Origin of the sequence: Pseudoalteromonas fenneropenaei (assembly GCF_042643375.1) — a bacterium.
GTDB lineage: Bacteria > Pseudomonadota > Gammaproteobacteria > Enterobacterales > Alteromonadaceae > Pseudoalteromonas > Pseudoalteromonas fenneropenaei.
Genome location: NZ_JBHRSD010000043.1, coordinates 1 through 55,206, shown reverse-complemented (window position 1 = coordinate 55,206; position 55,206 = coordinate 1). Strand labels below are relative to the sequence as shown.

The 55,206-nt window shown below is 45.2% G+C and carries 43 protein-coding genes and 1 riboswitch; of the genes, 19 read left to right on the top strand and 24 right to left on the bottom strand.

Annotated features, from left to right (window positions below; all coding sequences use genetic code 11):
• Positions 1 to 90: 90 nt before the first annotated feature.
• The 6 genes from ihfA to ACFOEE_RS18985 form a co-directional block, all read right to left on the bottom strand.
• Positions 91 to 387 carry an integration host factor subunit alpha gene (gene ihfA, locus ACFOEE_RS19010; RefSeq protein WP_377128183.1) on the bottom strand — a complete coding sequence of 99 codons (297 nt, stop codon included), beginning with the start codon at positions 385 to 387 and terminating at the stop codon, positions 91 to 93.
• Positions 388 to 389: 2 nt separating this feature from the next.
• Positions 390 to 2,777, bottom strand: coding sequence for a phenylalanine--tRNA ligase subunit beta (pheT, locus tag ACFOEE_RS19005; RefSeq protein WP_377128180.1), 2,388 nt, complete (start codon positions 2,775 to 2,777; stop codon positions 390 to 392).
• Positions 2,778 to 2,791: 14 nt separating this feature from the next.
• A complete protein-coding gene (gene pheS / locus ACFOEE_RS19000; RefSeq protein WP_377128177.1) occupies positions 2,792 to 3,772 on the bottom strand; it encodes a phenylalanine--tRNA ligase subunit alpha in 981 nt (326 codons plus the stop codon).
• Between the two features lie 114 nt (positions 3,773 to 3,886).
• Positions 3,887 to 4,588, bottom strand: a complete 702-nt coding sequence (hda, locus tag ACFOEE_RS18995; protein WP_377128174.1) for a DnaA regulatory inactivator Hda — start codon at positions 4,586 to 4,588, stop codon at positions 3,887 to 3,889.
• A gap of 1 nt (position 4,589) precedes the next feature.
• The gene (locus ACFOEE_RS18990; protein WP_377128172.1) at positions 4,590 to 5,645 is read right to left on the bottom strand and encodes a DUF2066 domain-containing protein; all 1,056 of its coding nucleotides are present in this window, start codon (positions 5,643 to 5,645) and stop codon (positions 4,590 to 4,592) included.
• A 62-nt stretch (positions 5,646 to 5,707) separates the two neighbouring features.
• Positions 5,708 to 6,889, bottom strand: a complete 1,182-nt coding sequence (locus ACFOEE_RS18985) for a diguanylate cyclase (RefSeq protein WP_377128169.1) — start codon at positions 6,887 to 6,889, stop codon at positions 5,708 to 5,710.
• Between the two features lie 146 nt (positions 6,890 to 7,035).
• Between ACFOEE_RS18985 and gloA the strand changes: the two genes are divergently transcribed.
• A complete protein-coding gene (gloA, locus tag ACFOEE_RS18980; RefSeq protein ID WP_377128166.1) occupies positions 7,036 to 7,476 on the top strand; it encodes a lactoylglutathione lyase in 441 nt (146 codons plus the stop codon).
• Positions 7,477 to 7,479: 3 nt separating this feature from the next.
• Here the strand turns inward: gloA and ACFOEE_RS18975 are convergent, their stop codons facing one another.
• Positions 7,480 to 8,226 carry an ABC transporter substrate-binding protein gene (locus tag ACFOEE_RS18975; RefSeq protein ID WP_377128163.1) on the bottom strand — a complete coding sequence of 249 codons (747 nt, stop codon included), beginning with the start codon at positions 8,224 to 8,226 and terminating at the stop codon, positions 7,480 to 7,482.
• 130 nt (positions 8,227 to 8,356) lie between these two features.
• Between ACFOEE_RS18975 and sbcB the strand changes: the two genes are divergently transcribed.
• Positions 8,357 to 9,802: an exodeoxyribonuclease I gene (gene sbcB, locus ACFOEE_RS18970; protein ID WP_377128160.1), complete on the top strand. Its 1,446-nt coding sequence runs from the start codon at positions 8,357 to 8,359 to the stop codon at positions 9,800 to 9,802.
• Positions 9,803 to 9,839: 37 nt separating this feature from the next.
• Here sbcB and ACFOEE_RS18965 read toward each other — a convergent pair whose 3' ends face one another.
• Complete coding sequence (locus ACFOEE_RS18965) at positions 9,840 to 10,724, bottom strand: NAD(P)-dependent oxidoreductase (protein WP_377128157.1); 885 nt, start codon at positions 10,722 to 10,724, stop codon at positions 9,840 to 9,842.
• A gap of 125 nt (positions 10,725 to 10,849) precedes the next feature.
• On the opposite strand from ACFOEE_RS18965, the gene ACFOEE_RS18960 reads away from it, so the two are divergent.
• Both ACFOEE_RS18960 and ACFOEE_RS18955 read left to right on the top strand, forming a co-directional pair.
• Complete coding sequence (locus tag ACFOEE_RS18960; RefSeq protein WP_377128154.1) at positions 10,850 to 11,365, top strand: glutathione peroxidase; 516 nt, start codon at positions 10,850 to 10,852, stop codon at positions 11,363 to 11,365.
• Positions 11,331 to 12,311, top strand: a complete 981-nt coding sequence (locus ACFOEE_RS18955; protein WP_377128151.1) for a 2-hydroxyacid dehydrogenase — start codon at positions 11,331 to 11,333, stop codon at positions 12,309 to 12,311. Before ACFOEE_RS18960 ends, ACFOEE_RS18955 begins: the two co-directional genes overlap by 35 nt.
• A gap of 85 nt (positions 12,312 to 12,396) precedes the next feature.
• Here the strand turns inward: ACFOEE_RS18955 and ACFOEE_RS18950 are convergent, their stop codons facing one another.
• Both ACFOEE_RS18950 and ACFOEE_RS18945 read right to left on the bottom strand, forming a co-directional pair.
• The gene (locus ACFOEE_RS18950) at positions 12,397 to 13,239 is read right to left on the bottom strand and encodes an isopenicillin N synthase family dioxygenase (RefSeq protein ID WP_377128148.1); all 843 of its coding nucleotides are present in this window, start codon (positions 13,237 to 13,239) and stop codon (positions 12,397 to 12,399) included.
• Between the two features lie 267 nt (positions 13,240 to 13,506).
• A complete protein-coding gene (locus tag ACFOEE_RS18945) occupies positions 13,507 to 14,622 on the bottom strand; it encodes a response regulator (protein WP_377128146.1) in 1,116 nt (371 codons plus the stop codon).
• Positions 14,623 to 14,777: 155 nt separating this feature from the next.
• On the opposite strand from ACFOEE_RS18945, the gene ACFOEE_RS18940 reads away from it, so the two are divergent.
• Entirely contained in the window at positions 14,778 to 18,467 is a 3,690-nt protein-coding gene (locus ACFOEE_RS18940) for a response regulator (protein ID WP_377128143.1), read from the top strand.
• Between the two features lie 179 nt (positions 18,468 to 18,646).
• Here ACFOEE_RS18940 and ACFOEE_RS18935 read toward each other — a convergent pair whose 3' ends face one another.
• The 3 genes from ACFOEE_RS18935 to ACFOEE_RS18925 all read right to left on the bottom strand — a co-directional run bounded on the left by ACFOEE_RS18935 (position 18,647) and on the right by ACFOEE_RS18925 (position 25,436).
• Positions 18,647 to 19,525, bottom strand: coding sequence for a DMT family transporter (locus ACFOEE_RS18935; protein WP_377128141.1), 879 nt, complete (start codon positions 19,523 to 19,525; stop codon positions 18,647 to 18,649).
• 210 nt (positions 19,526 to 19,735) lie between these two features.
• The gene (locus ACFOEE_RS18930) at positions 19,736 to 24,487 is read right to left on the bottom strand and encodes a WD40 domain-containing protein (protein WP_377128138.1); all 4,752 of its coding nucleotides are present in this window, start codon (positions 24,485 to 24,487) and stop codon (positions 19,736 to 19,738) included.
• A gap of 154 nt (positions 24,488 to 24,641) precedes the next feature.
• Positions 24,642 to 25,436, bottom strand: coding sequence for a M48 family metallopeptidase (locus tag ACFOEE_RS18925; RefSeq protein WP_377128135.1), 795 nt, complete (start codon positions 25,434 to 25,436; stop codon positions 24,642 to 24,644).
• Between the two features lie 229 nt (positions 25,437 to 25,665).
• On the opposite strand from ACFOEE_RS18925, the gene ACFOEE_RS18920 reads away from it, so the two are divergent.
• Complete coding sequence (locus ACFOEE_RS18920) at positions 25,666 to 26,835, top strand: Bcr/CflA family multidrug efflux MFS transporter (RefSeq protein ID WP_377128133.1); 1,170 nt, start codon at positions 25,666 to 25,668, stop codon at positions 26,833 to 26,835.
• A gap of 63 nt (positions 26,836 to 26,898) precedes the next feature.
• On the opposite strand, the gene grpE is transcribed toward ACFOEE_RS18920, so the two are convergent.
• Both grpE and ACFOEE_RS18910 read right to left on the bottom strand, forming a co-directional pair.
• Positions 26,899 to 27,486, bottom strand: coding sequence for a nucleotide exchange factor GrpE (grpE, locus tag ACFOEE_RS18915; RefSeq protein ID WP_377128130.1), 588 nt, complete (start codon positions 27,484 to 27,486; stop codon positions 26,899 to 26,901).
• A gap of 56 nt (positions 27,487 to 27,542) precedes the next feature.
• Positions 27,543 to 28,487, bottom strand: coding sequence for an HrcA family transcriptional regulator (locus ACFOEE_RS18910; protein ID WP_377128127.1), 945 nt, complete (start codon positions 28,485 to 28,487; stop codon positions 27,543 to 27,545).
• Between the two features lie 87 nt (positions 28,488 to 28,574).
• Here ACFOEE_RS18910 and nadK point away from each other — a divergent pair, with 87 nt between their 5' ends.
• A complete protein-coding gene (nadK, locus tag ACFOEE_RS18905) occupies positions 28,575 to 29,459 on the top strand; it encodes an NAD(+) kinase (protein WP_377128124.1) in 885 nt (294 codons plus the stop codon).
• Between the two features lie 74 nt (positions 29,460 to 29,533).
• Entirely contained in the window at positions 29,534 to 30,106 is a 573-nt protein-coding gene (locus tag ACFOEE_RS18900) for a hypothetical protein (protein WP_377128121.1), read from the top strand.
• 42 nt (positions 30,107 to 30,148) lie between these two features.
• Here the strand turns inward: ACFOEE_RS18900 and ACFOEE_RS18895 are convergent, their stop codons facing one another.
• Entirely contained in the window at positions 30,149 to 30,538 is a 390-nt protein-coding gene (locus tag ACFOEE_RS18895; RefSeq protein ID WP_377128118.1) for a DUF2750 domain-containing protein, read from the bottom strand.
• A 185-nt stretch (positions 30,539 to 30,723) separates the two neighbouring features.
• Between ACFOEE_RS18895 and recN the strand changes: the two genes are divergently transcribed.
• A complete protein-coding gene (gene recN, locus ACFOEE_RS18890) occupies positions 30,724 to 32,394 on the top strand; it encodes a DNA repair protein RecN (RefSeq protein WP_377128115.1) in 1,671 nt (556 codons plus the stop codon).
• A gap of 123 nt (positions 32,395 to 32,517) precedes the next feature.
• Here the strand turns inward: recN and ACFOEE_RS18885 are convergent, their stop codons facing one another.
• Genes ACFOEE_RS18885 through ACFOEE_RS18875 form a run of 3 tightly spaced genes read right to left on the bottom strand, consistent with a single transcriptional unit; the run spans position 32,518 to position 35,898 of the window.
• Positions 32,518 to 33,651, bottom strand: a complete 1,134-nt coding sequence (locus tag ACFOEE_RS18885; protein WP_377128186.1) for an ABC transporter permease — start codon at positions 33,649 to 33,651, stop codon at positions 32,518 to 32,520.
• Positions 33,651 to 34,385, bottom strand: a complete 735-nt coding sequence (locus ACFOEE_RS18880; protein ID WP_377128112.1) for an ABC transporter ATP-binding protein — start codon at positions 34,383 to 34,385, stop codon at positions 33,651 to 33,653. Before ACFOEE_RS18880 ends, ACFOEE_RS18885 begins: the two co-directional genes overlap by 1 nt.
• 4 nt (positions 34,386 to 34,389) lie before the next feature.
• Positions 34,390 to 35,898: an alpha/beta fold hydrolase gene (locus tag ACFOEE_RS18875; protein ID WP_377128109.1), complete on the bottom strand. Its 1,509-nt coding sequence runs from the start codon at positions 35,896 to 35,898 to the stop codon at positions 34,390 to 34,392.
• Positions 35,899 to 35,990: 92 nt separating this feature from the next.
• On the opposite strand from ACFOEE_RS18875, the gene ACFOEE_RS18870 reads away from it, so the two are divergent.
• From ACFOEE_RS18870 to ACFOEE_RS18860, 3 genes are read left to right on the top strand one after another with little or no spacing between them, the layout of a single operon-like run.
• Positions 35,991 to 36,368 (top strand): GntR family transcriptional regulator, encoded by a 378-nt coding sequence (locus ACFOEE_RS18870; protein ID WP_377128106.1) that lies wholly within the window; start codon positions 35,991 to 35,993, stop codon positions 36,366 to 36,368.
• 1 nt (position 36,369) lies between these two features.
• Entirely contained in the window at positions 36,370 to 37,206 is an 837-nt protein-coding gene (locus ACFOEE_RS18865; protein ID WP_377128103.1) for an ABC transporter ATP-binding protein, read from the top strand.
• Positions 37,203 to 38,471 (top strand): hypothetical protein, encoded by a 1,269-nt coding sequence (locus ACFOEE_RS18860; RefSeq protein ID WP_377128100.1) that lies wholly within the window; start codon positions 37,203 to 37,205, stop codon positions 38,469 to 38,471. The genes ACFOEE_RS18865 and ACFOEE_RS18860 overlap by 4 nt, the downstream gene beginning before the upstream one ends.
• A 52-nt stretch (positions 38,472 to 38,523) precedes the next feature.
• On the opposite strand, the gene ACFOEE_RS18855 is transcribed toward ACFOEE_RS18860, so the two are convergent.
• Positions 38,524 to 39,063, bottom strand: a complete 540-nt coding sequence (locus ACFOEE_RS18855) for a TIGR00645 family protein (RefSeq protein WP_377128097.1) — start codon at positions 39,061 to 39,063, stop codon at positions 38,524 to 38,526.
• A gap of 137 nt (positions 39,064 to 39,200) precedes the next feature.
• On the opposite strand from ACFOEE_RS18855, the gene ACFOEE_RS18850 reads away from it, so the two are divergent.
• Positions 39,201 to 39,446 (top strand): hypothetical protein, encoded by a 246-nt coding sequence (locus tag ACFOEE_RS18850; RefSeq protein ID WP_377128094.1) that lies wholly within the window; start codon positions 39,201 to 39,203, stop codon positions 39,444 to 39,446.
• Between the two features lie 71 nt (positions 39,447 to 39,517).
• Here the strand turns inward: ACFOEE_RS18850 and ACFOEE_RS18845 are convergent, their stop codons facing one another.
• From ACFOEE_RS18845 to nhaD, 4 genes are all read right to left on the bottom strand, one after another.
• Positions 39,518 to 40,843: a sodium-dependent transporter gene (locus tag ACFOEE_RS18845; RefSeq protein ID WP_377128092.1), complete on the bottom strand. Its 1,326-nt coding sequence runs from the start codon at positions 40,841 to 40,843 to the stop codon at positions 39,518 to 39,520.
• Positions 40,844 to 41,000: 157 nt separating this feature from the next.
• Positions 41,001 to 42,083, bottom strand: coding sequence for a PAS domain-containing protein (locus ACFOEE_RS18840; protein WP_377128089.1), 1,083 nt, complete (start codon positions 42,081 to 42,083; stop codon positions 41,001 to 41,003).
• A gap of 167 nt (positions 42,084 to 42,250) precedes the next feature.
• The gene (gene lysC, locus ACFOEE_RS18835) at positions 42,251 to 43,597 is read right to left on the bottom strand and encodes a lysine-sensitive aspartokinase 3 (RefSeq protein WP_377128086.1); all 1,347 of its coding nucleotides are present in this window, start codon (positions 43,595 to 43,597) and stop codon (positions 42,251 to 42,253) included.
• A gap of 101 nt (positions 43,598 to 43,698) precedes the next feature.
• Positions 43,699 to 43,873, bottom strand: a riboswitch (Lysine riboswitch).
• An 84-nt stretch (positions 43,874 to 43,957) separates the two neighbouring features.
• Complete coding sequence (nhaD, locus tag ACFOEE_RS18830) at positions 43,958 to 45,205, bottom strand: sodium:proton antiporter NhaD (protein ID WP_377128084.1); 1,248 nt, start codon at positions 45,203 to 45,205, stop codon at positions 43,958 to 43,960.
• 157 nt (positions 45,206 to 45,362) lie between these two features.
• On the opposite strand from nhaD, the gene ACFOEE_RS18825 reads away from it, so the two are divergent.
• From ACFOEE_RS18825 to ACFOEE_RS18800, 6 genes are all read left to right on the top strand, one after another.
• A complete protein-coding gene (locus ACFOEE_RS18825; protein ID WP_377128081.1) occupies positions 45,363 to 46,607 on the top strand; it encodes a hypothetical protein in 1,245 nt (414 codons plus the stop codon).
• Between the two features lie 2 nt (positions 46,608 to 46,609).
• On the top strand, positions 46,610 to 47,161 hold the full coding sequence (locus ACFOEE_RS18820; RefSeq protein ID WP_377128078.1) for a condensin complex protein MksE: 552 nt from the start codon (positions 46,610 to 46,612) through the stop codon (positions 47,159 to 47,161).
• Positions 47,158 to 49,935 (top strand): ATPase, encoded by a 2,778-nt coding sequence (locus tag ACFOEE_RS18815; protein WP_377128075.1) that lies wholly within the window; start codon positions 47,158 to 47,160, stop codon positions 49,933 to 49,935. Before ACFOEE_RS18820 ends, ACFOEE_RS18815 begins: the two co-directional genes overlap by 4 nt.
• Positions 49,936 to 50,008: 73 nt before the next feature.
• Positions 50,009 to 50,554, top strand: coding sequence for a DUF4136 domain-containing protein (locus ACFOEE_RS18810; RefSeq protein WP_377128072.1), 546 nt, complete (start codon positions 50,009 to 50,011; stop codon positions 50,552 to 50,554).
• A gap of 209 nt (positions 50,555 to 50,763) precedes the next feature.
• On the top strand, positions 50,764 to 51,939 hold the full coding sequence (locus tag ACFOEE_RS18805; RefSeq protein WP_377128069.1) for an efflux RND transporter periplasmic adaptor subunit: 1,176 nt from the start codon (positions 50,764 to 50,766) through the stop codon (positions 51,937 to 51,939).
• A 3-nt stretch (positions 51,940 to 51,942) separates the two neighbouring features.
• Positions 51,943 to 55,101, top strand: a complete 3,159-nt coding sequence (locus tag ACFOEE_RS18800; RefSeq protein WP_377128066.1) for an efflux RND transporter permease subunit — start codon at positions 51,943 to 51,945, stop codon at positions 55,099 to 55,101.
• The last annotated feature ends 105 nt before the right edge of the window (positions 55,102 to 55,206 follow it).

The following is a 55,206-nucleotide window of genomic DNA, read 5'->3' as shown; positions in this document are numbered from 1 at the left end:
AGAAAAAACGACCTAACTATCGAAAAAATAAACCCCGCTTAAAAAAGCAGGGTTTATCATCAATCTGAGGCAGCCTAAGCTGCCTTTCTATTACTCTTTGCCTGTACCCACTTCAACTCGAGTCTTTAATTTCTGACCCGGTCTGAAGGTGACAACGCGACGCGCCGAAATTGGAATATCTTCGCCAGTCTTGGGATTACGCCCAGGTCGCTCTTTCTTGTCACGGAGATCAAAGTTACCAAAGCCGGAGAGTTTAACTTGCTCTCCTTTTTCTAGCGCTGAGCGGATTTCTTCAAAAAACGCTTCAACTAAGTCTTTGGCATCCTTTTTGTTTATCCCCAACTTTTCAAATAGGTGTTCAGCTATGTCGGCTTTAGTAAGCGCCATATCTAGTCCCTCAACGATGCGTTAAATTGTTTAGCCAGTTCGGCCACCACGTTGTCTACAACTAAGCTGATGTCTTTCTCTTCGAGTGTTCTATCAACCGCTTGTAGTGTAAGAGCAATTGCAAGGCTCTTAAACCCAGGCTCAATACCTTTGCCCTTATACACATCGAACAAGTTTAGGTCAACTAATTGATTTCCGCCAACTTTCTCAATGCTATTTAAAATATCGCCTATTTTTACATCATCTGCAACTAAAATAGCAATATCACGACGATTTGAAGGGAATTTTGACAATTTTTCCGCTTCTGGAATACGTCGAGTGGTTAAAGCGTCAACTTCAATTTCAAACACATAAGCCGCTTGGTTAAGATCAAGGCCTTTTAGTAGCTGCGGATGGATAGCACCAATATAGCCGACCTTACGCTCATCTAAGTAGATAGCAGCAGATTGACCTGGGTGCAAGCCGTCACATGCCTCAGCTTTAAAACTAAAACGTGCTTTATCATTGGTGAGCGCCAGTAGAGCTTCAAGGTCGCCTTTCACATCGAAGAAATCAACCGCACGGGTGGCGATAGTCCAATGTTCAGAGTGGGTATTACCATAAGCAATACCGCCAATTACTGGTACTTGCTCAACGCCATTTTCGGCTTGTTCGTTCTTTAAGAATTTAAGGCCTTGCTCAAACAAACGAATACGCGTTTGTTGGCGGTTTTGGTTATAAACCACAGCATTTACAAGACCTGGCATTAAGCTCACGCGCATCGCCGACATCTCAACCGAAATTGGGTGTGGTAGTACTAGCGCATCTGACTCTGGGTGCAATAATGTTTGAACTTTAGGGTCAACGAAGCTGTAAGTAATAGCTTCTTGGTAACCACGCGCAACCAAAGCATGGCGTAGGTTAGCCACGCTCAATTTGGCTTCTTGGTGTACAGTCATTTTTAATGATGCAACTGGCGCAACATTGGGAATATTGTTATAACCAAATACCCTTGCCACTTCCTCGATTAAGTCTTCTTCAATGCTGATATCAAAGCGATAGCTTGGCACTTCTGCTTGCCACGTGTTATCACCAAAAGTCACCGCTAAACCCAGACGAGTGAGGATATCGGTTACTTTGTCATCGGCAATATGGTAGCCAATCACTTTATCTAAACGCTCACGGCGTAAAGTCACCGCAGCTTTAACTGGTAAATCAGCTTGAGATACAGCTTCAACCACAGGACCGGCTTGACCACCAGCGATTTCAAGTAGTAAAGCGGTTGCACGCTCCATTGCATCGCGTTGTAGCTGGTAATCCACGCCACGCTCGTAACGATGCGATGCATCTGTGTGTAGTCCGTAACTACGTGCTTGCCCCGCAATCGCCAGTGGATGGAAGAATGCACTTTCTAGTAACACATCAACCGTGCCTTCTTTCACACCTGACGCTTCACCACCAAAAATACCGGCCATGGCTAGGGCTTTGTGATGATCGGCAATCACTAAGGTTGAGCTATTCAGTTTTGCGGTATTGCCATCAAGCAATACTAACTCTTCGCCTTCAACCGCGTTACGTACCTTGATACCACCTTCAATGGCGCTCAAATCAAACGCGTGCATTGGGTGACCTAACTCAAGTAACACATAGTTAGTGACGTCAACTACTGGGTCAATACTACGAATACCTGAGCGACGGAGTTTTTCCGCCATCCAAAATGGTGTCACCGCATCAAGGTTAATACCTTTAACGATACGACCTAAATAACGTGGACATGACTTGCTGTTAACCAGTTCAATGCTGATAGTATCACTGATGGTTGCAGCAACCGCTGGGATAGCCAGCTCGTTCACATCTAGACCATTTAACACGCCCACTTCACGCGCTAAACCTTTAATACCAAGACAATCACTACGGTTTGGCGTTAAGTCAACGTCAATTGTTACATCGTTTAAGCCAAAATATTCGCGGATATCTTGGCCAATTGGTGCATCGGCAGGCAATTCGATGATGCCCTCTGAGTTTTCCGCCATGCCAAGCTCAGAGAATGAACACAGCATGCCATTTGAAGGCTGACCGCGTAACTTGGCCTTTTTAATTTTAAAATCGCCTGGTAATACCGCACCAACTGTTGCAACGGCTACTTTAAGCCCTTGACGGCAGTTTGCTGCACCGCACACGATATCGAGTAATTCGTCGCCGCCCACGTTCACTTTGGTAACGCGCAATTTGTCTGCGTCAGGGTGCTGGCCACATTCAACCACTTCACCGATAACAATACCGTTAAACTCGCCAGCGACTGGGTCTAAACCATCTACTTCCAAACCAGCCATAGACAGCTGTTCAGAAAGAGCTGCTGTGTCGATTGCTGGATTTACCCATTCGCGTAACCACTGTTCACTAAATTTCATCGTTCACGTCACTCTTATTTGAATTGGTTCAAGAATTTCAAATCGTTTTCGAAGAAGGCACGTAAGTCAGTTACGCCGTAACGTAACATGGTCAAACGCTCAACGCCCATACCAAAGGCAAAGCCTGTGTATTTTTCAGGGTCGATGCCAACTGAACGTAAAACGTTCGGATGAACCATACCGCAGCCTAATACTTCTAACCATTTGCCATTTTTACCCATTACATCCACTTCAGCTGAAGGTTCAGTAAATGGGAAATAAGATGGACGGAAACGAATTTCCATATCTTCTTCAAAGAAGTTACGTAAGAAATCATGCAAAATGCCTTTCAGTTCCGTGAAGCTTACATTGGTATCAACCATTAAGCCTTCAACTTGGTGGAACATTGGCGTATGTGTTTGGTCGTAGTCATTACGATATACGCGACCCGGAGAAATAATGCGTAGTGGCGGCTGTTCAGTTTCCATAGTGCGGATCTGCACGCCACTGGTTTGGGTACGCAATACCAATTTCGGGTTGAAGTAGAAAGTATCATGATCAGCGCGCGCAGGGTGATGCTCAGGGATATTGAGCGCATCAAAGTTATGGAAATCGTCTTCAACTTCAGGGCCAGATTTAACAGCAAAGCCAAGCTCAGTGAAAAACTTTTCGATACGTTCGATAGTACGGGTTACAGGATGAATCCCACCTGCTGGCATTACGCGTCCCGGTAACGTCACGTCGATGGTTTCCGCTGCCAGTTTTGCCTCGAGCGCTGCCGCAGTTAAGGCGTCACGCTTGGTATTTAATGCTGTCTGTACTTGCTCTTTTGCCTGGTTAATTACCTGACCGGCTTCTTTACGCTCTTCTGGCGCTAGGCTACCTAACGTTTTAAGTTGCTCAGTGATCTCACCTTTTTTACCAAGGTATTTGACCCGTGCATCCTCTAAATGCGCAATTTCACTTGCTGCTTCAATTGCAGCTAAGGCTTGCGCCAAAATCGTCTCTAAGTTCATTCTAAACCTGATCTTTAAATAAAGAATTTGCTGTTAAATAAACCCTAATGATAACTGAATTGTCCGCCCAAGCGCCATAGCAAGGCGCTTGTATTTAGGGATTATTTCGTACTTTTATAAGCCTAAAGTGGATTTGATAAAAGGAATGGTCAACTTGCGCTGTGCAGCCATAGAGGCATGGTCAAGTTTGTCGAGCACATCAAGCAGTGCACGCATGTCGCGACTCAGGCGGGTCAGTAAAAAACGGGCACAGTCATCACTGAGTTCTAGCCCGCGCATTTTAGCTCGTTTCACTAAGGCTTCGGCTTTATCATCGTCGCTCATTGAGCGAATTTGAAAAGTGGTGCCCCAGGTCAAACGTGATTCAAGGTCGGGCAATACCAAATTCAGCATGTTTGGCAATAAATCTGCGGCAATGACCAGCAATTTACCGGGTTCATTAAAGCGGTTAAAAAAATTAAACAGGCCTTTTTCCCACTGCTCGTAACCCGCCACCAGCTGCATATCATCAATACAAACTACGTCGAGGTTTTCAAGTCCATCCAGTACCGCCGGACCATAATCCAACACTTCACGTAGCGATAACAGCATGGTCGACAAACCAAGATCTTGCGCGTAAACACAAGTAGCATAAAGCAAATGCGATTTGCCAGAATCTGCTAAACCACACAAATAGGTAAATTGAAATTGCTTTTCTCGCGCTGCAAAAGCTGACTTTAAATGCGACACTTCCAGTGACTGTTCGCCACCAAAATAGGAAACATAAGTTTCGTCATCCGGTAAGGTAACCGGTAGCGCCATTTGCATAGGTTCCATGCTAGTTTGCAACCCAGTTGTAAATCAACGATTGTGCATCCTCAACATGATAAAATACGCTCGGGTCGATATATTCCGTTAAAGCCGTTTCTAACGACAAAGCTCGCTTAAGCTCAGCGACTTGACTAACATGGCGAACACGATACTGCACGCTATCGCCCGCTCGGTATTCAACAGTCACATCTTTAACGGTACTAATAGATTGAATACGGCGTTTGGCCAGTTCAATGGCTCGGAAACCTTTCAACTGCTTGACTGTGATAATACTGACTAACGGCTCTGCCAATTCATTCACATTGACAGCGAACTCCTGCATTAGGCTGCTGGCAAGCGTTTCCATCATCTGGCTGATGATCACTTGTTGGTCGCCTACCAGCTGCTGCGGCTCAAATGCGCTGGCATTGGTATAGCGCCACTCTAACAGCCAACCGTTGCCAAACGGCTGTTGATACATACGCGCAGTGATAATGCGCTCAGCATTGTAACGCCGTGAAGCTTGCTCTATCGGTGCGGAAAAGTTGCCCCATACTTCAGCAACACCAACTTGGCTGCGGTCTTGTAAATCAAGTAGTGGCAAAAGCACCGGAATGCCCCACTCCTGCGACTTGTCATAAATTAAGCGCTCTAGTTGTGGATAGCTTTCTTGGGTTACAAAATCACGCGCTTTGTTATCTTCTATCGCAAGCCACAGGACGATTTGCGGACGGCGGTTCCCCCAAAACGACCAACCCGCGTCTTTAACCAACGCATTGAGTTTAGAGGCTTCAAATACGTATTGGGCACGCAACTCTTTGTCGCCACCCGCTTCCAAATATTCATATTTGATTAAATACTGACTATAGTCACGCAGAGCTTGGCGGATTAACGGATGGTTTGCGGTATCGTCTTTACCGGTAAGCTTTTTAAGAACATTGAGCATGGCATCTTGACCAGCTTGCACGCGCGCTTGTCGGGACTTATCAGCGACAACCACCGAACTTTGGTAAAGATCTTTAATTTCAATGGCTGAGCTTTGAAAAGTAAGCAGCAGTAAAAGCGCACAAAGTCTAAATATCATAACGGCTATCAAACACAAACTAGGGCTCTGATCCTAAAACAAAGCCCTGCTAATGGAAAGCCTTATTGTTGCAAAGCAATAATGAACTGATTCTTACCCATTGTTTTGGCTTTGAGCAAATAGCTGTCTGCTTGATGCAGCAACGCCTCTGCAGTAAACGGGTTGAGATGATTGCTCACCATGCCTATACTGGCACCACAACTCACTGAGGCACCGCAACTAAGTACTACAGGTTCATTAATACAAGTGAGTAAACGGGTAGCCAATTCCTCTAACTCAAGATGAGTTAACGGTGCAACCACCATAACCACAAATTCGTCCCCTCCCAAGCGTGATACCATGTCATAACTGCGTACGCAAAGCTTAAGCCGATCTGCCACAGTCTTTAAAACTTCATCACCACTTTGATGACCGAATTGATCGTTGATCGGCTTAAAGTCATCTAAATCTATGTAAATCACATTCGCTATCACCGCTCCACGCTGCGACTTAGCGGAGACTCGGCTTAACTCTTGGAACAAGTACTTACGATTAGCAAGCCCAGTTAAGTTGTCGTGCAAGCTGTCAAATTCTAGCTGTTTTTGTAACTCTCTGCGCTTGTCTACTTCTTGGCGAAGTTCTGCAAGGCTCTTCTCTAGCTCTCGGGTACGCTGTAACACCCGCTCCTCTAGTTCGATACGGTATAGCGCCAGTGCTTGATTCGCCTGCATCAGTGCCTGTTGATTATGAAAGGCGTCAAGTGCTGAGGAAATAACATGGCTGATGGTGAAAAGGATATCCACAATCATCCCTGAGTATTCATCACTGCGACGATAGGACTGGATAATAAACGCCCCCATAAAGTTTTGCCGATTGATTAGCGGAAAACATAACCACTGTTTTGGCATTGTTCCTATCACGGCAAGCTTGCCATCGGCAATCAGCGCGTCTATGTCTTCGCGGGTAAAGTTACACACTTGTTGGGTGGTCAGGGCGTAGCCCGTGAGGGATTGTTTAACGTCACTATGGTGTAAGTCTTCTAAGTCTTCCGCGCGGATATCATCCATCACATCATGGAAATACGGAAAACTAAGACTGCCGTCTTCTTTCCTTAACACCACGTAGAAATTGTCAGCGTAAGTGACTTTTTGCAATATGCAGTGTATATCGAGCAAAAATAAGCCAATAGAATCACTGGTGTTTAAACAAGCAACAATGTCCGTGACTCTCTCAATGACCTTGTCTCGCTCAACGATGATATTCATAGTCAGTCCAACGCGTTTCGTCAGTTAAGTAAAGCAAAACCGTGCCAGAGTGCAAGTAGGTGCGTGTCACTTTAGTCGCACTGTACTTGAAAATGCAGCACTTGCCCCCACATCGCAAGGTGACTATGACAAACATGGGATAACCTATGCAATTTCTTCATACTATGGTGCGCGTCAAAGACTTAGCCGCGTCCATGCATTTTTACTGCGATTTGTTAGGTTTAAAAGAAGTTAAACGTAATGACTATGAAGCAGGTCGTTTTACTTTAGTTTACCTAGCTGCGCCTGATCAATTTGAGACTGCCCAACAAACTTTTTCGCCAACCATTGAATTGACGTTCAATTGGGATAGCGAAGAATACACTGGCGGACGTAACTTTGGTCATCTTGCTTTTGCAGTAGATGATATTTATGCACTGTGCAAAAAGTTGCAGGACGCAGGCGTGGTTATCAACCGACCTCCTCGCGACGGCCACATGGCGTTTGTGCGCTCTCCTGACGGTATTTCCATTGAACTGCTGCAAAAAGGTGCGCCATTAGCACCATGCGAGCCATGGCAGTCAATGACCAATACGGGTAGCTGGTAAGTGTTATTCGAGGCTCAGCGCCCATAGCTTAAGCTGAGCCTGTACTTCAGGTAAACTTAATAACTTAACTGTGAATTCAAAGTCCTCTGCACGACTGCGAGGCGCTAAGATATGGCGTTTATAGGCGTCATGCGGAATTTGTGAGATATGAAAAGCATCCTGCCACGCATGTACAGTTTGCAAATAGCGGCGCGTACTGCGGCTCACAATTGCAACATCAAGTCGTTCTTTGGCGAGCATATCTAATAACTGCACTTCTTCTGACGTGTCTACGCGAGTCGCCTCACCAGTGGCAATTATTCCATCAATCGCAAAATAAACATAACCTCTTATGCCACCCAATGTTTTGCCTTTTAATGTCTCGATGCCTGCAAATTCAAATGGCTTACTTTTTGGTGAAACAAAATCATCCACGTCGCCAAATAACGCCTCGCTCCAGAGATAACGAGTCTGATGTTTATCACCAAACCACAGTGGATTCACCCCCAAAATCATGCCGTCTAACTGCTCATCAAGGAGTTGCTTTTCTAGGCGCTTACGGGGCATGTAATGGGTTTTATAAGTAACATCGTCTTGCACCCGATTTAATAAACTAGCGACATCAAAATAGAGCCCTGTTTGCTCGTGCACGTCTAAAATGTAGGGCGGCTTAAGATGATACACATAAAGCGTAATAACTGACTTTGCCAAAGCGTTGTAAGACGCCAAAGTTAAAAGGACGTAGAGTAAATAACGCAGCATGATAAGCAAGACAATTTTCTTTAACCATTGCTTGTAAATGACAAGTCGTCAAGTCTCAACGCGCTTTTTACTCTTATCTTTGGCTGTGCGATAATCCTCTTAACTTAGCCAAAGCGAATCTGGTAACAATAACAACGCTATGAAACCTCACTTTGATACTGAACCAAGCCTCTATTGGTACGATTTTGAATCTTTTGGTGCCAATCCGCAAAAAGACCGTCCGAGCCAGTTTGCAGGCATTCGCACCGACCTAGAACTGAATGTTATCGGTGACCCACTCATTATTTACTGCAAACAAGCGCCGGATTATTTGCCCCATCCAGAAGCTTGCCTTATTACAGGTATTACGCCACAACTGGCCAACCAAAAGGGTTATCCCGAAGCCGAGTTTATGGCGAAGATCCACGCAGAGTTTAGCCAAGCGAATACGTGCGTGGTGGGTTTTAATAACATTCGCTTTGACGATGAACTGACCCGCTACAGCTTGTATCGCAATTTTTATGACCCTTACGAGCGTGAATGGCAAAATGGTAATAGCCGCTGGGATATCATCGACTTGGTGCGCGCTTGCTATGCGCTGCGTCCTGAAGGGATCAATTGGCCAGAAAAAGAAGACGGTAGTCCAAGCTTTAAATTAGAACACCTCACCGTTGCCAACCAGATTGAACACGGTCAAGCCCATGATGCACTAAGTGACGTGCTAGCCACCATTGAATTAGCAAAACTTATCAAAACCAAGCAACCCAAGCTATATGAGTTCTTCTGGCTTAATCGCCATAAAAAAGCCCTCCAAGCTATGGTCGATGTCTATAACATGCAGCCTTTAGTGCATACCTCGTCGAAGATCTCAGCATGGCAAGGTTGCACCACTTGGATTGCACCACTGAGCTTTCATCCGGTGAATAAAAACGCGGTGGTGTGTTTTAATTTAAGTCATGACCCAAGCCCGTTGCTAGAGCTTGATGTCGCTGAAATTCGCGCCCGACTGTACACTAAGTTGAGTGAACTAAACGAGGACGAACTACCAATAGGTTTAAAATTAGTTCATCTCAATAAATGCCCTATTTTAGCGCCAGCGAAAACTTTACTGCCTGAGAATGCAGAGCGTTTAGGTATCGATCGTGCTGCCTGCTTACGCCACCTTGCAATTCTAAAGGCACATCCAGAACTACGAGAAAAAGTTGCCGAAGTCTTTAACGATAGTGAGCGTTTTAGTAAGCCGAGTAATGTTGATTATCAACTCTACGACGGCTTTATTAGCAATGCCGATAAAGCCAAATTGGCAATTGTGCGTAGCACCCCAGCTGAGCAACTCGCCAACTTGGCGCTTGATTTTGAAGATGCCAAATTCAATACTTTGCTGTTTCGCTATCGAGCCCGCAATTGGCCAGCTAGTTTATCGGCGGATGAATTAGATAAATGGCGTAAATATTGTCAAAGTAAACTACTGCATGGCGAAGATAACCCATCGATTGGCGCGGAAGACTTTATGCTGACGCTGGAAAATTTAGTGCATGAACATGAAGGGAATGAACGTAATTTGAAAATATTAAAGGCTTTGTACCATTACGCCCAAAGCCTTTAAAGCGCGATAATTGAGGGTGCTTGATGCGCCCTTAGCGTTATTTACGCTCGTGTAGTGCATCCAAACGAGCGAGCAAACTTGAAGTATCAAAACGCCCGCCACCCAATGCTTGAACATCCGCGTAATATTGGTCAACCAGTGCGGTAAGCGCCAAAGAGGCACCGTTACTACGCGCTTCATCTAACGCTATGCCTAAATCTTTACGCATCCAATCAATGGCAAAACCGAAGTTATACTCCCCCGCCAGCATAGTTTTGTAGCGGTTTTCCATTTGCCAAGAACCAGCCGCACCTTTAGAGATAGTCTCAATCACTTTCTCGCCATCCAGTCCCGCTTTTTTCGCAAAATGCAGACCTTCAGCAAGACCTTGTACCACGCCAGCAATACAAATTTGGTTAACCATCTTACATAGTTGACCCGACCCAACCGGCCCTAACAACTGGCTAAAGCGCGCGAATGCATCCATCACAGATTGTACGCGGTTAAACACCGCTTCGTCGCCACCCACCATAATCGTCAGTAAGCCATTTTCCGCACCTGCCTGACCACCAGACACTGGTGCGTCTAAAAATGCCACTTGCTGCTCAGCCGCTTTTAGTGCCACTTCGCGTGCAACTTTTGCTGATGTAGTGGTATGGTCAACCAGAATACTTCCCGATTGCATCCCAGCCAATACGCCCGTTTCGCCATACACCACTGAACGTAGATCATCGTCATTACCGACACACATAAAGACGATTTCTGCGCCTTGTACGGCTTCTTTGGGCGTAGCAGCAAAGCTTCCTTGATATTGCGTTTGCCATTTTTGCGCTTTGGCTAATGTGCGATTATAAACCGTCACTTGGTAACCGGCTTTTTGTAGGTGTCCAGCCATTGGATAACCCATTACCCCTAACCCAATAAACGCGACTTTCATTGACATAATTCTGACCTATTTCTTTGTTACTTTATGACGATGGCCTTTTTATACCCAAGCATTGTGGCTATCGCAACTTAAAACTATGAAACTAAGTAAAATGAAGAATGACAGAGTGAAGGCAAGGAAAGATGGAAAATATATATCGCTTTAGTGTGCAATTGATTGATGGCGAAACCTTGCCGCTGAAACTACTTCAAGGCCGTCCAGTCTTGATTGTCAATTTAGCCAGCAAGTGCAGTTTTTCTGTGCAGCTCAGCGCATTAGAAAAACTCTATCAGAAGTATCGCAGTCAAGGACTTGAGATCCTTGCTTTTCCCTGCAATCAGTTTGGTCGGCACGAACCACTTGAAGGCGAAATGCTGCGCGAATATTATCGTGGACAGGTGAAAGTCAGCTTCCCCTTATGTCAAAAAACACTGGTAAATGGCCCAGACGCACATCCGCTTTTTAACTATCTCAAAGCGCATACCCGCGGAATAGCACAAAACCGCGCCATTAAGTGGAACTTTACTAAGTTTTTAGTAAACTCTGAGGGACAGATGGTGGCACGCTATGCCCCCAGAACGAAACCGGAATCGCTTCACACCGCCATTGAGGGTCTACTAACTTATGAAAATCGCCCTGTTCAGTTCGCAAAACTATGAAAAACCTTTTTTTCGCCAATTGAGTGCGCATTACGCCGACTTTAATCTCACTTTTTTTGACGAAAAGCTCAGTGCGCAAACAGCTGAAATGGCAACGGGTTTTGATGTTGTTTGTGTGTTTGTTAATGACAGCGTGGACGCACCCACCTTAGCCGTACTGGCTAAAATCGGGGTTAAGTGTGTTGCGCTGCGCTGCGCGGGTTTTAATAATGTCGACTTAGCGGCAGCCAAACAACATGGTATCACTGTGGTGCGCGTCCCCGCTTATAGTCCAGAAGCTGTGGCGGAACACTGTGTTGCGCTTATCCTGACGTTAAGTCGCAAAACGCACAAAGCTTATAACCGCGTGCGGGAGGACAACTTTGACTTAAACGGACTACTCGGTTTTAACCTGCATCGCAAAACCGTTGGCATTATTGGCTGTGGCAAAATTGGGCAAGCTTTGGTGAATATTCTCAATGGCTTTGGTGCCAATGTGTTGGTGTATGACCCAAACATCGGCGAAGGTAATTACACTCAAGTCAGTTTAGACATCCTACTTAGCCAGAGCGATATTATTTCGCTCCATTGCCCGCTCACCGAGCACACCCACCATTTAATCAACGACGACGCTTTTGCTAAAATGAAACCCGGTGTCATGCTCATTAATACTAGTCGTGGCGCATTGCTTGATAGTAGCGCTTGTATTCGTGCGCTGAAAAGTCGCAAACTGGGTTATCTGGGTTTAGATGTGTATGAGCAAGAATCTGAGCTGTTTTTCAAAAACCGCAGTGAAGAGATAATCCAAGACGATACTTTTTCGCGTTTGGTGAGTTTCCCCAATGTGCTTATCACTGGGCATCAAGGCTTTTTTACCCAAGAAGCGCTGCATGAAATCGCGCGCGTAACGCTCGCAAACATCAGTGCATGGGAGAGCAAACAACCGCTGTTAAATCAGGTCAAATAGACATGAAAAAAGCGGCCTTGGCCGCTTTTTCTTATTTAACCTGAGGTTTGGATAAGAAATAGATTAAAATTATCCAAAGGTTAGGTTATTTAACGCCTAGCTCACGTAAGCGCTCTTGCAGGTAACTGTCGGCAGTGTAACGCTCAGACAACACCACATCTGGACGCGGGTGCAGGAATAACGGCAGAGAAATACGTGACTTCGTTGACGCTTGACCTGTTGGGTTGATAACTCGGTGAATCGTCGATGGGAAGTAACCACCAGATGCTTCTTGCAGCATGTCACCGATATTAATAATCAAGCTACCAAAATCACATGGTACATCTAACCAGCTGCCGTCTTGGCGCTGTACTTGTAAACCAGGTTCATTCGCCGCCGGTAAAACCGTAAGTAAGTTGATGTCGCCATGCGCTGCGGCACGAATCGCACCTGGCTCTTCATTTCCCGTCATTGGTGGGTAATGAAGAATGCGCAGTAAAGTTTGCTCAGAATCTTTGATCATGTCTTTTAGATCAATCGAAAATAGCGCACGTACTTCTTCTGGTGCATTAGCTTGAACCCAGCTTAATAACGTTGCCGCAAACTCACTGGCTAAACGGTAGTATTCGCGAATTTCAGCTTCTAAATGCTCAGGAACACGACCTTTTGGATACACATGGTAGTATTCTTTGATGTCTTTAATCGTAAAGCCTTTCGCAATTTCAGATACATCTGGCGGAAAGTAACCATCTTGGGTTTCTTTCTTGAACAAAAATTCGTGCTTTTGCTCAGAGTTGAAAAACGCTTGCCAGTTTTTGTAAATTGACTCAACCAAAGATTGTGGGATTGGGTGATTTTTTAATACGCCAAAACCAGTATTACGTAGTGATTCAACAAATTGTGCCGCCGCTTCTGGCGCTTGGTAGTCAACCGTAGGTAATTCTTGCATCTTCTTTCAACCCAATGTCTGATATTACGTGAGCTTAGTGTAGCAGAGCTATGCAGATAACATAGAACTTGTCGCGGCTCCCGCCAGTAGCGCTTTTCTACTTAGCGATTTGTTTGGCATCGCGCTGCTAAATTTTTAACTTGGCGAGGATAGAGAAAAGGACTCCACAACATAAGGACGAATGTCCGGTTTTTTCGCTAACTTATTGCTGCTCTTGATGCAGATCAAGCTTAAATGAGGCTTCACCGACAAAGGTCGCCAAACTCATTAGTCGATTTGGGTACATGGAACAGAAAATGACCACTCTACTCCGCGCGGGCCGCTGGTTACTGACAACGAGCCTTTTAATCCGCTGGTGATTAAATTTGCGGTTATTGCCGCACTTAACCCCATATGCCCCGCATTACCGCGTTTAGTGGTTGTAAATGGTGTCAGCATCTGCTCAACGTCGATATCATTTAGCCCGCTGCCATGATCATAAAAAGTCACATGCAAATGGTTTTGAGCACATAAAGCGCTTAAATCAAATTCTTGTTTGCCACTGTGATAAATTGCATTTTCAATCATGTTGTAAAAAACCAGTTCCAACATTTCTTCATCACAATAAATACTGAGCTGCGGAATCGCTTGTTTTACTTTGAACTGCGTGTTGGGAAATGCCTGCGCGAGCCTCAACAGCGCTTTATTCACACAAGCTTCCAGCGAAAAAGTGAGTTTTTGCGATTGCCGTTCAGCTAGAGAAATTGACTTCAGTGCTTCAACACAGTGCTTTACTTTGTTGAGGCTACGCTCGGTTAAGCTGATACAACTATTACCGCCTTCAAATGCCTGCTCTAAGTCGTTCGCATTTAGGATCTGCTGAGTAAATTTACGTTCAAGCCCCCCTACGATATCCGCTAAATGACTCATCGCAGTAATACCGGTGCCAAGTGGGGTGTTGATCTCATGGGCAATGCCCACCACCATTTGTCGTAGCCGCTGTGATACTGCTTGGCTGAGCTCTAACTGCTTCATATCTAATAAAGTAAATTGGGTGCGGACCCGTGCTAAAATCTCAGCAGGCCGATAAGGTTTAGTAATGTAATCCACTCCGCCTACCTCAAACGCTGCAACTATGTTGTCGGTGTCAGTTTGAGCGCTAACAAAAATAACTGGAATATGCTGCAGTTTCTCGTCTTGTTTTAGTTGCTGACACAGATCCAGACCTGAAACTCCCGGCATTTTGATATCGGTAATGATCAAGTGCGGCATATGTTCTTTTACCAACTTGAGCGCGATATTCGCACTCAGCGCTGCCCGCACCCGATAATTGGGTTGCTTTAAAATCAATTGCAACACCTGCAAGTTCTCGGGCATATCATCAACAATTAGGATCTCTCGCATCACTCTTCCCTTTAATTAGCGGTATTAGCAAGTGTTCAACGGCGTATTTGTCCTTTATCAGTCAAGGTGAAAAAATCCCTTATTGCAAGCAATCACTTGAGTAAATATGACAAGCAGCTATGTTTATTACATTGCTATCAACAAATCCTAACTGCATGTCACTAAGAAGTCTGTTAATCGCCCTGTTGTTAAGTGTCTTGATAGTTTCCTTCTCAGCTGCGCTCAATCAAATACGCAATAACTCAACTGCCACAGCCCATGTGAGTCCTATCGCGCAACACTTCATTGCACTAGAGGAATTACGCACGCTCGCTATGAGCGACGCTATACCATCAGAGGCCATCAAACTCAGACTGCTAGAGCGTAGTGCAGCGTTACTTGCAGCCATACCTAACTCAGATTTACCTAGTGCTACAACACAGCAGCTTCATGCGCAACTGCAAATGCTGCAACTAAGCGTAGAGAATACTCAAATTAACAATGGCACTGTCGTCGCCTTGCAAATACAGCTCGATACGCTTTTACAAAGCTGGCGTGACGCCGTATCCATCGCACATGCTTCCCGCGGGCTTGGATTATCAAGCAAAACGCTTTGGCTGCTGGTGAGCCTACTCAGTGCTACTGCGCTTGTGGTGTTCAGTGTGTGTTACTGGTTGCCTTTAAGCGCTTTTCAGCGCGCCATGACGCAGACTGAAAAAGGCAAAATTCAAACCTTGAGATTACCCCAGGTCCATTTCGGAGAGCTTAAACCGCTTAGCATGGTCATCAATAAGCTGTTACACACGCTTGATGACCAAGTTCGTAGTTCAACTTTGCTGACGCAGTTAAACGAACGATTTCGCACCGCTCATCAAGCTTCTGAAGTATGCGATATCGCGCTTAATTTTGCTGTTGAACAGCTACAACTGCCAAGTATTGCCCTTCTTAGATACGACGGCACAACACTCTCAACACTACGCCAAGTAGGTAAGGTGCCGCTGCTCGATATTGACAACCCGGCTATCCGCGGTGCTATTACAACTCAACAACTGCAAAGTTTTACCCCGACTAATGGCATACTGTCACTTTGTTATGGTGAGGACAAACTGTGCCTTGCGGTGCTATATGGGGTGCCACTAATCGCTGGTGAAGGCTGCGTTGGGGTGTTGTATGTGCCAAGCGTCAATGTGCTGAGCGAAAACGAACTGAAGTTACTAAAAGAAATTGCAAAAGATGTCAGTATCGCGCTTGAGCGCAGCAGTTACAGTGAACAACAACAACAAACTGAACAAGCGCTGGCACAACAACTTGAGCTGACCTATCACATTATTAATGCTATTCCCAACCCAACTTATTATCGCGACCCTCACGGCAAGTTTATGGGTGTAAACCGCTCATTTTTAGCTTTCTTAGATCAATTTGAAATTGAGGTAGTCGGTTCACATCTTAGTGAAGTATTCCCCACTATTACAGCCAATGAGTTTGCTACTCGGGCCAGCGACATACTGCAAGGCGGCCAAAGTCAACGCTATGAAATGCGCTGTCAGGATGGTCAGGGGCAAGCCCGAGATTTAGTGGTATTTGAAGCACCTTTTGCCGACAATGAGGGCCAGATCCATGGCATTGTAGGAATGTTCTTGGATGTAACCGAACACAATAAGATGCAGCAAGAGCTTATCAGCGCAAAAGAAGAGGCTGATCGCCTAACTAAAGTGAAAAGTGAGTTTCTCGCCAATATGAGCCATGAAATTCGCACCCCAATGAATGCCATTATCGGCATGGCGCACCTAGCATTACGTTCAGGGCTTGAACAAAAGCAGTATGATTACGTCAACAAAATTGACGTAGCGGCAAAACAACTACTGGCACTTATCAACGACATTTTAGACTTCTCAAAAATCGAGGCGGGCAAACTCGATATTGAACAAGCCCATTTTAACCTCGATAAACTCTTGGACAATGTTGCAACTATCATAGGAATTCGCGCCCAAGAAAGAGGTTTAGAACTTATCTTTGATATCAGCCCACAAATTAACCGTGATTATATCGGCGACCCATTACGCCTTGGCCAAGTGCTGATTAATCTTGCGGGCAATGCGGTGAAATTCACAGAACAAGGTGAAGTAACCATCAGTATCCATGAGCTAAGCAAAGATAATCACAGTGCTAAACTCAGGTTAGCGGTTAAAGACACTGGTATTGGTATGAGCGAGCAGCAACAAAAGGCACTCTTTCAATCGTTCTCCCAAGCGGACTCGTCAATCTCACGCAAATATGGTGGCACAGGTTTAGGTCTAACTATTTCGCAGCAGCTTATAAAACTGATGGGCGGTGAAATTCAAGTCAACAGCGTACCTGGCCAAGGTTCTGAGTTCCATTTTACGATTAGTTTACCGCTTGCCCAAGAGCACGGTATTAAGCAAACCAATTATCATTTTGACAAAGTCATTAAAGCCCTTGCCGTGGATGATAATTTGCAAGCATTACAAGTGACGCAAGGCATGTTAGAGAGCATGGGGGTAGACGTATTTGCGACCGACTCTACCGACGAAGCATTAAAGCAAATTGGCACAATGCAGCCCGATGTGGTGTTTGTTGATTGGCAAATGCCCAAAATGGATGGCTTAACCTTTATCCAAATGGCCAGGGCCCTGCCTAATTGCCGCAGCAAATTTGTGCTCATTACCGCCTATGGCCGTGATTTATTGGTCAAAGACAATGAAAAGGCGATTATCGACTGCATTGTGCTAAAACCGGTCAACCCTTCCTATTTGTATGATGCTGTGGTCAGCTGCGTGGGTGGCGTCGTGTCAACGGCTGCCTTTGACGAAGCGCATAAACAAGATAAATCTACTTTATTTGCCGGAATTTCCATCCTAGTTGCAGAAGATCAACCCATTAACCAAGAAATCGCCAAAGAAATCCTCAGTTACTACGGCGCCAAGGTCACACTTGCTAACAATGGCAAAGAAGCGGTTGAGCAAGTTAAACAGCAAAGCTTTAACCTTGTACTAATGGATATGCAAATGCCTGAAGTGGATGGAATTACCGCCACTAGAATGATCCGCAAGTTTGCCTCGATTGATGAACTGCCAATCCTCGCGATGACCGCCAATGCCATGAGTGAAGATATCGCAGCCTGCTTAGAGGCAGGCATGAACGGCCATATCGCCAAACCGATAGATTTAAAACAGCTGGAAGACAGCATTTTACAAGTCATTGGTAGCAATCTTCAGCCTGTGCCTGTTGAACTCAGCGAACCATTGCCCACTCACGTTGAAACGGTCACACAGCTGACGTTAGAAGGCATCAATATCGAAGAAGGGATTGAGCGCGCTGCGGGTAATAAACACATCTATCTGCAAATTTTAGAAAAATTCTTAAGCCAACAAACGGAAGAACTCATCAACTTGCAACAAGCCATCACCATAGGCAACGACGAACTCTGCAGGCATATTTTGCATGCCATTAAAGGCGCCAGTGCCAACTTATCAATGCAGTTTCTTGCCAATGAGTGTAAAAAACTCGAAGACCAACTCACTAGCAATAGTATCGACTTTGCGATCATCGATAACCTCATCCACTATATCCAAACTCAACTTAGCTCACTGCGGCAGTTTTTAAGTCACACCACCCACACCATCGTCACCAATGTCGACCAAGATAAGCTTATCAAAGAGCTAGAAATCGCTCTTAAAGACTACAACACCGATGCGTTAGATATTGCCGAGCAACTGGTGCCCCACTCGCAATTTGGTGCAGATGACGTAGAACAACTTAAATTGCTGATTGCACGGTTTGAATTTGATAAAGCCCTAAAACACCTCCATGCCGCAGAGCTTGATGTATTAAAAGCAAGGCATTAAGTCTAAGTGAATCAGTTCTGGGCTTTATTAAGTTTAATGAATCCGTAAATTTGATGACGAAGTAAATTTTAAAAAGTAGTAGATTTGAAAAAATAGATATTACTCAAACTGGCATCTGTGCCAGAAACATAAGGCAATAACGCCACACGTTTAGAGGTCTGTTACACCGATTGCCATGTTTATCTCTTTGCACTTTTCCAGCGACTGATTAGTACCATAAAAATTCCACCCAGCACCAGTATACATGCGAGAACCAACCGCATGCTGATAGCTTCAGCGACAAATAAAACCCCACCGATTGCCGCTATAACTGGGACTGATAACTGCACAACCGCTGCCTCAATCTCGGATAAGCCAGCTAATGCACTATACCAAATCGTATAACCAAGCGCCGAAGCAAACGCACCTGAAATCACAGCCAAAACCACGCCGTAAAGTGAAATATTCATTGCTGGAAAGGTAACTAAAACCAAAACTGCTACAAAAGGAACTGTGTACTTAAAATTTGAGGCAGTATCTCTCATTGGGTCAATTGAACCGCGACCAAACGAGGTATACATACCCCATGCAATACCCGATAGCCCCATTAACATAAACCCAGAAAGGCTAGGTGTAGTGAGTGTTGGGTACACTAAGTAAGCAAGTCCTGAAAATGAAATAAGCACCCCGAGCCACTCAGCTAAGTGCAACCTTTTTCCCTTCAAGACACTGGTCGCTATCATAGTAAGCTGAACGGCACCAAATAAAACCAACGCCCCTGTCCCAGTATCCAACGAAACGTATGCGTATGAGAATGCAATCGCATAAACAAATAGCATTAATGCAGCTTTCCAGCTACCCGCTTTTCTTTTGCCATTACTTGCCAACGGCTTACGCTTAAAACTCAATAAAACGAGAAACACCAAAACACCAGACAAGAGGCGAACCGCCGTAAAGCTAGAAGCATCAATAAAATCATCTTTCAACGCAATTCGGCACAACACCGAATTGGCCGCAAACGCAACCAATGCTGTGATGGTAAAACCTATCGTCTGAATATATGTATTGACTGTTTTCATCAAATAAATGCCTATTGGGAGCACCGCGCTTTCTGGCTGGTTGGAGCGAAGTGGAGTGCCCCACTCGCGAAAGCCTTTTTATAGGTCGAAACTCGAGCACTTAAACTTTTTTCATCTAACATTTTTTCGCCCTCTCAACGTTGTAGGCACATAAGCGCTAATCAGCTTACGTCAAGCTCCCTATTAGGTCGCTACAATTGCTCGCCAACATTAGTGAAGGCAAAACGGCCTTTGCAAATTTGCCCAGTTGGGGTGACGTGTTGGCGCTTCGACTTCATAGGTAAAACCATCCCCTTCTTTAACGGCTGTTACATAGCGCCACGCTTCACCACCCACTTTGACTATGGCGTTATCGACAAGCACAAAATAGCTATCTCTATGCACGCGAACCTCAATAGCGTGATGCCCATCATGTATGTGCACCCCGCCCGCCCAGCCAGCAAACGACAACACGTTACCATCTGGGTGGTAACTTAGGCAGTTTAGCCTACCTTTTTTTTGCGCAATCTCGCGCACCTCGAAACTTACAAGGTCAACGCTGCGCACAATCCCACCATCACCCACAAACGACAACGCGCTGCCATCCGGATGGTAACTTAAGCAGTATACCCCATCTTTTACTTGTGCAATCTCGCGCACCTCAAAACTTACAAGGTCGATGCTGTACGCAATCCCATAATGCACCCCAAACGACAACGCACTACCATCTGGGTGGTAACTTAGGCAAGTTACTATACCCTCTACTTGCGCAATCTCGCGCACCTCAAAACTATCAAGGTCGATGCTGCACGCAATCCCATCCCACCCAACAAACGACAACACGCTGCCATCCGGGTGATAACTTAAGCAAGTTACCCAATCTTTTGCTTGTGCAAGCTCGCGCACCTCAACATTTACAAGGTCTACGCTACAAACAATCCCATCACTCCCACCAAACGCCAACGCGCTGCCATCTGGGTGGTAACTTAAGCAAGTTACCCTACCTTTTACTTGTGCAATCTCCCGCACCTCGCCACTTGCAAGGTCTACGCTACGCACAATCCCATCCCCCCCTCCAAACGCTAACGCGCTGCCATCTGGGTGGTAACTTAAGCAGTGTACCCTAGCTTTTGCTTGTGCAATCTCATGCACCTCAAAACTTGCAAGGTTTACGCTGAAAACAATCCCATCACTCCCTCCAAACGACAACGCGCTGCCATCCGGGTGGTAGCTTAAGCAAGTTACCCTACCTTTTGCTTGTGCAATCTCCCGCACCTCAGAACTTGCAAGGTCGATGCTGCGCACAATCCCACCATCCCCCACAAACGACAACGCGCTGCCATCTGGGTGGTAACTTAAGCAACTTACCCCGTCTTTTGCTTGCGCAAGCTCCCGCACCTCACCACTTTCAAGGTCTACGCTGCAAACAATTCTTCCGTCCCCCGCAAAAGACAACACGCCGCCATCTGGGTGGTAACTTAAGCAACTTACCTCACCTTTTGCTTCTGCAATCTCTCGCAGCTCACCACTTGCAAGGTCGATGCTGCGCACAATCCCATCATCCCCCGCAAACGACAACGCGCTGCCATCCGGGTGGTAACTTAAGCAACTTACCTCACCTATTACCTGTGCAATATCGCGCACCTCGAAACTATCAAGGTCTACACTACGCACAACCCCCTCATCCCCCGCAAACGACAACGCGCTGCCATCCGGGTGATAACTTAAGCAAGTTACCCTACCTTTTACTTGTGCAATCTCCCGCACCTCGCAACTTGCAAGGTCTACGCTGCGCACAATATCATCCCACCCTCCAAACGCCAACGCGCTGCCATCTGGGTGGTAACTTAAGCAATGTAACCCATATTTTGCTTGGGCAACCTCCCGCACCTCAAAACTTGCAAGGTCTACGCTACAAACAATCCCTTCACTCCCCGCAAACGATAACGCGCTGCCATCCGGGTGGTAACTTAAGCAGTATACCCCACCTTTTGCTTGTGCAATCTCCCGCACCTCACCACTGGCAAGGTCGACGCTACGCACAATCCCGTCATCCCCCGCAAAGAACAACTCGCTGCCATCTGGGTGGTAACACAAGGCATTGGCATCGCCGAATGTGGGTAGCCGTAATTGCAAATTGTCCATGGTGTTTAGGCCTAAAGTTGGCATGTTAAAGTTTGCTTGGTTGTGACTACTTAGGCCAACGCTGAATCGCTCGACATATTGGCATTGCCAAAAGCGACCAAACTGCACGCTATTAGGTGCGCTTTGCAGCCTATCAAAGTTACAATGCGCAAAATGGCTTTGCATTATTCGTGCGCCAGCAAAGTGACTGTGCGACAAGTCAATATTTCGCCACAAAGATTGTGAAATCAAGCAATGACTAAAATCCGCACCACGTAAATCTAGCGTATGTTCAAAATTAACCTCTTGTAGATTTATACCTGACCAATTCGGATGTTTTGGTAATGTAAATGGCTGAGTTGTTCGATAAGCTAAGTACCATAGTTCAAATGCCAGTTGCTTATTATCATGCTCACTCGGTTGTTGTTGTAACCTTTGCCACTGGTTATCAAACTGCATCAGATGCTGTGGGTTGGTGGTTAAGCGCCAATCAATAAGAAATTGCTGGGTTTCTTGGTTGAGGCTTAAGCCGTGGTTCGCAACTTCATTGCCAAAAACATCAAAACCCTGTTGCCAGTTTGGCGGAACATTACGTACCAACTCAAATAGCCCGCAAGCTAAAAAGAATTCATAAAACGACGTATGAGCAAAGCGGTAATTGTCTTCATTATCTCTCACCAGCAAACAAGCATTAAATAGGTCTTGCAGCAGTGCTTTGATCCCCACTTTACCTTGTTGAATATCTATCTTTATTTGCGTAAATAGCCCGTAATTTTGCTCGAACCATGCGACCAGCAACTGTTGATTTAACTGGCTGGTTTTCTGCTGCCACATAAAAACAGCAAAACGTGCTAACAATTGAAACTTCTCGTCAGTGTCTATCCAGTGCTTTTCCGCATCGCGGGTCATTGCGCGCTGAAAGAGTTTACGATATAAGGTCGCCGCGTTAATGTTGCTATTGTGCTCCGCCTCTCGCATCAAGTCGGGAATAAGCTGACGGATAAACTGCAACATCACCGGTCGCTCAGACAACCCTGATAAATCATGGACTCGTTCAATAAACTGTACTGCTTTTTGGCCTTCCTTTTCGCCCAACCATTTAGCCAAGTAGCTTTGAATTTGTTCTTTGCTAAATGGCAGTAGATAGTAGGTTTGAAAATTCGCCACATCGCCAATCGTTTCGCCCGCATCATGACGGTAGTATAAGTGGCGAAATGCCGATTCCTTTTCAACACTGCTAAAAAAGTGGGTTCGACAGCTGATCAGTATTCGCGACCTATGTGGCACCCCTTCAGCACTGTGGGACGCTTTTCCTTGTAAGCGCAGTAAATCTTGTTGGTAAACCGTATTAGGAAATATCTCTACGATTTTTTTAAGGAGACCCACTTGCTGCTGCTCGTTGAGCTTTTGCCCAACTTCATCAAAACCATCAAAAATAAGTAGTGCCGGTTGCTTGTGCACAAAGTCGATGATTTTCTTCCCCTCAACGGGTTTGCCTCCGGTTGTGGATAACATGGTTTCAAGCAGTTTTTCTACCGGTGCATCGAGACTGCTGCCGACATTATTAAAGGCGTTGAGTAATTTTTTTAAGTCTAAATAAATCGGTAATACTGCTTCAGTATCACCCGCAGCTATTGCCTTATCATATTCCTTTGTCAGCTGGTTGGTGACTAATTGACAGGTTGTGGACTTACCCGCGCCAAAATCACCTAAAAGATAAAATAAACGAGTGCTCTCTGAAGTGGTGCTTAACGCCCACTTTGTTATATGGGGGACAATTTTAATCCCATATTGATGACTTATTTGTGCACCTTGCGCAGCAAAAAGCTCTTCCGGATTGGATAAAATTTTATGTTGCTTAGCGGCATACATTAAATTCCCACTCACTTCGTCTTGCTCATTAAAAAGCGGTGCTAAGTTTTTTTTTTGCTTAATAAAATGCTCGTAAAGCGTTACCACTATTTTTTCAACAAACTCGCCAATATCAGACTCATTTTCAGACTCTAATAGCTTTAAAAGCGTTGAGTAGTGAGCAGGAACCGCCGCCAGATTTTTTAAATAACGCAGATCCGCATTGCCTATTGGCGTGTTAAAAGGCGCTATAATCGCCTTTTTACCGTTAACGTTTGCACCTTGCTCAGTTAAAAAGAACTCGATTTCACGTTGACAGGGGTTGGAATGTAAATAGCCGTGACAATAAGGAACCACTACTGCACCAGATTGCTCACAGGCCAAATCTTGTTGACTCTGTTGATCTTCTCCTAATTCAAAGCCATCAACATCAATAAAGAGTTTTATCTTGGGTTCGTTTTTGTATTTAGCGGGTGGGGATTTCAGCGCTTGTTCTAACCGTGTTGCAAATTCCCTTTTCCTCTCGAGCAGCTTTTTTTGACCGCCCCAGCAGTAACTAAACATTACCTGCGGCGACATGCCCGTCATTGCATTACTCGCGGTGGACTCAATAATATGTTCAATATCTGGAGCACCAGATTCGTTGACGCGACGAATACTACCTACGGTTTCCTCGTCCAAAGATTGTTCGAGCAACTTAGCATCAAATGCGATTGTTAACGTGGCTTTGCTGTTTTCAAACTTAATCCCTGCCGGTGACTCGTCATCATTAAATACTAAATTCAACTGACTAATTCGCTTTCTGAAATTGTCGCTTGTTAGCGCCCCCGCGGATTTTTCAATCGCAAGCATGAGTTCCGTTTTGTTGAGTACAAAACTGTGCTGCACTTCAGCAAAGCGCATGAGTTCGTCAAGAAAGCCCTGTTGAGTTGCAGATAGTTCAGCTGCGCAACGCTCGCAAACAGAACGCATAAACTGCAGTTGTGATTTAAATAAATCAGATGACATAACGAATCCCTCTATAAGCACTTATTAGTACTATAGAAGAATAAAAAATATGCACAATCACGATTTTCACGTTTTTTCACACTTTCAGAAAATGTTATACGCTGAAATACGTGATAACCCCTGAACAAGCGAGCTTGCTCAGAGGTTATTGAAGTTACTTACACTGTGGCGCTTTACCTTGTTGTTTTGCGGCCTCGAAGGACGGCGTTACTTTAGGTAAATAGGCGGTAAGTTTTGCAATGCGGTTTTCTGGTGCAGGGTGAGTAGACATAAATTCAGGCTGGCGCTCGCCGCTTTGTGCCTGCATATTTTGCCAAAGGGCGATTGCACCTTTTGGATCAAACCCAGCTTTGGCCATATATTCAAGGCCAACTAAATCGGCTTCCGATTCATGGCTGCGACTAAAGGGTAAAATCACGCCAAATTGCGCGCCAAGGCCAAGTGCCTGCATAATTTCACCACGGTATTGCACATTACCCATTTGTAGTGCGGCGCCGCCTACTTGCATACCAGTTTGTAGTAAAGCATTTTGCGACATCCGCTCGTTGGCGTGCTCTGCAATCACATGCGCCACTTCGTGGCCCAGCACTGCGGCCAGTTGCGATTGGTCTTTAGCAACGGTTAATAGGCCAGTATGCACCCCAATTTTGCCACCCGGTAGTGCAAACGCGTTGGCGCTTTCATCTTTAAATATCACCACTTCCCAAGCTTGATTGGCAAAATTTGCTGGCAGTTGTTTAATGATATTGTTCGTTACACAGTTAACATAGCGGTTGACATACGGCTCGTGTTCAATTGGCATGGAGGCTTTCATTTCTTGAAAGCTAGCTTGCCCCATTTCGGCCATTTGGTTTGATGAAAATAAGGCGATTTGATTTCGACCTGTTGGAGAGGTTTTACACCCTGCTAGTAGCGCCACACACAGCGCACTTAAAAGCCATTTATTCATGATATTTCCATTGTCTAGTCTGCGTTCTCTCAGTGTAAAAGTAACTCTAGCTGTGCTCAAGTGACAATCTCAGATTACAGGGGAATTATCCTTGTTTAGTCGGCTGCCATTGAATTTATGGCGATAATTTGCACTTTATCGCAACCAAGTGGTTACTATCGAAATGTCGGCATTGCTATGCGGTAATCTGGTATAATCCGTTTTTCTCTGCGCTTTTCTATATTTCCTTATGAACAACCGTATTTTGTTGCCGTTATTGGCCAGTATTGTCGCGATTACGCCACTGGCTGTGGATATGTATTTGCCTGCCATGCTCACTATTGCCAATGAACTCAATACCAGCATGGAAAACGTCCAAGTTTCGTTAAGCCTTTACCTCGCAGGCTATGCTTTAGGCATGCTGGTGTTTGGGCCTCTTGCCGACCAATATGCTCGACGAAAGCTGGCGCTATTTGGTTTGGGCGGGTTTGCGCTCACGTCAGTGGGTTTAGCTTTATGTACTGAAATTGAACAGTTTTGGCTACTGCGCGTATTGCAGGCTTTTACTGGCGCGGCAGCCACTGTGGTGGTGCCCGGTATTGTGCGGCATTTGTATCAAGAACATACCGCTAAAGGTATGTCGTATGTATCTATGATCATGATGATTGCCCCCTTAGTTGCCCCTACCGTGGGCGCGGGGTTGATGGTGTTGTGGCACTGGACGGCGATTTTCTGGGTACTGGCCGCGTATGCACTCCTCACGCTCATTTGGAGCTACTATCAGCTCATCGATATTCCGTTAAAACCTTCGTCTAAACGTGGCCTTGCACTGTTTATTGACAACTACAAAGTGGTGCTGGGTGAACCTAAAGCCCGTTTCGATATCATCACTTCTATGGCGGTATCGTTTGGCTTCTTTTGTTTTTTAACCTCAGTGCCGTTTGTTTATCTTGAATATTTCCAAGTGTCAGAACAATGGTTTGGCGTCTTGTTTGCGTGTAATATCATTGCATTAACACTAGGGAACTTGATTAATACCCGCCTCGTGACGCGGCTTGGGTCACGTAAAATGCTGTATTTAAGTTTAGCGCTTGGTTTAGTCTGCGCACTACTTCTTAATGCGGTCAGCTACTTCCATTGGGGGCTGTATCCAACCGTATTTACTATTGCGCCACTGATGATGTGTTTGGGTGTTATCGCCAGTAACGCAGATGCGTTAATCCTTTTAGCGTTTGAGCATAAATCTGGCACTGCAACGGCGGTGATTGGCACACTGAGATTTGGCAGTGGCGCTTTGGTCGGCCCGCTGTTAGCGATTATTCAACCCCAAGATGCGAAGGCGTTTTCGGTCATGATGTTGGGCGCAATTGTGCTCACGCTGTTTGCACAATATCGCCAAAAACAACAAAGCCTCCAATAAGGAGGCCTTGTTTTACGCTTAACTTTGTTTCGCACTTAAATTAGCGCTTAGGATCTTGAGCGCTTATTCAGCGGCTTTTGATACCATTACCATAGCTGGGCGTAATAAACGACCATTTAAAGTGTAACCTTTTTGCATTACCGCAAGCACCGTATTTGGCGACACATCGTTGCTTGGTTGCATTGCCATAGCTTGGTGTAACTCAGGGTTAAATGGTTGGCCCTGTGGGCTTACCGCTTCAACACCAAACTTAGCAAGCGCGTCTGCAAAGCTCTTGATGGTCATTTCGATACCTTCCAGAGTCGACTTAAGTGCCTCGTTTTCTTTATCAGCAAACTCGATGGCACGCTCTAAGTTATCCACCACTGGCAATAATTCGTTAGCAAACTTTTCTAGCGCAAACTTTTGTGCTTTCTCAACATCAAGTGCAGCACGGCGGCGCATATTGTCCACTTCTGCCGCAGCGCGTAACACGCTGTCTTTTTGCGACTCAATGGTTTGCTTCGCAGCTTCAAGCTCAGCATAAAGCCCGGCTATTTCTTCTTCTGCACTTACTTCTGATACGATTTCAGCATCTTGCTGCGCGTCTACAGTCTCAAGAATTTCTTCTGCTTGATCTTTTTGTAGTTCAGGATTTGTCTGCTCAGACATGTAAAACTTCTCCAATTCTGACGAATGCCGTAATTATGGGGATTGATCTTCTGGTTTCAACCCCTAATTTCACCAATGACATTAAATTCTGTGATTAAAGCTTCTAACTGGGCGCTGCGTGGTGCGATGATACAAAAACGGCTTTGATATTCGTGATTCACAAAATACGGTACGCTCAATATCAAACAGTCGCGGAATTCCTCGCCTGGTAAATCGTGTGGCAGTAGCACCGACACACCATTTTTTAACGCCAGTTTGTCTTCCACCCAATTGAGTAGCGCGACGCCAATATTCAGTTCGGTTTCGATTGCTAATTGATTATAAAGATGACGCTCACCTACCACTATGCTGTTGTCACTGCCTAGTTGCTGCGCCAGTTGTCGCGTCCACTGCGCTAATGAATCACGACATTGTGCGGGCGCTGTGTTGGCCATGGCACGCATACGATGTAAGCCTTCAACTAAGTTTTGCTGGCTAAAGACGGTATTAAGCCAAGTAGCAAACTGATAGCGCAGCGCATCACTTTGCAAATTGGGCTTATCAATACAAATGTTGCTCGACTGCCCTTGTCTATCAATAAGCAGTACCAACCAACTATCGCCGTCAAAATCTAGTACTTCAACTCGAAACACCTGCTGGCTACTTACCTGCGGCAAACCTACACAGCAGCAAACCTTGTATTTTTGCGCCAAGGTATGAGCAAATGCTACTAACTGGGTTTGTTCGGGTTGCCAATATTGCGCTAATTCCGATAACGCAAAATAGCTTTCAAACCAATATTTGAAACCGGCTTCAGTCGGCACGCGCCCAGCCGAGGTATGAGGAGAATAGAGCAACCCAGCTTTTTCTAACCGAGCCATCGCATTACGAATAGTCGCAGAGCACACCGACATTCCGGTATGTTTTACGAGCCGCGATGAGGCAACAGGCAATCCTTCACCATCACAGTAAAGGTTCATCACCGCAGAAAAAACGAGCTGGTCTTTTGCACTTATGTTCATATTCTTGTTATTTGGGCGTATTTTTGATTTTCAAGGTACAGCAATATCGGTTACGCTTAAGCTAAGCACAGTATATGACAAAACATCATGACCACACCTTTTAAAACCATCGGGCTGATTGGTAAACCCAACCACGAAGGCGCGGCGTTGACATTACACCGCCTCTATACCTTTTTGCAAGCATTAGGCTGCGAGGTGTTTGTTGAAGAGCGCGTCGGCGTCAATCTTGAGGCTATCCCAACTTCCAGTTTACTTGATTTAGTGAGTCTTGGTCAGCGCGTTGATTTAGCGATTGTCGTAGGTGGTGATGGCAATATGCTGGGCGCCGCAAGAGTACTGGCAAGGTTTAATGTCGCCGTGATTGGCGTAAACCGAGGTAATTTAGGGTTTTTAACAGACTTAAATCCCGAGGGCTTTGAAGCCAGCTTAGAGCAAGTGCTACGCGGCGAATATATTGAAGAATCGCGATTTTTACTGGAAGTCGAAGTTTATCGCCATGAAGAGCTGAAAAGCGCCAATGCCGCCGTTAATGAAGCGGTGTTGCATGCGGATAAAGTCGCGCACATGATAGCGTTTGAAGCCTTTATTAACGATGACTTTGTATTTTCGCAGCGCTCAGATGGTTTAATCGTTTGTACACCGACTGGTTCTACTGCCTATTCCCTCTCTGGTGGCGGGCCCATTTTAACTCCGGAACTCAATGCTATGGCGCTCGTGCCTATGTTCCCACATACGCTCTCAAGTCGTCCGCTGGTGGTCGACGCAGATCGCACCATTCGACTTAAACTTAGCCTTGAAAACACCGATAGCTTACAAGTGAGTTGCGACAGTCATGTGGTGTTAGCTGTCTTACCTGGGGACGAAGTTGTGATCCGTAAAGCGGAACGCAAGTTACGTTTAATTCACCCAAAATCATATTCTTATTACAATGTGTTACGACAAAAGTTGAATTGGGGCAGTCAATTGTTTTAAGGTATTGCGAGTGCCCTGCTTTTCACGCAAAATAGCAGATTAACAGTGTAGTTATTTTGGGTAATTTAATCACAATGAATGTGATAGTGTTAGTGACCGTGTTTTTGCTGATCACGATTTTAGGTGTGTATTTAGTGGTGGAAAATAACCGCCGCAAAGCCATTGAAGCAGAAAAACGCGCGTATAATGAACGGGTCAGAGAGCTGCATCGTCATTTTAAAGCTCGCCTTGCTGAATTCGCAGAAGCACGAATTGTACGCCCTAAATATTTACCTAAGCTCCAGGCCATTATCAGCAATTTTTTTGTGGTGCAGCCGCACAACGAAGAAAACTTATTACATTTAGAAAAAGTGACAGATCTTTTCCTCGCCACTGTCACTAATGAGTTAAAAAAGTGCCAAGTTACAGGTCGATTTGATGAGTTAGCGGAGCAAATGCAGTACTTTGTTGCTGAGCTGCCAAATACTGGCATTGCATTTAACCGCGCGTTTTATCACGAAATTCTACCGGCCTTGATTGTGGTGATCCGCACCTCAGATGAGCCTTTACCACATGTAGAAGCAACCAAACCCGCAGAGCCAGAGGCAGCGCCCGAGCAATTTATCAAGGCTAACACCACCAAAGCGCAGGAGTTAGTCAACGATTAAGCAACTGCAAGCCAAGTACATCCTTAGCTTGCAGCGGCACAATTAACGCTTCGCCATTTGCTGCGCTAAGGCGAGATCAAATTCATCTGGATAGACAATCAAGCCATCTTCATCTGGTAACGGAAAAATCGCGATAGCAAGCTCATCGTCGGCTAAACCATCAGTCCATTTTTGTTGCCACTGTTTCAAACTGATAGCCTGCGGTGTACAATCCTGCCACTCGCCCGTTGCCCATAGCGCTGCAAACTCTTGGTTTGGCCACACCGGCACACAATCTTCGTCATCACTGTTTAGCATCACACAGCCATGCTCGTCGGTGAGGATCCAAAGCTCTTCGTTAGCGACAACTTCACGCAGTAAAAATTGGTAGCGCTGCTGATTGTCATTTTTCAAAATGGCATTCAGACGGTCGTCATTAAGCGGGTTAACCATATCAGTCTCCTTAAGTAGTTAACGACATTATATACGCTTCCAAACTGAAGTAGCAGCGCAACGCGATATGTTTGTGCAGAGCCAACGGCAGCAATAAAAATATTCCTCGCGAGGTAACAAAATTCATTTGCCAAAAATTATTTTACTGTATAAATTAACAGTAATTAACTGGATGGATAAACAGTATGTTGGTTAGTCTCGAAATTCAAAATTATGCAATTGTCAGTGATCTCAGTATTGAATGGCAGCGTGGTATGACGGCCATCACTGGAGAAACTGGCGCTGGTAAATCTATTGCGATTGATGCTTTGTCTTTATGTTTAGGTGAACGTAGTGATGCCAGTAGTATCCGTCCAGGTGCCGAAAAAGCTGAGATAGCAGCAGAGTTTGAAGTCAAAAACCTGCCAGCTGCCCTTGCTTACTTGCAAGAGCACATGCTCGAGGGTGAGCAAGGTGAATGTATTTTACGCCGTGTAGTGGCGAAAAATGGCCGCAGCAAAAACTACATCAATGGTGTTGCCGTCACTGCGGCACAGCTCAAGGATTTAGGTCAGTTACTCATCGCCATTCACGGCCAGCACGCCCATCAACTGCTATTAAAAAACGACCACCAATTACTACTTTTAGATGCTTATGCCGGACACGACGAGCTGCTAAAGGCGGTAAAAAGCCACTATCAAACTTGCCAAAAACTCTATAAAGAGCAACAAACCTTACTTAATCAGCAGCAACAGTTAGCCGCTCAAAAGCAATTGTTGGAATACCAAGTTGCCGAGCTTGACGAGTTTGCCTTGCAACCGGGCGAGTTCGAAGAAATTGAAACTGAGCACAGCCGTTTAAGCCACAGTCAAACCATTTTGGAAACCTGTCAGCGCGAATTGCAATATTTGTATGAGGCAGACGACCACACGGTACTTAGCCAATTGCAGCATGCATGCTCACAGTTTTTTGAATTAGCGGACTACGATAAAGCCCTCGAACCGATTGCCAACATGTTGCAAGATGCCTGCGTGCAAGTCGAGGAAGCCAGTCGCGAAATTCGCCATTACAGCGCCGACTTAGAGCAAGACCCTGAACGTTTAGAATTGCTCGACAACCGTATGGCACGCACCTTAGATTTAGCACGCAAGCACCACGTAAAACCGGAATTACTGGCCGAACATCATCAGCAATTAATGCAAGAGCTGAACAATATCGAAGCCAGTGACTCGCGTTTAGATGAATTGGCGGATGAAATAAAAGCCGCATTGCACCAATATGAAGTCGCCGCAAATGCCTTAAGTAACAGCCGTACAAATGCCGCGCAGACCTTAAATGGCCTTATCACGCAAAGCATGGCAAGCCTTTCAATGGCGCAAGGTAAATTTGCAATTGAACTGACACCGCGCGCAAACAGTAAGCCTAACGTGCTGGGGTTAGACGAAATCGAATTTTTAGTTTCGACTAACCCCGGTCAACCTATGCAGGCACTCGGCAAAGTGGCATCGGGCGGCGAACTGTCGCGGATAAGCTTAGCTATTCAAGTGATTATCGCTCAGCGTGTCACTACCCCTACCCTAATTTTTGATGAGGTAGACGTTGGTATCTCTGGCCCAACTGCGGCAGCGGTGGGTAAGTTGCTACGCCAACTAGGGCAATCGACCCAAGTGATTTGCGTAACCCATTTACCTCAAGTTGCAAGCTGTGCACACCAACAGTTTTTTGTCTCTAAATTTAGTGATGATCAGACTACCTTCACTAGCATGCAAGCTCTTGATGACAGTGGCCGAGTAGAAGAGATTGCGCGCTTGTTAGGGGGGGATGTGATCAGTGCCACCACCCGAGCGAGTGCCAAAGAACTGCTGACTGCGCACTAACCTAAAAATAACTAACAAGCCCATTCAACAAGAGGCTTGTTAGTTTCGGTGTGCAGGGCAATGAGCTTCCTCTGCCCTGCTCGATTAAGTTAAGCCGCTGATATGCGCAGCGGCTTTTACAGATTAAAGGCCAAATACCACTTTCTCACTACGTAGCTGTTTGCTGGTGATCCAAGCCAACACGGCCGCAATCGCCAAGGTTGCCAGTGAAGCACTGAGCAATTCGGGCATAGCTAAGCTATTACCTTTAATGTAGGCTATCAAAGCTGATTGCTGACCGCTTACTGGCAACCAACTTAACACATCACCACCTAAGTTGTACGAGCGTGCCATTGATAAGCCCACTGGCAGTAATAACACCATGGCAAGGTAAGATTGTGCCTCTTTAAATGTTTTTGCTAAAAAGGACGCAAACACCATAATACTTGCTGCCATCGCCGCTAAAGGTAAGCCGATTAACAATGCAAACAGGATAAAGTCCACATTCAAACTGATACTAAAGCCTAACTCTTCCCACGGCACCATAGGGTAAACTAACTTAGAAACCAGCAGTACCAAGAGTAGTGAAACCATACCGAGTGTCGCTATAGAAGCAATTTTCGCAATCACAATTTGTAGTGTCGACACCGGATGGCTCAAAAGTAACGACAGCGAATTGCGTTCACGCTCGCCCGCTGAGCTGTCTATGGCCAGATTCATCGCACCATAAAATAAGCTTAAGATGATCGAAAGCGTTGCAACACCATACATTAAACCGGCTTTCGAATCTGGGGTGGCTAGGTCTTGTTTATTGAACTCAAGCGGCTGCACAATATTAGGGTCTATACCACGAGAGATCAGACGTAGCGATGCAATTTGAGCGCTATAACGCTGCAACTCATTTTCAACCCGCTTTAAACCATCCCGCAGTTTTTCATTGGCGTAATCCGCTTCGAGTGTCACCATAGCTGGGCGACCTTGGTTCATGTTCTCACGATAATCTGAACTTATATTCAAACGAATCGCCTTAGTGTCTTCCCCATGCCCTTGCTCAATCCCTTTTGTGCGTAAGTAACTGACTAAAGCTGGCGCGTGCTCTGCACCTTCAATGGTGATTTTCAAATTGGACGGTGCCAAAGTGTTGTTGATCATCGCCATAAACAGCAAGCAAAACAAAATTGGCCCACCAATCGCGAAATAGACACTTGCCATCAATGAACGCTTGTCGCGACTGGCGTCTAGCACTTCCTTTTTATACAGAGTATGTATGGCCTTAATCATGCTGCTATCCCCTCATCCGAACCTATTAGTTGAATAAATGCTTCTTCCAAATTCTGACACCCAGTTAAATCACATAACTGAGCTGGTGTGCCTGTTGCCACCACTTTACCTTTGGCCATCACCACGACTTGGTCGCACAGGGCTGCAACTTCTTGCATTACGTGGCTTGAAAACAACACGCAATGCCCTTGCTGTTTAAGCTCTAGCAAGATATTACGCAGCTGCCTGGTACTCATGACATCTAATCCGCGGGTTGGTTCATCAAGGATAATATTGCTTGGACTGTGTACTATGGCTTGCGCCAGCGCAGTTTTCATTCGTTGTCCTTGCGAAAAGCCCTGACAACGGCGGTCAGAAATATCCAACATATGCAGTTGTTGTAAGGTGCGTTCTGTCGCGGTTTTGACATCACGGCCCGACATACCTGATAACTCAGCATAAAATTCAATATATTCCCGTGGTGTAAGGCGGTCGTATAAACCACAAGGATCGGGAAATAAACCCAGTTGACGTTTCGCCGCAATGGGTGAAGTCGCAACATCAATACCATCTATGCTAGCGCTACCAGAGTCCGCTTTAAGCAAGCCAAATAAAGTGCGTAAACAAGTCGTTTTGCCCGCACCATTGGGGCCAAGCAAACCTGTGATGGTGCCATTTTGTGCGCTGAAACTTAGCCCATCTAAGGCTTGTACTGAGCCAATACGTTTGCTGAGATTGTTAACTTCAATCATGACTTCACTCCTTTATTACGCTAGGTAAAGCTTCAACGCTTTGAATGTTCAAAAAGAATTGCTGGTGAGTTTGTTTATCTAAACAACTGGCGTCGATTTTCTCGGTGCTAGCTGAATCAATAAACTCGCCAACTAGTTTGTCTGCACAGCTTTGCATGGCGACGATATGCGTCGCCCCTTGCGCGACAAAGTGTTTTGCATTGGTCATTTTCACCATTGCCAGCTCTGCCCAACTTGGTGGCGTTGCAGGATCTAATCCACCACTTAATAGTAGCGTCGGAATGTCTGTGCTAAGCGGCTGATAAAATGCCTTATCAACGGGCTTCACCTGTAATATTTCACAGCCGACGCTGAGTGTACGCATCATTTGGCCGCCGAGTGGCGTACTCACGGTTTCTTGATAAGCTGCTTGATTTTGCTGATATAACGGCCAATCTTCACCACATACAATGCTATTGTGCATTCCCATCGCAATGCCTTCAGCAACATCATTGCCAGACATTAAACCCAGCAATGGGCTATAGTTCCCTTTATTCGCCTGATAGATAGTCAAAGGGATCAAGGCGCGACTCGCTTTGCTGTAAAGTGCCATGCGTAGCGCAGAATATAATTTGTTGGCAGAAACCACGAATTGCTCTTGCTCACCAGTACGTGGGTGCAATACTTGGGTTGTAACGGTCTCTTGTGCAAGCTTTGCCATGAGCTGCTGGTAGTCGGCCTGAAGCGTAGGATAACTTGCGTGACACGCACTATCTTGCTCACAGTCACGAAATACCGCAGCGAGTGCCTCTTCTACAGCCGTGCCGATAGCCAATAGACTTTGTTGCATCGGCACTACGCCGTCTAGCGTCATGGTTTTTACATGAGCTGGATATTGGCGCGCATATTCTTGGGCAATACGGGTGCCATAAGAACCACCATAGAGGTGCAAGCCTTTTACTGCTAAATATTCGCGTACCGCTTCAAAGTCGGCCGCTGCAACCGGCGTGGTAAAGTGACTTAAGTCGACCTGCAACTGCGCTAAACAGGCTTTAGATTCTTGCTCGACATCGGCAAGTAAAGTTTCAGGGTCATCCGCATATGCCATAAGTTCGCTAAGGGAAGGTGTATCACACTGCAGTAACTTAGACTTCCCCGTCCCACGCTGATCAACCAATAAAATAGCGCGTTTTTGTCTTGCGATATGGAGCGCCTTATTAAAAGCACCAGCAATTTCCGTTGCCGATTGCCCAGGACCACCTGCAAATGCCAATACCATTTCATCTGGATGCGCATTTTTAATCGCCGGAATAATGGTGAAATGCAAGGCAAATTCACCATCCTGCGGGTTTTCGGAAATCGGTCGCATAATGCTACCGCACAGCAATCTATCGCTCATTCCTTTGGCATAACATGGGGTTAATTCGGGCGTTTGCGGTTTGGCAAGATCTGTCGCCAATGCTTGATACGACCCAATTAAAGGTAAAAGTGCAATACTCAAGCGGCTGATCCTGTTGAATACTTTATTGTTCATTCTTGACTCCTTATTGCATTTCACACTCGGTGTGTTAATCTCATACTGAGTGTATCAGTGTATTATTGTATTAATACAGTAGAGTTAGATTAATGCTAGACTTAATTCATGTCAACCCCAATTCTGGCGATCCGATTTATCGCCAACTTCACGAGCAAATCGTGCGGCTCATTGTGGGTGGTCAATTGCCATCAGGCACTACCTTGCCTTCAGTCCGCACCATAGCTGAGCATTTCTCGGTAAATCCCATGACAGTGTCACGGGCTATTCAACAACTTGTTGAGCAAGGTTGGCTGGAGCGTCGTCGCGGTCAAGCAACGCAAGTGGCAGAGCGTCTTGCAGCAACAGAGCAACTCAGTACAGATTTATTACTACCTGCCATTGACGGACTAATTCAACAAAGTAAACAGCTTGGCTTTGATATTGAGCAGGTCACAGTCGCGATACAAAAACGCTGGGAAGAAAACTAACATGTCGGACTTATTGAACTTAAATCAAATCACGAAATCATTTGATGGAGTGGCGGTACTAAATAACATTTCGCTTGCGATTCAACCCGGTATGGTGGTGGGATTGCTGGGTAAAAATGGTGCCGGTAAAACCACATTAATGCGGATTGCACTTGGTTTGCAGCAACCTGATAGTGGCCTAGCAACATGCTTAGGCATGGCCAGCAATGCGCTGAATATCGCGGTAAAAGAGCGGATTGGCTATGTGCCACAACAGGCCTTTGGTTACGATGGCTTTACCGTACGCGATGCACTGCGCCTCCATGCCAGTTTTTATCCTAACTGGGATCACGGCCTTGAATGTAGCTGGTTGAAGCGCTTTCAACTTGCTGACAATCAAGTTGTTGAAAAGCTTTCTATCGGTCAGCGCCAAGCCCTCGCTTTGATCATGGCAATGGCTTATCGGCCAAAGTTGCTTTTGCTTGATGAACCTGTCGCGAGCCTCGACCCCATCACTCGACGCGCCTTTATGAGCGACTTATTTGAACTCGCGCTCGAGTCCGGTTCGGGGATTTTATTCTCTTCTCACATCACCACAGATCTCGAACGTGTCGCCAGCCACGTCGCGTTAATTAAAGATGGTGAGCTTATCTTGAACGATGAAATTGATACGGTAAAAGAACAGACTAGATTAATCCGCTTCACCGACTCTAATATCGATTTAAGCACCGTAAAAGTACTCAATCGCCATGCGCAAAGTGCTGTTATCTTTGGCTATAGCGGGCAAGTTTGGCCAAGTGTTACTGCTGTGCAAACTCTATCGCTAGAGCAATTATTTATTGAGGTTCATGAGTCATGATCCAAGCGCGCTATCAACTACAAGATGTGTGGCGAGTATGGCTTAAAGACAAAGGCTGTAGTATCTACATGCTTTACGGTTTAGTGGCATTAATCACCTGTATCGCTTTGATGTTTTCAACCTTTAAAGATCTTGCACAATTTACCGCCCCTTTCGCGTCTCTTTCCATGTGTTGCGCTTTCGCTTGGCAGACAGTGAAACTGCGCGCTGACGAAACTATCTCGCTAGTCCCAGCCCGTACTCAGTTTATTCTCAAGCAAGGGTTTTTAGTGATTTTACTCAGTTGCACGGTATTTTTTGCCATTAGTATCGCAACGAATGAAATCAACACGCTTAATAGATTTGCGATAGGACTCATCGCAGGTCTGGTGGTACTAAAACTAACGTTAATACACTGCGAGTATTTCAAGTACAACTTTTACGCGTACTTATTTGCGGGCTTATCTACTGCGGTTGAAATGAAGTTAGATTTTAGTATCTTTGTGATTTTATCAGCAGTGGCATTTGTGCTTGCCTACTCTTGCCGCGCTAAGCTCCAAAACATGCAATGGCAAAGCGCCGCATTAAGCTACTACCGTAATGCACTGCGTGAGAGCTGGCTTCCAGTCACCAATAATCTCCTTTGGCTTGATAAACTGCCTTTATCTCGCTGGCTTTTTCCGCTCAGTTTGTATGTCGGTCGGCAGCTATTTTTCTGGTTATTTATTATTACGGCGCTAGTCATTTCTATCTCAGTGCTCAGTGCAATTTACTTCAATATCAATAAAGTCCCCTTCTTGATATTGAATTTAGCCATGACATCAGGCTTTGTGATCCACTGGGCACGTCTACAATCGCCACCACAACTGACAGACTCATTATTACTGCTACCACTTTATGACTCAAAACGAGCTTTACAGTTAGGCTTTGCAACTGCAAACCTGCGCTTTACCTTATTGATAGCCGTGATTTGCTTTATCGCACTCTTGCTGGGTAATTTTATTGCTTATTCAACGCCATGGTGGCTTAGCATTGTTAATGCGCTAATGCACACAACCTGCTTCGCTGCTGGGTTGCTAAGTATTCTTGCATTTAGCACTTTATCTTCACGAGTAGCGACTAGCTCAGTGTTGTTAATCATTGCAATGGCTGTATTTTTCAGTCTTTTTAAAGCAATACCTAATTTTTCTGAAAATGTCTTCATACAGTTGGGCTCAGCGGCTATCTGGCTAACTCTTGCAATACTAGCCAATTATCTTTGCTGCAAGCGTCTGTTCAACAGCTAATAGCATATTGCCCAGCATACGTTGGGCAATATTGTTTTATCGACTTATGAAATTAGTGTGCACCGTCATGGGTTTTACTGTTTATATAGTCGGTAATAGAAAACAGCACACCTGAAATCACAAACGTCAGGTGAATTCCCACTTTCCATGCCAATTGTTGAGAAGTTAACTCTTCGGAGCTAATAAATACCTTTAACAGTTCTACCGCGGATATCGCCACTATAGCGCTAATAAGTTTAATTTTCAGCCCAGAAAACCCCACCTTTCCCATCCAAGAGGGTCTATCAGCATGGTTAATATCCATTTTTGACACAAAGTTTTCATAACCACTAAAGATAATGATAAGTAATAGTCCCGCGAGTAACGCTGTATCCACTAAGGTTAAAATCCCTACCAATACTTCTTGATTGGTAGCTGAAAATGTCACCAAAACCATTGCGTAGAGCTGCTTGCAAAATTTCACCAACAGCAATACAACGGCAAACAATAAACCAAGGAAAAACGGCGCCAATAACCAGCGACCGCTGAACAGCGTGGTTTCTAAACTCTTTTCTAATTTATGGCCGAAATGTGGTTTTTGTTCTGGTTCCATCAAAAAACTCCAAGGATGACTGAAGGCGTTAATATGATAATAGATTTCGCTCTTCACGAAAAAATAATTTCGTTATCTTAGCGCTTTAATTTGGTTTAAAAATGTCACGTTGATTCAACCCTCTAGGACATCACAACATGAACAAATTAAGCAAGATGATCGGTGTAATTGCCCTTATCAGCGCCACCAATGTTATGGCCGCCAATGACGGTAAAGATCCAGCACCTAAAGATCTTGTCGCCGATTTAACACAAATGTGTGCAGATTGGGCAAAAGATGATGGCATTGAAGCCGCAGCTTTGAAAAAGTATGTGCTTGATTGCGTAAACGAAGAACTGAGCGCAAACGGCTACCAAACAGTGACTGATGTAGAAATCAAATAATACTTTGACGCGTGTTTACACTGTTAACATTAAAGGCCCTTACGGGCCTTTAATGTTTAACTATCATATTCTTAGTGATTAAACGCTACGTTGACAAACACTGCAGTCATCAAGATAGGACAAACAAAGCGTACGTACTGGGCAAAATAATACATCCAGCCTTTACACTCTAATGCCAACTGATTACCACGCCGCCACATCCAACCTACCGTAATAAAGTAAAAGAGCCCCATAAGTGGCAGTTGATACTGGGTAAATACTTGGATAACTAAACCAAACAACCACTCAAAATTAAAGATAATCGTCAGCGACGCAAGCATCACTGTCGCGGTCACCCACCAAGTTGCAGAGCGCCGAGTAACACCATGATTTTCAACTAAGAATGATACGGGAATTTCCGTAGAGGAAATCGTTGAAGTTAACGATGCGATAGCCATCAACACAAAAAAGGTAAGCGCCACCACTAAACCAATTTCCCCCATGCTGCTAAACAGCTCAGGCAATACCGCAAAAATAAGTTGGCCTTCGCCAATTAGTTTGCCGTCTTGAAATACTTGCACACCGTTATGCTGTGCTACGTAAATAGCGGGAATAATCAATAACCCCGCTAAAAACGCCACGCCAGTATCTAACATTGCAACACTTGCGGTTAAACGTGGCAGATTTTCATTGGGTTTTAAATAAGAGCCATAAATCATCATGCAACCGACCCCAAGCGATAGCGAGAAAAACGCTTGCCCCATCGCCGCAATGATAAGGTCGGGATCGGTGACTTTACTGAAATCTGGTTGTAAATAAGCGCTAAAACCTGCTTGTGCGCCATCTTGAGTGGCAATATAAACAATTAATCCCACCAGCAGCACTAGAAGCAATGGCATTAAACGTCGTGACCAAGCTTCAATACCTGATTTAACGCCTTTAAATATAATGCTGGCCGTAAGTAACAGCATTAAAGGAGTAAAAAGTAGATTGCGTTCTAAACTATCGGATTTTAAGAACTCACTCAGTGCTTCTAAACCAAATAAACGCGCAAAAGGTTCAAGTGCATAGGCCAACATCCAACCCGCAACGATACTATAAAAGCTTAGCATCACAATGGCCCCAAACAGGCCAATATAACCGGCTGTAGCGCCCACTTTCGGTGCCTTTTCAGTCCATGCTAATTTCAAAGCTTTTACCGGGTTAGCTTGTGCTTGGTGGCCAATATACAGCTCTGTGTATAAGGCTGGCAGTGCTAATAAGAACACCACGATAAAATACACTAAAAGAAATGCACCTCCACCGTGGTTTGCAGCTTGAGTGGGAAAACCCCAAATATTGCCAAGACCTACCGCAGCACCTGCCGCAGCGAGTACAAAGCCAATGCGACTTTGAAATCCATCACGGATTGCAGCCATAAATTTCACTTTTTGCTTATTGTTGTGGGCGTTTGATTATACTGATGCTGAAGAAAAAAGCGACCAAATAAGGCGAGTAATGTAAGCCCCAAAAGCCCCACCTAAACCTGCTTTTAATCACTTATTTCGCACAGTTACAACTTGGTTGTGGTCGGCCTTATTTATGGCGTAATAAGGCCAATAACTGATTACCCGCAGCAATCACATGGGTTTCACCTAAAAAGATATTTTCCGCTTCACGCTGAACAAACACATCGTTTATCCAGTGGGCACATTCTTTGTAAAATGCCAGCAACACTTCGATGGGAAATTCACTGGGATTAAATTCTTGGCGTAAGGAATTGGCGACTTCATCAATGATTAAGGCGCCATCGTTAAGTTCGCGACAAAAGAACACACTGTTTGCGACCTCTTTTAGTTTATCTGCAATTGCGGCGAGCCTGCGTGTTGTAACACCAACGAGGTCTATCCGCGCAATTTCATTCTCAACCGCCTTAAGCGCACGAATTATGGTTTTGACTCGCGCTTCATCAATTGGATTAGATTCCCAAAAGAAAGCTGCGGACTCAGCTTTTTTGATAACCTTTCGACCAAACGCGCCTAATTCCTGATCAGAAGTTTCAAAGTAACGATCCGTGGGTGACGTTGGTATGTCATCTTGGCGTATATTGCCGCTGTACATTTTTGCGTTATCTTTTATCAACTCTAATAAATCTGGCTGAGCTTCGGCCTTTTTGCCGTGCAACATATTCAGATAAAAGTCCTTAAAAACCTCATTGGTCTTTTTAATTTTATCCGACATACGATGCAACTGCGTTAAATCGCGCTGGAATGAAATGTAATGACTAACATCGCCAAGCTCATTGCGTATTTCTGAAATGCTCCATTCCACCGCGTATTTACTGCCATCTTTACGATAATTCACTGAAGAACCGTGAAAGTAACCTTTGTCTCGCAGCTCAGGCGTAATGCGATGGATGACCGGCCAATTACTGTCAGAGCCTTGTAAAATACTAGGTGAATTACCCACTAACTCCGCCAGTTCGTAACCAGTCTGACGACAAAAAACCGGATTAGCATAGATAATGCGATAGCCATTGAGCTGATTAGCATCAGTGATCACAACGGCATGGTGGGAAAAAATCAAAATCTGTTTAAGCAGCTCAAGCGCTGAACACTCTTGCAGCAATTGACTGAAAAAAAACAGTTCTTCTAGGTTCTTATCTTCATCTTTTTTCATAGCTTAGCGTTACCTTGCTGACTCATCTGGTTTGCTGCTTAAAATCAACGCGTACATGGTTAACCCATGCGTTTTAAGTATTAGCAAAAAACCACAATGTGCCAATCGTGACGAAACTATTTTAAAAAAGATGCTGGCGTAGTGTGCGTTACACTACGCCGATAAGATTACGCCGCCTCAAGCAAACGTTGGTGAATAGCTTGAACGATTCTATCTGATTCACTTTGCTCAACTAAGAAGCACAGGTTGTGTTTGCTGGCACCGTGGCAGATCAGGCGAATGTTAAAATCAGCCAATACCGCCATCAGATTACTCTGCTCACACTTAAGCTGGATTTCAGAGCCAATTAAAGCCACTAATGTTAGGTTATTTTCTACCGTAACATGGCAGAACTGACTGAGCTCTTCCAAACAAGCTTGATCCAATTCTGGACGGCTAGCGTTTGGCGCATTATCTAAAGTCAATGCAACGCTTATCTCAGAAGTCGTAACCAAATCAACCGAGATATTGTAATTACTCAAAATGGTAAAGATACGCGCTAAAAAGCCGCTGGCAAGCAACATTTCGGGACTTTTCAAGGTCAGTAAAATTTGGTTTTTACGTTGGGTGACCGCACGAATGCCCGCTTCTTGGCGTTTCTCTTTTTCAATCCAAGTACCGCCAGCATGCGGTTCACGACTTGAGCCAACAAACACTGAAATACCTTTACGGCTCGCTGGTAGAATCGTCGCCGGATGTAATACTTTGGCACCAAACGTGGCCATTTCTGCCGCTTCATCAAAGCTTAAACGCGCAATTGGCGTCGCTTTAGCACAGAGTCTTGGATCGGTTGAGAAAATCCCCACTACGTCAGTCCAAATATGTACGCTAGAGGCGTCAATTGCCTCAGCTAATAATGCGGCACTGTAATCTGAGCCACCGCGACCTAAAGTCGTTGTTTGACCGAACTGATCTGCACCGATAAAGCCTTGGGTTACAACTACATAATCGTTTAACAGTGGCACTAAATGCGCTTCTGCGGCTAATCGCGAGGCTTTAATATCTGGCGTTGCTTTACCAAAATGCGAGTCTGTTTTTAGCACTTGGCGCACGTCAAAACGCTGTGCCGCAATACCTAAGTCACGTAAAACTTGGGTAAACAAGTAAGAAGAGAGACGCTCGCCGAAACTCAGCATTTCATCACATTGTTGTTTGCTGAGCGCACTGTGCTTTGCCAAGGTTTGTAGTTCATTGATTGTTAGGTCAAAACCTTGTGCAAGATCTGCATCAAGACTCAGTTTGGCAAGAATATTGTCTTGAATTTGAATGATCTGCTCAACAATATGCGCGCGTTCCGCATCGCTGTGACCTTGTTGAGTCAAAGCGACTAAGTGATTGGTTACGCCAGCACTGGCGCTTACAGCAACCAGACGGACATTGTTATCGTCGTGAATGATTTGCGCACAGCGCTGCATGGCATCAAAATCGGCTACGCTTGTGCCGCCAAATTTAGCAACAACGAATTGTGAATTCATGGAATCTCCTTTTGATTGCGCCTTAAACATGGTGGCGGCAATCACAAAAAACAAGGAGAACTTGGCAAGTAGGTGACTCGTCGGTAAGGAAGATATAAACCATTGCCAGAAGCTCTCCACCATTATCTTGGTGACAGTCCTGAGGATTCAGCCTCACAAACCGAAAAACCGGCGCGACGAAGCGCTGGCTCTCCTCGGCGATACTCTCCCTCATTAGTGTTCACTGAGTTCGTCCTCTCACACTAACTACCTAGGTATCGCACCTCTTCTGTTGCTAACAAAGCTCTGTTTGATAGCAGTGCCCAGTTCACACTGGGCGGATGAAAACTATCGTTTAGACGTCTAGGTGTCAAGTACTTTTTAAATAAATTGTCCTGCTAAGAACGCCCCTGCGTAGCCAACAGTATAAGCAATCAATAAGTAACCCGACATTTTCAGGTAGCTCATAAACGTCAGGGCTTTTACTTTGCTCATGGCAATAATACCAGCAGCTGAGCCAATGATAAGCATGGAACCACCAACACCTGTCGCATAGGTAAAGGCCAACCAGTTTTGCTCTGTCATCACAATGTCTGCTTTCAATAATGCAGCTGTTAGCGGCACGTTATCTATCGTTGCCGACAATAACCCCATCAAATAGTTGGCGTAATGCGGTGGCAAGTACTCATATAAATGCGTAAATAAGTTAAGCACCCCGACCTCTTTGAGCGCACCAACCAAAAGCAGTACGCCAACGAAGAACAATAAAGTGTCGTATTCTATTTCACGAATATAATCGATGATTTTCTTGTTCACGTCTTTCTTACGCATTAAGAATTGTGCCACCAAGAACATCAAAGACAACCCGAATAAGAACGTCAATAGCGGCGGTACATGATAAAGCACGCTCAAAACTAACGTTGCCACAATTGTTGAGAAGAAAATCGTCGCAATTGCGATATCGGTTTTCTCAATGCGTCTTAATTCTTGCTTTTCAAAGATGATTGGGTCTTTCATACCAAACGATAGCATAGTGGCAAGCAGTAACACCGCCACCATGGACGGCAACACCAACAGTAATAAATCTGGAATTGAGACTTTGTCCGCTAAGAAAATCATCAACGTTGTCACATCACCTGTGATCAGTGAAACCCCACCTGAGTTCACCGCAAAGATGATTAAAGTCGCATATTTTACTAACTTTTTTGGGTCCAGCTTCAGCGACATCACCACCGCAAGCGAAATCAACGTCGCTGTGATATTATCGGAAATGGATGAGAACAAGAAAGCGGCGGCGCCAACCACAAACATCAAGCGTCGTTCGCTGATCTCGGCAGGCATCACGCGATGGACAATATTTTGAATGAACCCTTTGGAGTTGAGGTAAGCAACAAAGGTCATCGCAGCCATTAAGAATAACCACAAGGTGGCGATTTCGAGAATGTTATGATCTAACTGATGTTGTACATTTTCTGGGCTTTCGCCGTGAATTGGGAAGATAAATGCGATAATCCAGCATAAAGTACCAAAAAAAAGCGTAGTTTTGGCCTTGTTTACATGGATGATATCCTCTATAACAATCAGCAAAAATGCGACCGCTACCAGGGTAAGAATAATGGGCGTAACCATAGTTCGTAAACAACCTGTGTAATAAGTAAAAAAATTGAAGGGCAACGTAGTTCGGCGCGCAGTCTAGCATTTAAGGACAAGTGATGCCATTGAGTAAACGGATTTTGTCGAAATTTTTACACCAAGCGGCGATGTATAAGCCATTGACTGGAAAGTTATGATCCCAGCTAAAAAGATATTAAATACGATAAATGAGCATTGGTCGATGCTAGAGCTGCTTTTTAAGCGCTTTAAGCACTCAGACTTTAGTCTAAAAGATGTACAAAACTTACTAAAATACAAGAATCCAAATTGGACGAGCGAACGGCTTTTTAAAGAAGCTAACAAATTGCTAACATTGGAAATCATCATTCCGTTAGCGAAATCTTCGCAACTCGAACTCAATCGTGCCATTGCCGACTTTATGAGTTATCTGTTGCAAGAAGAAGACTTAGGTCTGGCGCAGGAAATTACCGTATTAGTACAAGATTTGGAGAGATTAGGGAATCGCTTAGCGGAAGCCGGACAAGTAGCCGACCATGGTGAATTACGGCGCTTTAGCCGCATTATGGATGAACGGGTACGCAAAATCGTAAAGCTTTATCAACATAATGAAGGCGCAATCTTCAATATTGTTGAGCAAGCCAAGGCCGACCACTCTAACCTCTCATTGCAAAAACGCTACCAAGCTGTACTTGAAGCATTTGATGAATACATTGAGCCAATGTTAAACATGGTTGATATTCATGGCCCATTTCACGCCTGTTTTTCTACCATTGAGACGCAAATTAGCGACCAAATCGCGCTTTTGAGTACGCTCGGTCGCGGGATCGAAGATAAACGTATGTTAGAGCAGCTGCGTACTCGAATTTTGGATATGCACTTAGTTGGTCGTGAGAGCTTAAGGCGTAGCGCCGATATGCTGTTACCACTACGTGAGGAGTTGCGCCGTAACACTTTGATCACCCGTCAAGCGGCGAAAGTGCTGCAACTTATTCGCAAAAATGGCGTAGATAACGTACTTAACTCAACACAACCGCATTTTGTCTCGGATGTACAACGTTTCTCACTGGGTCAGCAGCGCCATATGGTGGCTTATATGGCAAGCTTGTGCGAATTTGAAGATGAAACCTATCAACTACCGGATGAACGCGATGTGCCAAGCTATCAAAGTCCGTTTATTCCTGACTACCAAGATGTCACCACCAAACTCAAACACTTTAGCGGTAAAAAGACCCAACTGATTGGTTTTCTCACTGACGCGTACCCCGCTCTAGAAGCAGATGAACTGTTGTTCTTGTATCAAAAGCTCATCAGCGACGACGCGTTTAACCTCACACAAGACGAGCAGAAAACCCGTTTGGTAATAGGCGAGCAAACATTTGCGCTCTACCCCTTCAACGCCGCCAATAAAGCAGATTAACCATGACAACAATTAACTTAAATGAACTCACTGAGCTGCAAGCTATTCATAAGAAATTGGCAAGTGGCTGTCATATTAGCGAGCAAGACACCACCCAGTGGCAACAGCTGGACCAACATATGGACGCGTATGAGGCGCTGTTTGCCAGCCTTGGTCAAGAGCTGAAACATGACAGCCGCGGCTTCTTTTACTTCGCCGCCGATGAAAGCACCCCCAACATGGGCAAAACCTCACGCAGCTTTGCATTAACCATCTATGTGCTGATAGAACACTTTGCCAACTTAGGTAAAGATCCGCTACGCGCCTTATTTGATGAAGTGATTGACCTAGAACTGATGCAAACGCTAGTGCAAATGAACAAACATCTGTTTGACCAGCTGGAGCTTTTCAGCGGCAGTGAACTGCGCAAAGACGTGTATGGCCGTATGGTACGCTTTGGTTTGGCGCGCGAAGTGGAAAATGGCTATCAGCATCTGGCCCCAGTTTATCGCTATATTGACGCGTTGATGGAAGTCAACGAAACACAGATTGAAGGATTTGAGGATACTCTATGAGTCAGCTGTACGGACTTAAAAAACTGGCCCTGCTAAACACCGCAGGTTACGCCAAATGTGTTATCCCACTGGATAAAAGTGCATCTATTTGCGCCCCTAATAATACAGGGAAAAGCTCGGTTATCAACGCCCTTCAGTTTCCGCTGATTAACGACTTGCGCTTGACTGAATGGGATGGTCACGACTTAGAGGAAACCCGTAAATTTTATTTCTCTAGCGACCAGTCCTATATTTTGCTAGAAGCAACGTTACCTCATGGTGATGTAGTGATTGGTGTGGCAGGCCTTGGTAAAATTGCCGGCTATGCCCATCAGTTTTTCTGCTATAACGGCAAGCTGGATTTAGGCGACTTTACTGAAGGCAAAGCCATTGTAAAGTACACTAAGCTCTTCAATCATTTGAGTGAAAAAGGCTACAAACCGCTGGAACTGAAAGCGCAAGAGTTAAACGCGCTGTTGACGGGCGGCGCCACCCAGTTTGATGGTGAGATCAATCTTAAGATGATCCCACTTAATAACGTCCAAGATGCCGCTATTTATAAAGAAATTTTTCGCCGCATCTTGAACCTGCACAAACTCGGCGCACAAGATGTAAAACGTTTTATGCTGCGCGTTTTTGAACGCCATATGTCTAACTCTAAGGTCGACTTTTACGAAGTGTGGCGCCGTGCGTTTGACAAAGTAAATCACGCCCGCCGTGAGCTAAACGCGCTAGAAACCATGAGTGAAGCAATTGCAGCGCTCGAAACTATGCTCGAAGGAGAAAGTGGTTTACGGGGCAAACTGGCCGCCTACGCGCCAAAACTTGACCAAGCGCTGATCTCCTTTGATGAATATGTTGAAGTACAGCGCGCTGAACTTAACCTTCAACTGGAAGACATAGAGCAGGAGCGCCATGAGTTTGAGTCAAAGCAGCAACTGTATTTGCAACAATCTCGCGACATTGCCCGCAAGCAAACACAGATTGAGCAATGGTTCTTGGACTACAACGCACTTAAATCTGAATTTGAGCTTACCCATCACGCCACGCTCAAAACCAATCTCAGCTTGTTGAAAAAAGAATACGAAAGCCTGTCGTTTTCAATTAACAGCGCACAAGGGCAAAGCTTACACACCTTAGATTTTCGTATTAGCGAAACGCAAAAGCAGATCAAAAGCTTAAAGCTGCAACTGAAAAACCTCGAATACAACCTCTTTACGCGCATGCGCGAAGATTTATCGTTAAAAGAAGTTGAAGAAATTTCGCGGATTTTAAACCCAGATTTACTGTCATTCGCCACTACTTCGCAGGGTGAAGTGGATATTCACGACGAAGCCGCGTTTGGTGATTTCCTCGCTGCACTCTCAGCGGCGATTGTCGGCCAAGAGTTGCATTTGCCTGGCGCCACCATCAAAATCAAAAAGCTCAACCCAGTGCAAATGCAAAGCGGTGAAAACCGTGAACAATTAAAAGCTCGCGTTGACGCATTGCAACAATCATTACTTGAGTTAGAAAAGCAACGCGAAGTCGCCGCCAACGTTGCACAAAAGCAGCAAGAGCGCGACGCACTTTACGATGAGCTAATGACGTTAGAAGCAGCACTAAAACGCTTTGAACAGTTTCAAACTATGGCGCAGTCCGCCGAAGCCCAAGGCTTACTGCAAGCACAGTTAGATGCGGAGCGTGAGCAAGTCGATAGCTACTTACATGATGTGCAACGCAATGCTGGTTCTATTTCCGATAGACGCGCCATTATTCAAAGCCGCATTGAACTGATCTTGCGTCAAGCAGAACGTTTACGCCAAGTTAAAAGTGAGCGTATTGATCACACTTTGGATTTATACAGTGGTAAAATTGCGCCCTACCCTGTTGAAATTAATCTTGATTTTGACAACTTGGCAGAAGTGGTTCATCAGTTCAATAAATGGAGCCACGAACTACGTAACCTAGATGTCAATATCAAAAATACTTACCTGCATATTTACAATGCGGGGATCACTAAGTTTGATAATGAAACCGACGCCACAGTTAAATACCAAAAACTGATTGCGGCTTATCACAATATCGACAACGAGCGTGATGCCGTTGGCAAACATGCACGGGTTGCGCTCACTGAAGTGGCTGCCACAATTAAAGGCTTGCGTGAAGATCTTGACCGCTTAAGACGCGAAATGAACGCCTTCAATAAAGGCATTAGTTTGCATCGGATCTCCAACTTGCAGGCCTTTAAAATCAATATTATGCCGCGCAAGATGTTGGTGGACGCCATCGACACCATCATCGCGACGTCGGATCTGTATGAGCAAGGCGAAAGCTTAGATTTGCTTTCCAGCCAACCGCATGACGAAAAGGCCGTCAACGAAGCCAAAGATTTATTGATCAAATTTGCCAGTGAAAAGGCGGGTTTAACCTTAACTGATCTATTCGACATTCGTTTTGAAGTGGTTAACCGTGCGGGAGAAACTGAGTTTTTTGAAAAAATCGACTCAGCGGGTTCAAACGGCACCCGTATAACCATCAAACTGCTATGCGGTATGTTATTTATCCGTTATCTCTTGTCAGATCAGGAACAAGCACGCTATCGTATTCCTATCTATATAGATGAAGCGGCTGATATCGACCCGCAAAACCAAAAAGCCATTATTGAAACTGCGTTGAGCTTTGGCTTTGTGCCAATTTTCGCCTCGGTGAAGCCACAGATCAGCTGTGATTACCTAGTGCCAATTCGCAGCGTCAATAAGGGCAGCCAAAACTGGGTTGATGAGAAAGACTGGATTGAAGTGGAACATTCATAACCAATTCACTGTCTATTGCTTATAAGTATTTTATCAGCGAGCGCATTAGCGCTCGATAACAAGGAGTAACATCATGAAACGACTCTTAAGCGCGGCCTTGTTGGTATTGCTAGCTGGCTGTGCCAAAACACCAGACTGGGACTACGACAAGTCAGTTCAATTCAGCAATTACAAAACCTACGCGTTTGCACCCGATGCCAACATTAGCAACATGGCGCCGCACTATCAGGTCAATGATTTGATGGAAAAACGCCTACGTAGCGCCATCAGCAGCGAAATGGGCAAGCAAGGATTTAATGCTACCGAGCCAAATCAAGCCGATATGCTGGTGAATTATCATGTCAGCGTCGATAAAGAAATTGTCTCTGACACCATAGATACCATGTACACCGCACATTGGAGCCATTGGGGTTGGGGCGTGCGCAGCCGCACCACAGTTCAAGAGTACGATGTTGGCACCATTATCGTCGATATTATTGATAAAAACGCCCAACAATTGGTTTGGCGTGGAGTGAAAGAAGGCCGTTTACGCAAAAATCAAACGCCTGAACAACGCACCGAAACCATTAACAAAACCGTGGCTGAGATCTTAGCTAACTTCCCACCAAAAGCATTGTAACAGCCAGTTTTATCCAGATCAGGAGGTGTTCACCTCCTGATCTGTTACTAGAAAAGTTACTAATGTAAATACCCTCACCATTACGCAATGCTTTGTTACAAACTAATGCTTGCTGTAAACACCTAGACATAAGATTTAGCGTATCCTTCATTACATAAACTGCAAAATTCCATTGCAAACCGTCTTATAAAAATTGAAGGAATGAAATCGTGGCAAGTCGTAAACAAATACTATTTCCCGTCGCCGTCCTCGCTATCGGCATTGCAGCTGCTGCAGGATTTGCAGCGATGAAAGCGCCTCCACAAGAAAAAGTGGAAGAAGTTATCCATCCACTGGTTGAGGCAAGCCCGCTGCATCTGGCTCCTATGACGCTAGATGTGAGCTCTTATGGCGTAGTTCAGCCAAAATATCACACCCAATTAGTAGCTCAAGTTGCAGGCCAAGTGGTCGAGCTTTCTGAACAGTTTGTTAAAGGCGGATTTGTTAAAGAAGGCCAAGTGCTTGCACGCATCGACCCCAATGATTATGAGGCGGCGCTGATTGAAGCCGAAGCGAATCTTGCCCAGGCAAGCTCAGGACTTGAAATTGAACGTGCGCAAGCGCAAGTGGCACAAGCTGAGTGGCAACGCATCAAAAGTGATTCAAGCGAAGCCATCCCGTCAGAGCTGTATTTACGTAAACCTCAGTTGGCAGAAAAGCTAGCTCGCTACAAAGCGGCACAGGCAGATGTCAAACGTGCAAAGCGTAATTTAGAGCGCACTTATGTGCGTGCTCCGTACGACGCAATCATTGAAGGTCGTGACATCAGCTTAGGCAGCGTGGTAAACCCTGGCAACGCGCTTGGTTTACTCAACTCCATTTCCGTAGCGGAAATTCGCTTACCTGTAGCCGATAAAGACTTACGTCATTTGGAAAAGCTCGGCCTTGACGCCAATGTGACTTTGTCGGCTAACGTGGCGGGTAAAAAGCAAACGTGGCAAGGTCAAATTGTCCGCAGTGAAGGCGTTATCGATGAACGCAGCCGCATGACTTATCTTGTGGCCCAAGTCACTAATCCGTATCAAGACAACAGCAAACCGCTGCGTTTTGGTAGCTATTTAACCGCCCAGATCACAGGTAAAGCGCTTGATAACGCCGTTGCTATTCCACAACATTTGGTGCGCGATGGTAAAATCCGTGTATTGAATGACGATTTAACCCTGAGCTTTAAAACCGTCAATATCATTCGTGATTACGAAGGTATGGTGATAGTCGATAGCGGCATAACTGAAGGTGCACAGCTCATCACCTCTGCGCTTGAGTACCCAACTGAAGGCATGCAACTGCGTATTGATGCCGGCTTAGAAAATAACGCTACTACGCAACTGGCGTTGAAAGAGGAGTAAGCCATGCAACAATCTCAGGAAAAAGGCATCATTGCTTGGTTTGCACGCAACCCTGTTGCTGCCAACCTGTTGATGGTGTTTATTTTGGTGGGCGGCTTACTGTCTGCCTTCACCATCAGAAAACAGATGTTCCCACAATTTGAAATTAACTGGTTAAGTATTCAAACAGTTTACCCCGGTGCTGCGCCTCAGGAAGTAGAAGAAGGCATCACCATTAAAGTGGAAGAAGCGCTTGAAGGCTTAGAAGGGATCAAACGCCTTATCACTTATTCAAATCGCGGCATGTCGCAAACTTGGATTGAAGTTGAGGAAAAGTACGACCCGAAAGAAGTGCTCGACGAAGTCAAAATGCAGGTTGATTCTATCTCTAGCTTCCCCGCTGGCATGGAGCGCCCGATTGTACGTCGCGAAAAGTACGAACAAGAAGTCATGTGGATGGCGCTGAGCGGCGACTTAAGCAATCATGATCTCAAGGACTTAGGCAATAAGCTTCATGACGAAATGATGTCACTGCCGGGTATTAACCTAGTTAATTTCCACAGCGGCCTTGCCTATGAAATTGGTATTGAAGTGAGTCCAGATAAACTGCGCGAATATGGTTTATCGTTCCGCGATATCGCCAATGCAGTACGTAATTTCTCGGCTAATATGTCAGCAGGTCAAATTCGCTCTGAAAACGGTTATATCTCCATGCGGGTTGAGCATCAGGCCTATCGTGGTAACGAATTTAGAAGTTTACCGCTCCTCAACTTACCTGACGGCGCACAAATTCGTTTAGGCGATGTCGCGACCATACATGATGACTTCGAAGAAGGTTTGCAATACAGCAAATACAACGGCAAAAACTCTCTCGTATTTGAACTGAACGCGTCAAAAGACCAAGACATTACCAAAGTTGCCGCGGTCATGAAGCAATACCTTGAGCGTAAAGCGAAAGAATTGCCACCAACAGTCGAACTTGAACCATTTATTGACCTGACTTACTACCTCAATGGTCGTTTGAATATGATGATTGAGAACATGGTCCTTGGCGGCTTGTTGGTCATGCTGATGCTCGCGCTATTCTTGCGTATTCGTTTGGCATTTTGGGTCATGATGGGTCTGCCAGTATCTTTCCTTGGGGCATTCCTGTTTATGCCAATGGGTGCGCTCGATGTCACTATTAACCTTGCATCGCTGTTTGCGTTTATCTTAGTGCTGGGTATCGTAGTCGATGATGCGATTGTCGTTGGTGAGTCAGTCCATGCCGAAATCGAAGAAAAAGGCCATAGCTTAGATAACGTGGTACGCGGCGTAAAACGCGTTGCTGTACCTGCCACTTTTGGGGTGTTAACCACAGTTGCGGCTTTCTTACCGCAAACTTTTGCCACCGGCCCTGGCGCGGCGTTTTCGAAAGCCATTGGTGGGGTTATTATCCTTTGTTTACTGTTCTCTTTGATTGAGTCTAAATTTATTCTCCCTGCGCACTTAGCGGCAATGAAGAATACTCCACACAATCCAAAGAATCCTTTACATCGCATGCGTGACAAGTTTGACGCAGGCTTACGCTATTTTATCGAGCAAATGTACCGTCCGTTTGTGGAAAAATGCGTGCACTATCGCTACACCGTTATTGTTGGTTTCCTTTCAGTCTTAATTGTCAGTGGTGGCTTATTTGCGGGTGGCTTCGTGAAATTCGTTGCGAATCCAAAAATTCCACACGACTTCCCAAGTATCTCAATTGAAATGAACTTGGCCTCGTCTGAAACAGCGACTTTGCAAACCATTCAAAAGATTGAACAAATGGTGCTAACGGTCGACAAGCAAATCGAAGCACAATATGGCACAAAGATGATTGAGGATATTTCTGTCAGCTTAAATGGCCGTACCAATGCACGCTTAATGGCAGTATTAGTTAAACCTGAGCATCGCCCTATTGGCACGTTTGAACTCAGTGACTTGTGGCGTCAAAATATGCCGCAATTACCGGGCTTAAAAACCATGAACATCACCGATAGCATCATGAACGGTGGCCGTGACGATGGTGATATAAGCTTCCGCCTTGAAGGCAAAGACAAAGATGAACTTATCGAAGTTGCTAACAAGCTTAAAGATAAGCTGAAAACCATCAAAGGCGTGGGTGATGTGAATGACTCAATGCAAAGTGCTACTGACGAAGTTCAACTTGACCTTAAACCGCTTGCTTACAGCTTAGGTTTGACCTTAGCGGATGTTGCTTCACAAGTGAACTTCAGCTACTACGGCCTCGAAGCACAACGTATTTTACGTGAAGGCGAAGAGATCAAAGTGATGATCCGTTATCCCAAAGCATCGCGCGATAACATCAGCGACATTAACGACGTTCGTATTGTCACGCCAAGTGGCGCAGAAGTCTTACTTTCTGAAGTCGCAGATATTCGTATTGTTGATGGCGTTAATCGTATTCGCCGTGAAAACTCTAAGCGTACCATTAACGTATGGGCATCTGTTGATACGAATCAGGCGCAGCCGTTTGAAATTGCAAAAAACGTTCGTGACGAATACTTACCTTCATTGTTGAAAAACTACCCAGGCGTACAAAGTGCGGTAGCAGGTCGTATTCAAGAAGAAATGGACAGTGTGGCGGAACAAATTCGTGACTTAGTGTTGTCACTCCTTATCATCTTCGCACTATTGGCTATTCCACTGCGCTCGTACTCGCAACCTATGCTCATCATGTCGGTGATCCCATTTGGTGTGGTTGGTGCGGTATATGGCCATATGATCTTAGGTATGACCATGAGCAGCCTCTCCTTCTTCGGTATCATTGCCGTTGCGGGTGTGGTGGTGAATGATTCATTAGTGATGGTCGACTTCGTCAACCAAGCTCGTAAGGAAGGTGTGCCGATTAAGCAAGCTGCGGTGGATGCTGGCTGTAAACGCTTCCGCGCTATTCTGCTTACTTCACTAACGACTTTTATTGGTTTGATGCCTATCATCGCTGAAACTAGCCTACAGGCACAAATCGTCATCCCAATGGCAGTATCATTGGCATTCGGTGTGCTGTTTGCAACGGTCATTACGTTAATCTTGATCCCTTGCCAATATGTTGCACTGGAAGACTTTAAACGTCTGATCCGTAAATGGCGTGGTAAAGAAGAGCCTGTCGTCGTACAGCAGGTTGAAAGCCAAGTATCTCAATAAGCATAAGTAATGACAAAAAGCTCGCAGTTGCGAGCTTTCAGATTGATGATAAACCCTGCTTTTTTAAGCGGGGTTTATTTTTTCGATAGTTAGGTCGTTTTTTCT

Excerpts from the sequence above, each read along its gene's own strand:
- ihfA (WP_377128183.1), bottom strand. The coding sequence starts at position 387 with ATGGCGCTTACTAAAGCCGACATAGCTGAACACCTATTTGAAAAGTTG.
- pheT (WP_377128180.1), bottom strand. The coding sequence starts at position 2,777 with ATGAAATTTAGTGAACAGTGGTTACGCGAATGGGTAAATCCAGCAATC.
- pheS (WP_377128177.1), bottom strand. The coding sequence starts at position 3,772 with ATGAACTTAGAGACGATTTTGGCGCAAGCCTTAGCTGCAATTGAAGCA.
- hda (WP_377128174.1), bottom strand. The coding sequence starts at position 4,588 with ATGGAACCTATGCAAATGGCGCTACCGGTTACCTTACCGGATGACGAA.
- ACFOEE_RS18990 (WP_377128172.1), bottom strand. The coding sequence starts at position 5,645 with ATGATATTTAGACTTTGTGCGCTTTTACTGCTGCTTACTTTTCAAAGC.
- ACFOEE_RS18985 (WP_377128169.1), bottom strand. The coding sequence starts at position 6,889 with ATGAATATCATCGTTGAGCGAGACAAGGTCATTGAGAGAGTCACGGAC.
- gloA (WP_377128166.1), top strand. The coding sequence starts at position 7,036 with ATGCAATTTCTTCATACTATGGTGCGCGTCAAAGACTTAGCCGCGTCC.
- sbcB (WP_377128160.1), top strand. The coding sequence starts at position 8,357 with ATGAAACCTCACTTTGATACTGAACCAAGCCTCTATTGGTACGATTTT.
- ACFOEE_RS18965 (WP_377128157.1), bottom strand. The coding sequence starts at position 10,724 with ATGTCAATGAAAGTCGCGTTTATTGGGTTAGGGGTAATGGGTTATCCA.
- ACFOEE_RS18960 (WP_377128154.1), top strand. The coding sequence starts at position 10,850 with ATGGAAAATATATATCGCTTTAGTGTGCAATTGATTGATGGCGAAACC.
- ACFOEE_RS18955 (WP_377128151.1), top strand. The coding sequence starts at position 11,331 with ATGAAAATCGCCCTGTTCAGTTCGCAAAACTATGAAAAACCTTTTTTT.
- ACFOEE_RS18950 (WP_377128148.1), bottom strand. The coding sequence starts at position 13,239 with ATGCAAGAATTACCTACGGTTGACTACCAAGCGCCAGAAGCGGCGGCA.
- ACFOEE_RS18945 (WP_377128146.1), bottom strand. The coding sequence starts at position 14,622 with ATGCGAGAGATCCTAATTGTTGATGATATGCCCGAGAACTTGCAGGTG.
- ACFOEE_RS18940 (WP_377128143.1), top strand. The coding sequence starts at position 14,778 with ATGTCACTAAGAAGTCTGTTAATCGCCCTGTTGTTAAGTGTCTTGATA.
- ACFOEE_RS18935 (WP_377128141.1), bottom strand. The coding sequence starts at position 19,525 with ATGAAAACAGTCAATACATATATTCAGACGATAGGTTTTACCATCACA.
- ACFOEE_RS18930 (WP_377128138.1), bottom strand. The coding sequence starts at position 24,487 with ATGTCATCTGATTTATTTAAATCACAACTGCAGTTTATGCGTTCTGTT.
- ACFOEE_RS18925 (WP_377128135.1), bottom strand. The coding sequence starts at position 25,436 with ATGAATAAATGGCTTTTAAGTGCGCTGTGTGTGGCGCTACTAGCAGGG.
- ACFOEE_RS18920 (WP_377128133.1), top strand. The coding sequence starts at position 25,666 with ATGAACAACCGTATTTTGTTGCCGTTATTGGCCAGTATTGTCGCGATT.
- grpE (WP_377128130.1), bottom strand. The coding sequence starts at position 27,486 with ATGTCTGAGCAGACAAATCCTGAACTACAAAAAGATCAAGCAGAAGAA.
- ACFOEE_RS18910 (WP_377128127.1), bottom strand. The coding sequence starts at position 28,487 with ATGAACATAAGTGCAAAAGACCAGCTCGTTTTTTCTGCGGTGATGAAC.
- nadK (WP_377128124.1), top strand. The coding sequence starts at position 28,575 with ATGACCACACCTTTTAAAACCATCGGGCTGATTGGTAAACCCAACCAC.
- ACFOEE_RS18900 (WP_377128121.1), top strand. The coding sequence starts at position 29,534 with ATGAATGTGATAGTGTTAGTGACCGTGTTTTTGCTGATCACGATTTTA.
- ACFOEE_RS18895 (WP_377128118.1), bottom strand. The coding sequence starts at position 30,538 with ATGGTTAACCCGCTTAATGACGACCGTCTGAATGCCATTTTGAAAAAT.
- recN (WP_377128115.1), top strand. The coding sequence starts at position 30,724 with ATGTTGGTTAGTCTCGAAATTCAAAATTATGCAATTGTCAGTGATCTC.
- ACFOEE_RS18880 (WP_377128112.1), bottom strand. The coding sequence starts at position 34,385 with ATGATTGAAGTTAACAATCTCAGCAAACGTATTGGCTCAGTACAAGCC.
- ACFOEE_RS18875 (WP_377128109.1), bottom strand. The coding sequence starts at position 35,898 with ATGAACAATAAAGTATTCAACAGGATCAGCCGCTTGAGTATTGCACTT.
- ACFOEE_RS18870 (WP_377128106.1), top strand. The coding sequence starts at position 35,991 with ATGCTAGACTTAATTCATGTCAACCCCAATTCTGGCGATCCGATTTAT.
- ACFOEE_RS18865 (WP_377128103.1), top strand. The coding sequence starts at position 36,370 with ATGTCGGACTTATTGAACTTAAATCAAATCACGAAATCATTTGATGGA.
- ACFOEE_RS18860 (WP_377128100.1), top strand. The coding sequence starts at position 37,203 with ATGATCCAAGCGCGCTATCAACTACAAGATGTGTGGCGAGTATGGCTT.
- ACFOEE_RS18855 (WP_377128097.1), bottom strand. The coding sequence starts at position 39,063 with ATGGAACCAGAACAAAAACCACATTTCGGCCATAAATTAGAAAAGAGT.
- ACFOEE_RS18850 (WP_377128094.1), top strand. The coding sequence starts at position 39,201 with ATGAACAAATTAAGCAAGATGATCGGTGTAATTGCCCTTATCAGCGCC.
- ACFOEE_RS18845 (WP_377128092.1), bottom strand. The coding sequence starts at position 40,843 with ATGGCTGCAATCCGTGATGGATTTCAAAGTCGCATTGGCTTTGTACTC.
- ACFOEE_RS18840 (WP_377128089.1), bottom strand. The coding sequence starts at position 42,083 with ATGAAAAAAGATGAAGATAAGAACCTAGAAGAACTGTTTTTTTTCAGT.
- lysC (WP_377128086.1), bottom strand. The coding sequence starts at position 43,597 with ATGAATTCACAATTCGTTGTTGCTAAATTTGGCGGCACAAGCGTAGCC.
- nhaD (WP_377128084.1), bottom strand. The coding sequence starts at position 45,205 with ATGGTTACGCCCATTATTCTTACCCTGGTAGCGGTCGCATTTTTGCTG.
- ACFOEE_RS18825 (WP_377128081.1), top strand. The coding sequence starts at position 45,363 with ATGATCCCAGCTAAAAAGATATTAAATACGATAAATGAGCATTGGTCG.
- ACFOEE_RS18820 (WP_377128078.1), top strand. The coding sequence starts at position 46,610 with ATGACAACAATTAACTTAAATGAACTCACTGAGCTGCAAGCTATTCAT.
- ACFOEE_RS18815 (WP_377128075.1), top strand. The coding sequence starts at position 47,158 with ATGAGTCAGCTGTACGGACTTAAAAAACTGGCCCTGCTAAACACCGCA.
- ACFOEE_RS18810 (WP_377128072.1), top strand. The coding sequence starts at position 50,009 with ATGAAACGACTCTTAAGCGCGGCCTTGTTGGTATTGCTAGCTGGCTGT.
- ACFOEE_RS18800 (WP_377128066.1), top strand. The coding sequence starts at position 51,943 with ATGCAACAATCTCAGGAAAAAGGCATCATTGCTTGGTTTGCACGCAAC.